Annotated in this window: 49 protein-coding genes and 1 other RNA gene (2 of these 50 cut by a window edge); 23 read left to right on the top strand and 27 right to left on the bottom strand. The window is 40.1% G+C overall.

Annotation, left to right across the window (positions count from 1 at the left end; genetic code table 11):
• Window positions 1-442, bottom strand: the 5' portion of a protein-coding gene (locus tag AAGD37_RS00765) for an Hsp20 family protein (protein WP_341760391.1). 29 nt of this gene lie to the left of the window's left edge; 442 of the gene's 471 nt are visible here — the first part of the coding sequence; it begins with the start codon at window positions 440-442; its stop codon lies beyond the left edge, outside the window.
• A 372-nt stretch (window positions 443-814) separates the two neighbouring features.
• Between AAGD37_RS00765 and AAGD37_RS00760 the strand changes: the two genes are divergently transcribed.
• Window positions 815-1,900, top strand: a complete 1,086-nt coding sequence (locus AAGD37_RS00760; protein WP_341760390.1) for a 2'-deoxycytidine 5'-triphosphate deaminase — start codon at window positions 815-817, stop codon at window positions 1,898-1,900.
• Window positions 1,901-1,946: 46 nt separating this feature from the next.
• Here the strand turns inward: AAGD37_RS00760 and dapE are convergent, their stop codons facing one another.
• Window positions 1,947-3,167 carry a succinyl-diaminopimelate desuccinylase gene (gene dapE, locus AAGD37_RS00755; RefSeq protein WP_341760389.1) on the bottom strand — a complete coding sequence of 407 codons (1,221 nt, stop codon included), beginning with the start codon at window positions 3,165-3,167 and terminating at the stop codon, window positions 1,947-1,949.
• A gap of 45 nt (window positions 3,168-3,212) precedes the next feature.
• Window positions 3,213-4,055 carry a 2,3,4,5-tetrahydropyridine-2,6-dicarboxylate N-succinyltransferase gene (dapD, locus tag AAGD37_RS00750; protein WP_341760388.1) on the bottom strand — a complete coding sequence of 281 codons (843 nt, stop codon included), beginning with the start codon at window positions 4,053-4,055 and terminating at the stop codon, window positions 3,213-3,215.
• A 237-nt stretch (window positions 4,056-4,292) separates the two neighbouring features.
• Between dapD and yihA the strand changes: the two genes are divergently transcribed.
• The 3 genes from yihA to AAGD37_RS00735 all read left to right on the top strand — a co-directional run bounded on the left by yihA (window position 4,293) and on the right by AAGD37_RS00735 (window position 6,848).
• The gene (yihA, locus tag AAGD37_RS00745; RefSeq protein ID WP_341760387.1) at window positions 4,293-4,961 is read left to right on the top strand and encodes a ribosome biogenesis GTP-binding protein YihA/YsxC; all 669 of its coding nucleotides are present in this window, start codon (window positions 4,293-4,295) and stop codon (window positions 4,959-4,961) included.
• A 38-nt stretch (window positions 4,962-4,999) separates the two neighbouring features.
• Window positions 5,000-5,710 carry an endonuclease III gene (gene nth, locus AAGD37_RS00740; RefSeq protein ID WP_341760386.1) on the top strand — a complete coding sequence of 237 codons (711 nt, stop codon included), beginning with the start codon at window positions 5,000-5,002 and terminating at the stop codon, window positions 5,708-5,710.
• A gap of 124 nt (window positions 5,711-5,834) precedes the next feature.
• Window positions 5,835-6,848 (top strand): adenosine kinase, encoded by a 1,014-nt coding sequence (locus tag AAGD37_RS00735; RefSeq protein ID WP_424945456.1) that lies wholly within the window; start codon window positions 5,835-5,837, stop codon window positions 6,846-6,848.
• 19 nt (window positions 6,849-6,867) lie between these two features.
• Here the strand turns inward: AAGD37_RS00735 and mutS are convergent, their stop codons facing one another.
• On the bottom strand, window positions 6,868-9,552 hold the full coding sequence (gene mutS, locus AAGD37_RS00730) for a DNA mismatch repair protein MutS (protein WP_341760384.1): 2,685 nt from the start codon (window positions 9,550-9,552) through the stop codon (window positions 6,868-6,870).
• A 427-nt stretch (window positions 9,553-9,979) separates the two neighbouring features.
• Between mutS and AAGD37_RS00725 the strand changes: the two genes are divergently transcribed.
• On the top strand, window positions 9,980-10,489 hold the full coding sequence (locus tag AAGD37_RS00725; protein ID WP_341760383.1) for an SH3 domain-containing protein: 510 nt from the start codon (window positions 9,980-9,982) through the stop codon (window positions 10,487-10,489).
• Between the two features lie 53 nt (window positions 10,490-10,542).
• Here the strand turns inward: AAGD37_RS00725 and truB are convergent, their stop codons facing one another.
• The 14 genes from truB to coaA form a co-directional block, all read right to left on the bottom strand.
• Window positions 10,543-11,478 carry a tRNA pseudouridine(55) synthase TruB gene (truB, locus tag AAGD37_RS00720; protein WP_341760382.1) on the bottom strand — a complete coding sequence of 312 codons (936 nt, stop codon included), beginning with the start codon at window positions 11,476-11,478 and terminating at the stop codon, window positions 10,543-10,545.
• The gene (gene rbfA / locus AAGD37_RS00715) at window positions 11,479-11,868 is read right to left on the bottom strand and encodes a 30S ribosome-binding factor RbfA (protein WP_341760381.1); all 390 of its coding nucleotides are present in this window, start codon (window positions 11,866-11,868) and stop codon (window positions 11,479-11,481) included.
• A gap of 41 nt (window positions 11,869-11,909) precedes the next feature.
• Window positions 11,910-14,471 carry a translation initiation factor IF-2 gene (infB, locus tag AAGD37_RS00710; protein WP_341760380.1) on the bottom strand — a complete coding sequence of 854 codons (2,562 nt, stop codon included), beginning with the start codon at window positions 14,469-14,471 and terminating at the stop codon, window positions 11,910-11,912.
• A 339-nt stretch (window positions 14,472-14,810) separates the two neighbouring features.
• Window positions 14,811-16,409: a transcription termination factor NusA gene (gene nusA / locus AAGD37_RS00705; protein WP_341760379.1), complete on the bottom strand. Its 1,599-nt coding sequence runs from the start codon at window positions 16,407-16,409 to the stop codon at window positions 14,811-14,813.
• An 89-nt stretch (window positions 16,410-16,498) separates the two neighbouring features.
• Window positions 16,499-17,005, bottom strand: a complete 507-nt coding sequence (gene rimP / locus AAGD37_RS00700; protein WP_341760624.1) for a ribosome maturation factor RimP — start codon at window positions 17,003-17,005, stop codon at window positions 16,499-16,501.
• 338 nt (window positions 17,006-17,343) lie between these two features.
• Entirely contained in the window at window positions 17,344-17,835 is a 492-nt protein-coding gene (locus AAGD37_RS00695) for an N-acetyltransferase (RefSeq protein WP_341760378.1), read from the bottom strand.
• 62 nt (window positions 17,836-17,897) lie between these two features.
• The gene (tsaB, locus tag AAGD37_RS00690) at window positions 17,898-18,593 is read right to left on the bottom strand and encodes a tRNA (adenosine(37)-N6)-threonylcarbamoyltransferase complex dimerization subunit type 1 TsaB (protein ID WP_341760377.1); all 696 of its coding nucleotides are present in this window, start codon (window positions 18,591-18,593) and stop codon (window positions 17,898-17,900) included.
• A 58-nt stretch (window positions 18,594-18,651) separates the two neighbouring features.
• Window positions 18,652-19,218, bottom strand: coding sequence for a NifU family protein (locus AAGD37_RS00685; RefSeq protein ID WP_341760376.1), 567 nt, complete (start codon window positions 19,216-19,218; stop codon window positions 18,652-18,654).
• Window positions 19,219-19,470: 252 nt separating this feature from the next.
• Complete coding sequence (gene trpS / locus AAGD37_RS00680) at window positions 19,471-20,547, bottom strand: tryptophan--tRNA ligase (protein WP_341760375.1); 1,077 nt, start codon at window positions 20,545-20,547, stop codon at window positions 19,471-19,473.
• A 54-nt stretch (window positions 20,548-20,601) separates the two neighbouring features.
• The gene (murJ, locus tag AAGD37_RS00675; protein ID WP_341760374.1) at window positions 20,602-22,164 is read right to left on the bottom strand and encodes a murein biosynthesis integral membrane protein MurJ; all 1,563 of its coding nucleotides are present in this window, start codon (window positions 22,162-22,164) and stop codon (window positions 20,602-20,604) included.
• 47 nt (window positions 22,165-22,211) lie between these two features.
• On the bottom strand, window positions 22,212-22,745 hold the full coding sequence (locus AAGD37_RS00670) for a hypothetical protein (RefSeq protein ID WP_341760373.1): 534 nt from the start codon (window positions 22,743-22,745) through the stop codon (window positions 22,212-22,214).
• Between the two features lie 301 nt (window positions 22,746-23,046).
• Window positions 23,047-23,400, bottom strand: coding sequence for a hypothetical protein (locus AAGD37_RS00665; RefSeq protein WP_341760372.1), 354 nt, complete (start codon window positions 23,398-23,400; stop codon window positions 23,047-23,049).
• Between the two features lie 288 nt (window positions 23,401-23,688).
• Window positions 23,689-24,771, bottom strand: coding sequence for a nucleotidyltransferase domain-containing protein (locus AAGD37_RS00660; RefSeq protein WP_341760371.1), 1,083 nt, complete (start codon window positions 24,769-24,771; stop codon window positions 23,689-23,691).
• Between the two features lie 217 nt (window positions 24,772-24,988).
• Window positions 24,989-25,951 carry a type I pantothenate kinase gene (gene coaA / locus AAGD37_RS00655; RefSeq protein ID WP_341760370.1) on the bottom strand — a complete coding sequence of 321 codons (963 nt, stop codon included), beginning with the start codon at window positions 25,949-25,951 and terminating at the stop codon, window positions 24,989-24,991.
• A gap of 875 nt (window positions 25,952-26,826) precedes the next feature.
• Here coaA and hslV point away from each other — a divergent pair.
• From hslV to AAGD37_RS00640, 3 genes are all read left to right on the top strand, one after another.
• The gene (gene hslV / locus AAGD37_RS00650) at window positions 26,827-27,336 is read left to right on the top strand and encodes an ATP-dependent protease subunit HslV (RefSeq protein ID WP_341760623.1); all 510 of its coding nucleotides are present in this window, start codon (window positions 26,827-26,829) and stop codon (window positions 27,334-27,336) included.
• Window positions 27,337-27,632: 296 nt separating this feature from the next.
• A complete protein-coding gene (gene hslU, locus AAGD37_RS00645) occupies window positions 27,633-28,940 on the top strand; it encodes an ATP-dependent protease ATPase subunit HslU (RefSeq protein ID WP_341760369.1) in 1,308 nt (435 codons plus the stop codon).
• 63 nt (window positions 28,941-29,003) lie between these two features.
• A complete protein-coding gene (locus AAGD37_RS00640) occupies window positions 29,004-29,975 on the top strand; it encodes a DUF1402 family protein (RefSeq protein ID WP_341760368.1) in 972 nt (323 codons plus the stop codon).
• A 40-nt stretch (window positions 29,976-30,015) separates the two neighbouring features.
• Here AAGD37_RS00640 and AAGD37_RS00635 read toward each other — a convergent pair whose 3' ends face one another.
• Complete coding sequence (locus tag AAGD37_RS00635; protein ID WP_341760367.1) at window positions 30,016-30,645, bottom strand: Smr/MutS family protein; 630 nt, start codon at window positions 30,643-30,645, stop codon at window positions 30,016-30,018.
• 310 nt (window positions 30,646-30,955) lie between these two features.
• On the opposite strand from AAGD37_RS00635, the gene sdhC reads away from it, so the two are divergent.
• From sdhC to thiD, 6 genes are read left to right on the top strand one after another with little or no spacing between them, the layout of a single operon-like run.
• Entirely contained in the window at window positions 30,956-31,381 is a 426-nt protein-coding gene (sdhC, locus tag AAGD37_RS00630; protein WP_341760366.1) for a succinate dehydrogenase, cytochrome b556 subunit, read from the top strand.
• A gap of 32 nt (window positions 31,382-31,413) precedes the next feature.
• Entirely contained in the window at window positions 31,414-31,755 is a 342-nt protein-coding gene (gene sdhD, locus AAGD37_RS00625; RefSeq protein ID WP_341760365.1) for a succinate dehydrogenase, hydrophobic membrane anchor protein, read from the top strand.
• 6 nt (window positions 31,756-31,761) lie between these two features.
• Window positions 31,762-33,600, top strand: coding sequence for a succinate dehydrogenase flavoprotein subunit (gene sdhA / locus AAGD37_RS00620; protein ID WP_424945448.1), 1,839 nt, complete (start codon window positions 31,762-31,764; stop codon window positions 33,598-33,600).
• A 45-nt stretch (window positions 33,601-33,645) separates the two neighbouring features.
• A complete protein-coding gene (locus tag AAGD37_RS00615; RefSeq protein ID WP_341760364.1) occupies window positions 33,646-34,416 on the top strand; it encodes a hydroxyethylthiazole kinase in 771 nt (256 codons plus the stop codon).
• Window positions 34,413-35,075, top strand: a complete 663-nt coding sequence (gene thiE, locus AAGD37_RS00610) for a thiamine phosphate synthase (protein ID WP_341760363.1) — start codon at window positions 34,413-34,415, stop codon at window positions 35,073-35,075. The genes AAGD37_RS00615 and thiE overlap by 4 nt, the downstream gene beginning before the upstream one ends.
• Window positions 35,072-35,884, top strand: coding sequence for a bifunctional hydroxymethylpyrimidine kinase/phosphomethylpyrimidine kinase (gene thiD / locus AAGD37_RS00605; RefSeq protein ID WP_341760362.1), 813 nt, complete (start codon window positions 35,072-35,074; stop codon window positions 35,882-35,884). Before thiE ends, thiD begins: the two co-directional genes overlap by 4 nt.
• Window positions 35,885-35,976: 92 nt before the next feature.
• Here the strand turns inward: thiD and AAGD37_RS00600 are convergent, their stop codons facing one another.
• The 5 genes from AAGD37_RS00600 to fabA all read right to left on the bottom strand — a co-directional run bounded on the left by AAGD37_RS00600 (window position 35,977) and on the right by fabA (window position 41,046).
• Window positions 35,977-37,233, bottom strand: a complete 1,257-nt coding sequence (locus AAGD37_RS00600) for an MFS transporter (protein WP_341760361.1) — start codon at window positions 37,231-37,233, stop codon at window positions 35,977-35,979.
• 130 nt (window positions 37,234-37,363) lie between these two features.
• Complete coding sequence (locus tag AAGD37_RS00595) at window positions 37,364-38,044, bottom strand: uracil-DNA glycosylase (protein ID WP_341760360.1); 681 nt, start codon at window positions 38,042-38,044, stop codon at window positions 37,364-37,366.
• 295 nt (window positions 38,045-38,339) lie between these two features.
• Window positions 38,340-39,158, bottom strand: a complete 819-nt coding sequence (gene fabI / locus AAGD37_RS00590; RefSeq protein ID WP_341760359.1) for an enoyl-ACP reductase FabI — start codon at window positions 39,156-39,158, stop codon at window positions 38,340-38,342.
• A 73-nt stretch (window positions 39,159-39,231) separates the two neighbouring features.
• Window positions 39,232-40,449, bottom strand: coding sequence for a beta-ketoacyl-ACP synthase I (gene fabB, locus AAGD37_RS00585; RefSeq protein ID WP_341760358.1), 1,218 nt, complete (start codon window positions 40,447-40,449; stop codon window positions 39,232-39,234).
• A 90-nt stretch (window positions 40,450-40,539) separates the two neighbouring features.
• Window positions 40,540-41,046 (bottom strand): 3-hydroxyacyl-[acyl-carrier-protein] dehydratase FabA, encoded by a 507-nt coding sequence (gene fabA / locus AAGD37_RS00580; protein WP_341760357.1) that lies wholly within the window; start codon window positions 41,044-41,046, stop codon window positions 40,540-40,542.
• Between the two features lie 756 nt (window positions 41,047-41,802).
• Between fabA and lepA the strand changes: the two genes are divergently transcribed.
• Together lepA and rlmB are read left to right on the top strand one after the other, a co-directional pair.
• Window positions 41,803-43,605: a translation elongation factor 4 gene (gene lepA, locus AAGD37_RS00575; protein WP_341760356.1), complete on the top strand. Its 1,803-nt coding sequence runs from the start codon at window positions 41,803-41,805 to the stop codon at window positions 43,603-43,605.
• A gap of 113 nt (window positions 43,606-43,718) precedes the next feature.
• Window positions 43,719-44,555, top strand: a complete 837-nt coding sequence (gene rlmB / locus AAGD37_RS00570) for a 23S rRNA (guanosine(2251)-2'-O)-methyltransferase RlmB (protein WP_341760355.1) — start codon at window positions 43,719-43,721, stop codon at window positions 44,553-44,555.
• A 70-nt stretch (window positions 44,556-44,625) separates the two neighbouring features.
• On the opposite strand, the gene AAGD37_RS00565 is transcribed toward rlmB, so the two are convergent.
• The 3 genes from AAGD37_RS00565 to AAGD37_RS00555 form a co-directional block, all read right to left on the bottom strand.
• Entirely contained in the window at window positions 44,626-45,975 is a 1,350-nt protein-coding gene (locus AAGD37_RS00565) for a UDP-glucose/GDP-mannose dehydrogenase family protein (RefSeq protein WP_341760354.1), read from the bottom strand.
• A gap of 74 nt (window positions 45,976-46,049) precedes the next feature.
• Complete coding sequence (gene pyc, locus AAGD37_RS00560; protein ID WP_341760621.1) at window positions 46,050-49,508, bottom strand: pyruvate carboxylase; 3,459 nt, start codon at window positions 49,506-49,508, stop codon at window positions 46,050-46,052.
• Window positions 49,509-49,737: 229 nt separating this feature from the next.
• Window positions 49,738-50,118 (bottom strand): DUF4174 domain-containing protein, encoded by a 381-nt coding sequence (locus AAGD37_RS00555; RefSeq protein ID WP_341760353.1) that lies wholly within the window; start codon window positions 50,116-50,118, stop codon window positions 49,738-49,740.
• A 317-nt stretch (window positions 50,119-50,435) separates the two neighbouring features.
• Here AAGD37_RS00555 and lgt point away from each other — a divergent pair, with 317 nt between their 5' ends.
• The 7 genes from lgt to AAGD37_RS00520 form a co-directional block, all read left to right on the top strand.
• Complete coding sequence (gene lgt, locus AAGD37_RS00550) at window positions 50,436-51,299, top strand: prolipoprotein diacylglyceryl transferase (RefSeq protein ID WP_341760352.1); 864 nt, start codon at window positions 50,436-50,438, stop codon at window positions 51,297-51,299.
• A 64-nt stretch (window positions 51,300-51,363) separates the two neighbouring features.
• Window positions 51,364-52,416 carry a class I SAM-dependent methyltransferase gene (locus AAGD37_RS00545; protein WP_341760351.1) on the top strand — a complete coding sequence of 351 codons (1,053 nt, stop codon included), beginning with the start codon at window positions 51,364-51,366 and terminating at the stop codon, window positions 52,414-52,416.
• Window positions 52,417-52,521: 105 nt separating this feature from the next.
• Window positions 52,522-52,923: RNase P RNA component class A (rnpB, locus tag AAGD37_RS00540), an RNA gene on the top strand.
• 245 nt (window positions 52,924-53,168) lie between these two features.
• Window positions 53,169-54,173 carry a 16S rRNA (cytosine(1402)-N(4))-methyltransferase RsmH gene (gene rsmH, locus AAGD37_RS00535; protein ID WP_341760350.1) on the top strand — a complete coding sequence of 335 codons (1,005 nt, stop codon included), beginning with the start codon at window positions 53,169-53,171 and terminating at the stop codon, window positions 54,171-54,173.
• The gene (gene ftsL, locus AAGD37_RS00530; protein ID WP_341760349.1) at window positions 54,170-54,532 is read left to right on the top strand and encodes a cell division protein FtsL; all 363 of its coding nucleotides are present in this window, start codon (window positions 54,170-54,172) and stop codon (window positions 54,530-54,532) included. The genes rsmH and ftsL overlap by 4 nt, the downstream gene beginning before the upstream one ends.
• 14 nt (window positions 54,533-54,546) lie before the next feature.
• A complete protein-coding gene (locus AAGD37_RS00525; protein ID WP_341760348.1) occupies window positions 54,547-56,238 on the top strand; it encodes a penicillin-binding protein 2 in 1,692 nt (563 codons plus the stop codon).
• Window positions 56,239-56,245: 7 nt separating this feature from the next.
• Window positions 56,246-57,671, top strand: the 5' portion of a protein-coding gene (locus AAGD37_RS00520; RefSeq protein WP_424945447.1) for a UDP-N-acetylmuramoyl-L-alanyl-D-glutamate--2,6-diaminopimelate ligase. It continues 38 nt past the right edge of the window; 1,426 of the gene's 1,464 nt are visible here — the first part of the coding sequence; its start codon is at window positions 56,246-56,248; its stop codon lies beyond the right edge, outside the window.

Below are 57,671 nucleotides of genomic sequence, written 5' to 3'. Positions count from 1 at the left end.
TCGAACTTGGCTCACTGATTTTAATCTTCCGAGCCTTCATTGCATCAGGGATCTCACGAATCAGATCAATATGCAGCAAACCATTTTCCAAATGCGCATCGCGTACTTCGACATGATCAGCGATTTGAAATCTTCGCTCAAAGTTACGCGTGGTGATTCCAGAGAACAATATTTCAGTTGTTTCATTGTCTTTTGATGCTTGTTCCCCTTTTATGAAAAGAGAATTTTCCTTGACTTCAATTGAGAGATCTTTTTCAGAAAACCCTGCAACAGCCATTGAAATACGATAAGCATTATCACCTATCCGGTTAATATTATAGGGAGGGTAGGATGCTGTACTTTTTTCCGGAGAATCCGGATGACCGAGCGTATCAAGTAAGTTGAAAAGACGGTCAAATCCAATGGTAGATCCATATAAGGGACTGAAGTCTACATGACGCATAATAATATCCTCTTCTTGATCAAATTCTTTTTTCTTATACTTCTAAGCACGAATAGATCCAAGAAAAATTTATTCAATGTTCATTAATAAACGATTCAGAATTGACTCGAAGAGTTCGATCTGACAAGGCAGTCAATCGCTGGTTCACAACGGAAGGCATGAAACAGTTCTCCGTCAAGATGAAAAAATAATCAATAAACTGCTAGAAAGTACGAATTCACTCTTGACAATTATAAAAATCATCAGAATCAGAAAAGGATAAATTCTGAATCCGCTCGCGATTTCCACCATTTTAAATGTAAACCTGGGAAGGACTCGTTGGTTATCCAGCGGTTACTATCGACTCTCACTAGGATTTTTCAAAAATAAAAAATGATGATAGCAGATAAAGGAATATTAAGCGATACCCAAATATCGCAATTGTTTAGGTATAAAAATATTGTAACTGAACAGGATCTGGAGACGAATCAGATTCAACCAGCCAGTCTGGACCTGCGTCTAGGCAAAACTGCCTGGCGTGTAAGAGCATCTTTCTTGCCAGGTAAACAATACCAAGTTTTCCAAAAACTTAACCGGTTTTTACTCCACCAGTTTGATTTAACAGAAGGTGCTGTTCTTGAAAAAGATTGCGTTTATATCGTACAGTTAATCGAAAATTTATGCTTACCTCAAGATGTATCGGCTTCTGCTAATCCTAAAAGTTCCACAGGCCGATTAGATATCTTTACACGGCTCATTACAGACTATGCTCAACAATTTGATATAGTCCCGGAAGGCTACAAGGGTCCTCTGTATCTTGAAATCAGTCCACTCACTTTTCCTATAATTGTCAGGACCGAATCGAGATTATCGCAAATTCGTTTTCGGAGAGGGATCGCAACATTGAGCTATGAAGAAATGCTAAGTCTTCAAAACCATGAAATATTAGTAGCTAAAGAAGAGGTTAATATAGATAATAGTGGTGTTGCTATCTCTATAGACATGAACGCCAATCAGGAAGGTTTGATTGGCTACCGCGGCAAGCGACATACAGTTGCCATTGATGTAGATAAAAAAGGATTCTATAATCCTCTCGATTTTTGGGAACCTCTTTTCAATAAAGGCGTCGATAACCTTATTCTTGATCCAGATGAGTTTTATATTCTTGTATCCTGTGAATTTGTTCATATTCCACCGAATTATGCCGCAGAAATGGTTCCATTTGATCCCTTTATTGGCGAGTTTCGAGTTCATTATGCTGGTTTTTTTGATCCAGGTTTTGGCAATGTAAGTTCTGGTGGTGCTCGAGCCGTCCTGGAAGTCAGAAGTCACAAGGTACCCTTTATTTTAGAACACGGCCAAATTGTTGGTCATCTGATCTATGAACAGATGTTAGAAAGACCTAATACAGTCTACGGTGCAGAGATGAATTCTCATTATCAAGGACAAAGCTTGAAACTGTCTAAGCATTTTCGTTAGAATTTTTTGTTTAATACTTAATTTCGTAAAAGTTTATCCTCGTTTCTTATAACGAGGATCTTAACTCAAAATATCGTCTGATAAATTCAGCATAGATATCAGTCAGTAAATCAAGGTCAGTCAGTGAAACCTGCTCATTAATCTGATGCATTGTCAGACTCACCAAACCAAATTCAACAACAGGACATAAGTCTTTGATAAAACGCGCGTCAGATGTTCCCCCACCGGTAGAAAGAGCTGGTCGATAGCCACAGACTTGTTCTACTGCATCTGTAAGTGTATTGATTAGCTCCCAATCTAGGGTTAGAAATGCTGGACTTGATTGTTCAGTATAGGAAACATTAAAATCTATAAATTCCTTTGCTTGATTCTTTATCAAGCTTCTATATTTCTTTTTCTGAGAAGACGTAATGAGTCTAGAATCAATTTCCTTTTTGATTGTGTCTACTGTCCACAAATCATTGAAACGGACATTAAATAAAGCAGTAGCTTTTTGTGTAATCATGTTAAAAGAATGATTGTCTGTATCAAGAGATGTCACTTCGAGATTAGTTGCCTGAAAATTCTTGGTTCCCTTATCGAAGGGAGGAGTCATCAGCGATATTATCAATGTAGTGATTCCTCGCACAGGATTATCCGCTAGATCAGGATAAGCTGTATGTCCTTGTATTCCGTTGACAGTAAGCGTTCCTGAAAGACTACCACGCCTACCGATTTTAATCGTATCTCCTATAACGCTCCTATTGGTCGGTTCTCCAACAATGCAGGCATCAATTTTCTCATTTTTCCTAACTAACCAGTCGAGCAGAGCAGCTGTTCCGTTAATTGCTGGTCCCTCTTCATCAGCTGTTATCAAAAACGATATTGATCCCATAGATCCCATATTTTTTTTATTGATCGTAAAACGCTCTACCGCAGCCACAAAGCAGGAAATTCCACCTTTCATATCAACGGCTCCACGGCCAATAATCTTATCTTCAACAACAACTGCTTCAAATGGGTCAGTGACCCATGTCTTAAGATCTCCAGCGGGTACAACATCAATATGCCCAGAAAAACAAAGATTGGGGTCCCTATTCCCTAACCGTGCATAAAGGTTTTCAACTTTTTCTGTTCCAGGTGCGCCGAAAATCTTTCTTATAACCACAAATCCCAATCTTTCGAGACAATGTTGAAGAAGAGATAAAGCTCCACCTTCAAACGGTGTAACGGAAGAACAGCGAATCAGATCACGCAGAAGGACAGCAGCATTAGAAAGATCAGACACGATGAGATGAAAAGGAAAAAGACAAGCTGACTAAAAGTTCATAACTCATCGTGACTCATCGCGTAATAACTCGTTAATTCCAATTTTCGAACGGGTTTTTTCATCAACAGTTTTAACGATAACGGCACAATATAGACTCAGGCCAGGCATGAATTGATCAGGCCTGTTCCCACTCACGACTACCGAATAGGGTGGTATTTCACCATAAGTTATACTGCCTGTTATACGGTTAACAATCTTAGTTGACTGACTTATAAACACACCCATCCCCAAAACAGATCCTTTCCTTACAATACAACCTTCCACTACCTCTGATCGTGCTCCAATAAAGCAGTTATCTTCGATAATGACCGGGCTACTTTGCAGCGGTTCGAGTACTCCACCAATGCCAACGCCGCCTGAAAGATGCACATTTTTCCCAATTTGAGCACAAGATCCCACAGTTGCCCAGGTGTCTACCATGCTGCCTTCATCAACATAGGCCCCTAGATTAACAAAGGATGGCATTAGAACAACTCCCTTTGCTATATGAGCAGAGTAACGAACAAGGCAATTAGGGACTGCCCGAAAACCAGCTTCACGAAATTGACGATTATCCCATCCAGAAAATTTTGAAGGAATCTTATCCCACCATTTCGAATCACCTGGACCTGAATCAAGAATTTCCATGTTATTGAACTCAAAAGAAAGCAAAAGAGCCATTTTTAACCATTGATTGACTCTCCATGTCCCATCGAATCTTGGTTCAGACACTCGTAACTGACCTGAATCAAGAAGTCTCAAAGCTATTTTAACAGCTTCATGAACTTCACATTGAGTATTAGAATCAATTGCTTTCCTGTTTTCAAAAGCGGTTTCAATTGTATTCTGTAACTTTTTGTACTTCATATTTTTTGATCCAGAAATATGTGCCTCTCAAAGCCTCTTCATCTTTATCTTTTGATGCTACACTATCTTATCTATTTCTAATGACTTTTTATCAGAAAAAGGTATAGTCACTTTGGTAATCATTGGTAATCATTTATGTTGAAATTTTTAAGGAGAATCTACGTAGAGTCAATGTATCTCAAGAAAACTATACGTTTATTTTCAACGGTTCCCTATAGCTCTTACGATTAATCAAGAATGAACCTAAGAAATACCGAAGAGAGGTTATGTGCAGAAGTCAAAGGTAAGGCACGCAAACTTTTTGCCCGTAAATGGAGTTTTGTACAGGGTATTTCATCGATTAATTTTTTGCCACCGGAAGGAACCGCAGAAGTCGCCTTTGCTGGGCGTTCCAATGTAGGAAAATCTTCATTAATTAATGCGCTAATGTCTAGTAAAAGCTTGGCTCGGACCTCAAAGATTCCAGGCCAAACTCAGGAATTGAATTATTTTTCTCAAGAAGGTAATTCCCTTCTATTGGTCGATATGCCAGGATATGGTTTTACTAGAGTGCCTAAAGATGTTTCAGATCGATGGACAGCGCTAATTTTTAACTATTTACGTGATCGTTCAAGCCTAAAACGGATTTTTGTCCTTATTGATTCACGACACGGTCTTAAAAAGACCGACGAGAAGATACTAAACTTGATGGATAAGGCTGCTATATCCTACCAACTAGTGTTAACAAAATCTGATAAAATAAGGCCACAGCTACTACCAGAGATCATCGACCAGACGATGAACCAAATCAAAAAACGACCAGCTGCATTTCCTGAACTCATCAGAACGTCAAGCCAAAAGAAAATTGGGATTAATGAATTGAGAGCAGCCATTTGCTATTCTGCTCAACTGTTAGAGGAATTCTAAATTCCTTTCTTTCTTGAAAAAAACCTATAAGAGCTCTAATGGTAAAAATACGATCTTTATTAAAATCTACACCTCATGATCGATATACTCATGATGAGATAGTTGAAATTTTCAGACGTTTTCGGATTCAACGCCCGAACCCTAAGAGCGAGCTTCATCACATCAATTCCTTTACTCTTTTGGTAGCCGTTGTCTTATCAGCTCAGTCAACTGATATCGGTGTTAACAACGTCACTCAAGAATTATTTAAAATTGCTGATAATCCCCAAAGAATGCTCGCTTTAGGTGAAAGCAGAATACGAGACATTATCAAAACCGTTGGTCTTTATCGCAGAAAAGCTAAAAATATAACTTTTTTATCTTATCAACTCGTTAAGAATCACAATAGCGTAGTCCCACAAGATGTTGAGAGTCTAACCTCTTTGGTCGGTGTTGGCCATAAAACTGCAAATGTAGTTATGTCAATAGCTTTTGGTTATGCAACTCTCGCAGTTGATACGCATATTTTCAGAATCAGCAACCGTCTAGATCTTGCCCCCGGTAAAAACCCTGCTACAGTTGAAGTGCTTCTAAAAAAGCAGATTCCAGAAGAATTTCTTTACCATGCCCATCAGTGGCTCATTTTACATGGACGCTATATATGTAAAGCTCGTAAGCCGAAATGTAAGGATTGCATCATAGCAGATTTGTGTAAGTCAAAAGAGAAAACCTGCAACATACCAGCATCCATAATTCCCTTAGAACATTAATTTTTTCATAAATTGAGACCTTGATCCTGCCAATTCAATAAATTTAAAGACTAACACTTGGATAAAAGAGTTTAAAATAGTCGTAGTGATGCTACTAAACTCTTTAGAATGGATAATCAAAATGATGACACATATAGGTTTTGACGTTTTAACTGTCGGCAACGCCATTGTAGATACTGTTGCATGTGTTGAAGATGATTTTCTTATTGCTGAAAACATAAAAAAATCAGCCATGAACATTATTGATGCTAACCGAGCTGAACATCTTTATTCGGTCATTAAACCTCTCCTTCAAACCTCTGGCGGAAGTGCTAGTAATACTGCCGCTGGTCTTGCCAGTCTTGGAAGTCGATCTGCTTATTTTGGAAAGATATCGAATGACCCTCTCGGCGATATTTTTACTCATGATATGCAAGTAATGGGGATTTCCTTTGGTGTAACACCGTTACGCGGAAACCCACTGACAGCACAATCTATCATTTTAATTACACCTGATGGGGAACGGACCATGAACACCTATCTAGGAGCTTGTATGGAATTTTCCCCAGAAGATATAGAGGTAGATGTCGTTTCTGCGAGCCAAATCACTTATTTTGAAGGTTATTTATGGGATTCTCCTCATGCAAAAGAGGCGATACGTCTTGCTATTGCCATTGCTCATGATCACAATCATCAGGTTGCGATAACACTCTCAGATTCTTTTTGCGTGGATCGCCATCGCGATGATTTTCTCCAACTCATGACTACTGGCACCGTTGATATTGTGTTTGCCAATGAAGCAGAGATTAAATCTCTTTATCAGAAGGATGACATTGCGACAATTATCTCTGCTGTACGCCAAGATGTGGCGTTGAGCGCACTGACATTAGGAGAGAGAGGTTCAATTGTTGTTACAAGAGAAAATATAGTGGAAGTTCCTGCTTATCCTATTGAGACTTTTGTTGATGCTACAGGTGCAGGCGATCTTTATGCATCGGGGTTCTTGTATGGTCTAACTAATAATCTCGAAATGTATGATTGTGCTCGAATTGGAGGATTAGCAGCCGCTGAAGTTATCCAACACATAGGCCCTCGTCCGAAAGTTTCGTTAAAAGAACGGCTTCAACAATCGGAGCTTTATAAAATATTTTCTATTTGAGAACAAGATCTCATTGATTTCATTCCTTATTTTCTTCTATTTCTTTGATCTTGTAGAGAAAATCTAATGCTTCTCGAGGTGTTAGGTTATCAAGAGTCAATGTTTCAATTTCTTCGATCATTTTTTTTCGTTGCCTTGTAGATCTTTCGGTTGATGAAAGCTTACTTCCTGTCCCCCCTGTTGACAATAAAGGCAGATCATCAATCAAACGTGAAAATCGATTTTCCTGATTCGGATCTTCAAGACGATCTAAAATCATCTGTGCACGCTCAGTAACTCCATAAGGTAAACCCGCGATTTTAGCTACTTGAATACCATAAGAACGATTAGAAATCCCTTCTTTTACCTCGTACAAAAATATTACATCGTTACCCCATTCCTTGACACTCATCGTCATATTCTTCATTCGATCAAGCTTAGCAGATAAAGCTGTGAGTTCATGATAATGGGTTGCGCACAAAGTACGGCAGCGATTGATTTCGTGCAATTGTTCCACCGTTGCCCAAGCAATAGAGAGACCATCAAATGTTGATGTTCCTCGACCGATTTCATCTAAAATGACAAAAGATTGGTCTCCAGCCTGATTGAGAATAGCTGCAGTTTCAACCATTTCAACCATAAAGGTTGATTGTCCTCGTGCTAAATTATCGGCAGCACCAACCCGAGAAAAAAGGCGATCAACAATACCTATATGAGCAGAGCTAGCAGGCACAAACGAGCCGGACTGAGCTAGCAAGACAATCAGTGCGTTTTGGCGTAAAAATGTTGATTTTCCGCCCATATTAGGACCGCTGAGCAACCAAAGATATCCTGAATCTTTGCCACCTAAATCGCAATTATTGGCTATAAAATGATGATTATCATGACGATGTAAAGCCTGTTCTACAACAGGATGTCGACCTGCAATGATAGAAAAAGCTCTGCTATTATCAATCAGAGGTCGCACATAATCTTGTTTTTCTGCGAGTTCAGCAAGAGCCATCGCGACATCAAGATGGGCTAGAATAGTGGCAATTGCACGAATTGACTCCCTTTTTTCAATAACAATAGATTTTAGGTTTTCAAAATGAGCCAGCTCTAATTGAAGCGCTTTGATCGCTGAATGAGAGATTTTATCTTCCAGTTCAGAAAGTTCTGTTGTTGTAAAACGCATTGTGTTAGCTGTAGTCTGGCGATGTATAAACAACCCTTTTTTCTGTTTCAATGTACTGGCATGGAGTGCAGTCACTTCAATGAAATAACCCAAAACGTTATTATGCTTGATTTTTAATTTTTTTACCTGAGTCTCGCATGCATAGCGTGACTGAAGATTAGTAATAATCCGGCGAGTTTTATCACTCATCTTCCTTAATGCATCGAGATTAGGGTCAAATAAGGATCGAATAAATCCGCCATCTCTAGCCAGAACTGGCAGTTCCGTCTCCAAAGCTTTTTTCAAAACTTCAATAAGACTTGCCGTTGATTGTTGTAGATCTTCCAGGTCAGATTTTATGTTATTCGGAGGAATAGATTGTTCTTTTCTAAGCAATTCTGCAGCCTTAGTTCCAATTAACAAGCCTAAACGGATAAATGAAAGATCGCGTGGGCCGCCACGATTCAGCGATAATCGAGAGAGAGCTCGTGTCATATCCGGCATCCCCTGTATCAATTTCCGTAAATTAAGGCGTAATGTATCAGCTTGTAGCATATAATCTATTTCATCATGCCTTTGAGCGATGATGTCTACCTTAGTTGATGGACTAGATAGTCGATCAGAAAGGAGTCTAGTACCAGCACTGGTTACCGTTCTATCAATTGTTTTCAATAATGAGCCTTCGCGTTCTCCGCTTCTAGTACGTGTTAGTTCTAAATTGGCACGGGTAGCTGCATCAATATAGACAATGCTAACTTCTTCTTCAGGCTCAGGACGCGACAGGATAGGACGCTGACCAATCTGGGTCCTTTCAATATAACTTAGTATAGCGTTTGAAGCTGATAATTCTGCGGGAGAAAGAGGGGAAAATGCGTCTAGACTCTTTACGGCGTAGAATTTTTTAAGATTATTCTCAGCCTGTGAGCAATCAAACATCACGCTTGGTAACGGTTGAAGAGTTCCTTCATAAGGATTGAGAAGAGTCCCATTAGATAATTCATCGAATAGGGATTGCGCAAGGATTAGCTCGCGAGGCTGAATACGGGCAAGATCATCACCCAATCGAGCAAGATCTGTTTTTATAATCTTGAATAAGCCTGTTGAAATATCAACAAATGCAAGTGCGTACTGATCAACTTGTGCTAGAGCAGCCAAAATATTTGATATACCGGGCTCTAATAGTCGATCTTCAGTGATTGTACCCGGTGTAACAAGGCGAACAACCTCACGCTGTACTACTGATTTTGAACCACGCTCCTTAGCTTTTGCAGGATCTTCAGTTTGCTCGCATATAGCTACTCGGTAACCCAATGCAATAAGCTTTTGCAGATAATCGTCTAAAGCATGGTAGGGTATGCCGCACATGGGAATATCTTCTCCTAAGTGCTTACCACGTTTTGTTAAGGTGATCCCAAGCGCCTTGGATGCAATCTCGGCATCAAGAAAAAACAATTCATAAAAATCACCCATTCGGTAGAATAAAAGAGAATCTGGATTATCTGTCTTTATTTTGATATACTGTACCATCATCGGCGTAATGGATGGGGATCTTGAATGTTGGTGTTGGCTCATTTCCTCATTTCATGCATCGAACATAATCAAGTTGACAGTCATTAACACTCACCGTTAATCCTTTTTATCGCCAAGCAAAGGTGCCCGAAGAAAATTTGAAAAACAAGCCCAATCTTATTTGAAAAACGGAGGATCATGCATTCATATACTAGCCTAGCAGTCAATTTAAAGTGACTATAACCTCTCCTCTAATGAATAAAAAGGGTTCTAGAATATGATTTCTTCGTATAATTCCTTTCTTTGAGAAGAATAGAAACGAAGCTTCCCAATGGATCGGTGAGATGAATACATACACCTAGAAATTAGGAACCGTTTAGTTTTGAAAAATTCAGTTTCCCATTTTTTTTGTTCTTTTCTAAAAATCTTGAACTTTACGATCAAACCTTTAGTCTTATCATCAGAAGTGTTGCTAGTCTCATTTTTAATAATGATCATACCCTATAATGCTCAAGGGGGGATTGTGAACGGCCCTGTCACAGGTTTGCCAATACCAAGATTTGTGAGTTTAAAATCAAAAACTGTGAATATGCGCGTTGGACCTGGACTTCAGTATGCAATTGCTTGGTTGTACAGAAAACGTGGATTACCTGTTGAGGTTATACAAGAATTTGAGCGCTGGCGTCGGATTCGTGATTCAGAGGGAACTACAGGATGGGTTCTTCACTCCTTACTTTCCAGCAAAAGAACAGCTATTGTTGCACCATGGGCAGCACATAGAAATAGTCAAGAAAATGATAAGAAAAACATTTCTGTTTTTTCTGGGAAAAAAATGGCAGCTACCGATTCATTAACTATTGTTCACTTACAGGCCGGCCTTGTGGTTTCCATTGAATATTGCTATCAAAATTGGTGTAAAATTAATGCTCATTCAACACGTGCCTGGATGAAGCAGGATAGCTTGTGGGGGATCTATCCTGGAGAAAAAATTAATCGCTAGGATTATCAATTAAACATACTTTAAGCCCATTTTTTTCACGTTTAATCTCTCAATCAGGAAGCTAAAGCTGAAGATTGAGATAACACTCTTTTAGGATAGAAGACTCCCTGATGACAATGTCCTACTGCAAGCAGTCTACCTTTATACGCTAAACAAACTCTTTCTTTCTCATCAGAGTCAGAGATTGAATCATCACACAAAAAGATCGAATTACCAACAACAATGCGACGAGCTTGATCTCGAGATATTGAAATATGAGTACTATCAGCCAATGCCACAGAAGGCGAGAGTAAGTGGCTATCCATTTCTTCCAGTATGTTTTGAAATCGCTCTAGTTTGTCTATTTTCACCATTTGCTTTTCTGAAAATGGATATACATCAAGACGACGAAGAGCACTGATATGACCATAACAACCGAGATTAAGAGCAAGATCACGCGCTAAGGAACGAACATAAGTTCCCTTGCTACATTTGATTTCAAAGCTACTATGATCGTCATCGATCATCCGTACTAAATTAAGACTTAAAATAATGACTTTCCTGGCTGGAATTTTCATATACAATCCAGAGCGGGCTTGTGTATAGGCACGACATCCACCGATTTTTATGGCAGAGAAATTGGGTGGAACCTGAGAAATAACGCCCGTAAAGTTACCTAAAATAGCCTTTATCTCTTCTAAATTTGGCCGTCTTTTACTTGATTTAATAACCTCACCTTCTGCATCATCAGTATTGGTTTGATTTCCCCAACACACGGTGAAGATATAAGATTTTTGTCCATCTATAACATATGGGATAGTTTTTGTGGCCTCTCCTAAAGCAACCGGGAGCATTCCTGTTGCCAACGGATCAAGGGTTCCAGCATGACCAGCTTTTTGGGCTTGAAAAAGGGACCGAATCCTAGAAACAGCGTTCATTGATCCCATCTTGTAGGGTTTATCGAGTATCAACCAACCTGATACCAATCGTCCTTTTTTTCGCAATGACATCTATTCTAACCTGCTGATGTCTTTGGCAACTCGTTCAGATTTAAGCAAATGATCAATTTTAGAAAAATTATTAAAACTCTCATCCACTATGAAGCAAAGTCTTGGAATATACTTCATATTATTAAGTTTAGAAGCAACACGGCCGCGAATAAATTTCATATTACGAGTTAAGGCCTTGACAATCTCTTTTGTCTTGCTTGTTCCTAAAGATGAAACATAGCAAACTGCTATTCTGAGATCCCTTGACATACGTACCTCTGAAACACAAAAAATTTCACCCAAAAGATCAGAGTCTAAGATTTGGCCTGAACCAATAATCTCGGCGAGAGCATGACGGATTAACTCTCCAGAACGCAACTGCCGCTGAGATAGCATTTTGTTTTTCAACATCAAGATCCTTTATATGAGCATATGATCTCTTGTATTGTTTGCTAAAGAGATCTATCAATCAATTCAACGATGAAACACTCTATAATATCTCCTTTTCGTATATCCTGATAGTTGAGGAATGCCATACCACACTCCATACCAGACTGTACCTGAGAAACTTCATCCTTGAACCGTTTAAGCGTAGACAATTCTCCTTCGTGTACGATCCTGTTATCGCGCAACAGACGTACACCAGAACTACGTTCGACCCGTCCTTCAGTTATCAAACAGCCAGCTACTTTCCCAATTCTGGAAACATTGAATATCTCCAAAATTTCAGCATAACCGATAAAGGTTTCACGTCGCTCAGGTGCCAATAATCCAGATAATGTAGATTTCACATCATCTATAAGATCATAGATAATCGAATAATAGCGAATTTCTATCCCTTCGCGTTCAGCCATATCTCTAGCCTGTTTGTTAGCACGAACGTTAAATGCAAGAATTGGCATTTTAGATGCTACAGCTAATGTAACATCGGATTCTGTAATTCCACCTACACCAGAATGCATAACACGAGCCTGAACTTCATCAGTACCTAATTTTTCAAGTGAGGCTATTATAGCTTCAATAGAACCGTGTGTACTAGCTTTGACAACAAACTGGGCAACATCTAAACTTTTTATCTTTAAGTTGGTCATCATTTGCTCTAGTGATCCGCGTTGTCCAGCTTGTGCTGCCACGGCCAGTTCACGTGCTTTCCGCCGGCGATAATCTGAAACCTCACGGGCTCGAGCTTCATTTTCGACAACAATGATCTTCTCTCCTGCTGATGGAACGCCAGACAAACCGAGAACTTCCACAGGTGTAGAGGGCCCTGCCTTCTCTATCGATTCACTTTGATCATTAATTATAGCTCTCACTTTCCCCCATTCATTCCCTGCGATAATAATATCACTACGTTTAAGAGTTCCATGTTGAATGATCACCGCTATAACAGCACCCCGACCTTTTTCGAGTTTTGCCTCAATAATAATGCCTTCAGCATCACGATGAGGATTCGCTTTCAGTTCAAGTAGTTCTGATTGTAGTAAAATGGTATCTAGTAAAGAGGTTATACCACATCCAGTTTTTGCAGATATCTCAACATCCAATATTTCTCCCCCCATCTTCTCAACGAAGACCTCATGCTGAAGAAGTTCAGTGCGGACTTTGTCTGCATTTGCACCAGGAATATCCATTTTATTGATTGCAACAATCAAAGGAACGTTTGCAACTTTTGCATGATGAATGCTCTCAATAGTCTGAGGCATAATGCTATCATCTGCAGCAACTACTAAAATAGCTATATCAGTTACCTGTGTCCCACGGGCCCGCATCGCAGTAAAGGCTTCATGACCTGGTGTATCAATAAATGATAGGTTTTGTTCGCCATGTTTGATCTGATAAGCACCAATATTCTGTGTAATACTACCAGTTTCTCCTGACGCAACATTAGAAGAACGAATTCGATCCAATAAAGATGTTTTCCCATGATCTACATGGCCCATGATTGTAATCACGGGGGGCCTTGTTTCTAACTGATTATCAAAGTCTAAGTTTGCAACTAGGCTCTCTTCAATGTCAGATTCTGATACACGAACAACAGTATGACCCATTTCTTCTGCGATCAGCTGTGCCATATCCGCGTCGATAATGTCACCAGGCTTCAACATGTGTCCTTGTTGCATCAATAATTTAACAACCTCAACAGCACGTTCTGTCATACGACAGGCGAGCTCTTGAATCGTAATGGTATCAGGAATTGTTACTTCACGCATCACTTTTTCCCGAGGTCCGGAATTAATTTCTCGTCTCTGTTTTTCACGTTGTCTGCGTATGGATGCAAGAGAGCGTGAGCGGGTCGAATCGTCGTCCAAAGCGTTGCTCAGCGTGAGCTTGGTACGGCGATGACTACGACCTCGCGGACGCGTGGTTTTTTGTGTTTCTTGTTTTGGTTTGATAGAATCACGGAGACCCTGAGAACCAACTGTAGACTTCTTTTTCGGAACCTCAGTATCCACTGCAGCAGCAGCAATAGCTGAGGCATCGGCTGCAGCAATACGTGCTTTTTCTTCTTCTTCGGCTTTTCTATATTCCGCTTCTTTTTTTGACTTCAGTATCTTGACTTCTACCAAACGCTTCTTTTCTTCACGTTGTTTGTTTTGAGTTGCACTAGCCATAGACCGTTTTCTATCTTCTTTTTCACGTTCACGGCGTTCTACTTCTCTAATTTCCCTAACTTTAGATTCCTCCAAAGCACGGGTCCTTGCCTCTAGTTCACCTGCTGATAAATGCCCTACAATATTTCCAGGCGTATCTCCCAATTGTGTCTCTTGGTTATGGATATCAGACTTAGTCGATAAAAAGGGAGGCGCGTTTTTTTTCGGCGCAAAAACGGTCTTCTCATCACCTGGCTTGATAATGCGACGTTTCTTTGTTTCCACTACAACAGAGTTTGTTCGACCATGAGAGAAACTCTGTCTCACAGTACCGGATACTCCCCGACCACGGAGAGACAGAGTGCCTCGCTGTAGCGTACGCGTACACTTTTTCTTATCGTTACCTGATTTTGTATCGCTCATGACTGTCTTTACCCTCCTGACCATTTGGCGGGAAAATACCTTTCATTTTCTAAATATTATACCTTCTTATGAATTATCCTGTTTTGCATGAAATAGAGTAATCATATTTTGTTTAATAGCCTTTTCAAAAACTTTTGATAACATCAACTAATTAACACTATTCACGTACAAGTCCCAATTCCACAGACTGGAAGGTTTTGAAAAGAGCATGGAATCGGTCCAAAGAGAATTCTAAGAATATTAAATCGTGATCCTCTTTATTTCTTGATTCCATCAAGACTCTAAAGATGAGTACTAATGATTACAAAATTAACAGCTGTTTCTCTGCTTTCTTCATCTTCATGTAATTGTTTCTTTTCCTTCTATCTCTAGTGGATTAGAATTTGGGGGGGGTAACCATCCAACAGAGATGCGAGCTGACATAATCATTTCGTTAACTAATGCGCGTGTCAGATTAAATCCATCTAAAATTCCAGGATGATACTTTATTTCTCCATCCTTACGTTCATTCCAACCAATTAAATCATCGGCAACGCAACCAGCAAAATCTTCCAAAGATTTAATTGCCTCTCCGCTCTTACCAAGAGCTACCATCATGCTTGTTGTTATACCCGATATCGAACGCAACTCCTCGGATACGCCTAATTCCTTACGCTCTTCATTTAATTCTTCCTCTTTTCTTTCAATACATTCCCGCGCACGCGCCTGAAGTTCAGATGCCGTCTCATCATCAAACCCTTCAATGACTGCGATCTCATCTAATTCAACATAAGCGACTTCTTCAAGATCAGAAAAGCCTTCCGATGCCAATAGCTGAGCAACCATTTCATCCACATTTAACGATTTAACAAAAGTTCGCGTGTTCGCATTAAATTCCGCCTGACGGCGACTTGATTCTTCCTCTTCTGTCAAAATATCAATATCCCAACCTGTTAATTGAGATGCTAAACGCACATTTTGACCTCTTCGTCCAATTGCTAGGGATAACTGATCATCAGGAACAACAACTTCTATCCGTTCTTTTTCTTCATCTAGTACCACCTTCGACACCTCGGCAGGCTGTAAGGCATTGACAATGAAAGCGGCTGCATCTTCACGCCAAGGGATAATATCGATTTTCTCGCCCTGAAGTTCACTAACAACGGCCTGAACACGTGAACCACGCATGCCGACACAAGCACCTACAGGATCTATACTCGAATCATTTGAAATTACAGCAATCTTTGCCCGTGAACCTGGATCACGTGCCACTGAACGAATTTCAATAACTCCGTCATAAATCTCTGGCACTTCCATCTGAAAGAGCTTGACCATAAATTGAGGATGGGTACGGGAAAGAAATATTTGTGGACCACGCTGCTCCCTGCGTACATCATAAACATAAGCGCGGATTCGATCACCGTAACGATAACTTTCACGAGGAATCAGTTCATCTCTTCTAATGAGGCCTTCCCCCTTACCCAAATCTACAATGACATTACCATACTCAACTCGCTTAACAGTCCCATTAATAATATCAGAGATTCGATCTTTGTATTCTTCAAACTGCCGATCACGCTCGGCCTCTCTAACTTTTTGAACAATCACCTGCTTAGCTAACTGAGCAGCAATACGGCCAAAATTCATAGGTGGTAGCAATTCATCTATATAACTACCTATTTTAGCAGTTTCATTTTTTTTCTTAGCTGAGATCAGATCAATTTGAGTATTAAGATCTTCTACAATTTCAACGACCTCTAGCAAGCGCTGCAATTTAATCTCACCATTCTTTTCGTTAACATCAACTCTAATGTTCGTCCCAATTCCATAACGTGCTTTTGCTGCCTTTTCGATAGCATCTGCCATGGCACAGATAACAATCTTACGATCAATGGACTTTTCTCGAGCAACAGCATCTGCAATTTGCATCAGTTCAATTTTATTGGCACTGACAACCATAGTGTTTCTCCATTATCCTTTATTCATTCAACGTTACCCATTGGGATTTTTTCTGACCTCAATCAAAAAAAATGCAGAATAGAGTCCGCTTAACTTTCACGATCAGCTTCATTTGCTTTACGTAACGCTTTCTCACGTTGGAACGATTCGGTGATCAAGGAATCGGTAAAAACAAGACGCGCGCGAGCAATTGATTCGATAGGCAGTGTGACCTTTCCATGCTCTTTGTCCAAACCATTGATTATATTAATCACTACATGATTTTCTTTTAATCCAACGATGGTTCCAAAAAATATTTTTCTTCCAAAAAGAAAATATTCTGTCTCAATTTCCGCATCATATCCAACCCATCTCTCAAAATCACTTTTTCGAACAAGAGGCCTATCAATGCCTGGAGAAGAAATTTCCAGATTGTAAGCATATGGTAATGGATCTTCGATATCCAGAAACGACGATAAGACGTTTGATAACTTTTCACAATCTTCTATCGACATTGTGCCATCAAGTTTCTCAGCCATGATCTGAAGCGTTTTTCCATTGTGATCAAAGAGATTTACTTTTACCAATCTAAACTCTTCACAATTTAATATAGGCATAATCAAAGAAGAAATAAGCTTCTCAAGCCCTTTCTCAATAATAATCCTGTCATCAGGATATTTGAAATCTATGCCACTCAATTTGAGAAACCATTCATCATTACATTATTACATTACGATTTAAGCATAAAAACTAATCAGAACCGACAAGAGCAGGTTCCATTTGAAACCACTATAGAAAACGCTCTGGATTTAGCAAGATTTTAGGGTTTCTCTTCAAGAGAAAAGGAGATGCGATATAAGGAGTTCCCATAAATGAAAATAACCATAATTCTTCCTGACATTGAATGGGAAAAAGCTGATTCTCAGAGATCGCTTATCCTTAGTCCTAAAGAAGTCTACTTCTCACATACCACTTTCAACGGACCAAGGTCAAGGCACATGACAAGCGCAGTGACTTTAAGCAATTCACGAGAACTATCTTCGTATTGATGATAATAAGGACGGGATCCAACTGCCTGAAAACCAGTCTTTCTGTACATTTTTATGGCCGGCTGATTGCTATCATCCACTTCAAGAAATACCTGAGAAATCCGGTTAGCTTGTAATTGCCGAATGGATTGGCGTATCAAAAGACTACCAATACCTAAACGGTGTATAAAGGGGTCAACGGCTACCGATAAGATAGCAGACGCAGACTCTAGAGCTTTGGAACGAAAAATAATGAAACCGACGACAGGTTTATCACCACCTCCTATCTCACGAGCGACCAGTATACTGATTTCTTTCTGTTGCAACAAACTATCAATTTCAGAAACGGACCAACCTTTATCAAATCCCAAAGCATGAATTTCTGCTATTCTCTCATTATCTCCAATCACACTTGGCATCACGAAAAACTCTTTAGAAGATCTCCAAAATGAAATCACTGATAGCTACTCGACCTTTTAAATTATAAATTTTGACGGCTAGCATCTGGCGCCCTTAAGTAAAGAGGGCGCAAGGGAAGATCCATAGAAAGATGAAGAGAGGCAAATTCAACTGCGGATGAGATAGGAGGTGAGACGAGTTCGTTAACAACAGTGAGCGATTGAGAAGAGTGCAAGTCTCTCTTTTTAAACCCCTCTCGAAAGGCAATTCGACTACCTGATCCAGCAAGGCCAATGGGACTGTTATCCGTTGGTGTTAAAACACTAACAACAGAATCCAAAACATCCTTGATAAGGACAATACGAGGATCGCATAGAGGATTCCGTCGTTTATCAAATACCTGTAGCCATATTTCAGAACGTTTTGCATCAAGTAAAACAGCAAGAGGATACTTTCCTTTATCATAACAAGAAAAAGCCTGAAATACTGATACGCCTGAACTTGTTATCCCTAACCCTAAAGCCAGCCCTCGAGCTGTTGCCAAACCAACTCGCAGACCGGTAAAAGATCCTGGACCAGTAATGCAGACAACATGGTTGACTGAGTTCCAGGAATACCCTGTCTTAATAAGGACTTCTTCCAAAAGAGGAATGATAGATTCAGTGTGCCAATGCCGATGGCCTATTTTTTCGCTTTTCTCGATAAGAATAGTCGATTCTTGACGGTCAAATAGAGCCACAGAACAAAAAAAACCAGAAGTATCAATCGCTAGCAACATATAATAAGAGTATCCATAGAGCTCAACTTTCTATAATAATGAGCTTTGGTAAAAATTGTTATTGAACGGCCTCAACCCTTTCTACTTCAGGAATGAAGTGCTTCAAAAGATTTTGAATACCATGCTGTAGTGTTGCTGTTGATGATGGGCAACCGGCACAGGCTCCCCGCATACGCAGAAAAACATGACCGTCCTTATATCCATAAAATGTAATATCCCCACCATCCTGAGCTACAGCAGGACGAACACGAGTTTCAAGTAATTCCTTAATGGTTGCAACAATCTCTTCACTTCCTTCTTCAACGAATGTTTCAACGTCTGAAAATTCCTCTTTCTGAGGATAGATCACAGGGATGCCCGTCATGAAATGTTCCATAATAGCACCAAGGATAGCAGGTTTAAGATTTTGCCAATCAATAGAATCTGATTTGGTCACAGTGATAAAATCAAATCCGAAAAAGACACCGGTTACATTATCGATTCTGAACAGTGTTTCTGCCAGTGCAGAACGATGAGCAGCATCTTCAGCGCATGTAAATTCAAAAGGTCCATTCCGAGAAACGGTCTTACCAGGCAAAAATTTCAATGTCGCCGGGTTGGGTGTGGCTTCTGTTTGAATAAACATAAATGTGAACTTTCTTTAAAAGATATTTGATTTGAGATTAAGATTTTAATACTATAAAATCAAGATAGTTAAAAATTTTTAAGATGTGTTTGCTTATACAAATTCTATTTTCCCCTGCTGTAAGAATCATGAAGACAAGAAGATCAATGCGTACGGCTGATTCTGTACAATCACTGGTGCATTCAGGGGTCGAATCAACCGCCGCAAGAACCTTAAGACGGTCTAACCATCTCTTAATACAGTAAAAAAGTTCTAATCACGTGCACCGACAAAACCAACAATTTCTTTGACATCTGCTAATGTTTCCTTTGCCAATCCCCTTGCTCTTTCAGCACCGTTAATTAAAATCTTGTCAATTTCGGTAGATTCCTGCTGTAATCTTCGTATTTCCTTAGCAATTGGTCCTATTTTTTCAACAATTAGTTCAACCAATACAGGTTTAAATCTGGAAAAATGACTACCAGCAAATTGTTTTAACACTTCAATTCTAGTGGTATCTGCTAGCGCAGCATAAAGCTCCACTAAATTTTTAGCTTCCGGGCGACCTTTCAAACCGATCAACTCTCCAGGCAACCCATCCATGTCTGTCTTTGCTTTACGGATTTTTTTCTCGATTGTATCTTCATCATCAGTCATGAGGATCCGGGAAAAATCAGAAGGATCAGATTTTGACATTTTTTGGGTCCCATCACGTAAGCTCATAACCTTGCTCCCTCTTCTTCCGATCATTGGTTTTATCAATGGAAAATAACCATTAACGATCTCATCACCAACCTGAAATGGTTGGCCTAATCCAAGATGGTTAATATGTTCACAGTAATCATTGTTGAACTTTTGTGCGATATCACGAGTTAGTTCTAAATGCTGTTTCTGGTCCTCTCCCACAGGTACATGTGTTGCACGGTAAGTTAAAATATCAGATACCATAAGGGTTGGATAGATTAACAAACCGACCGATATCCCTTCCTGTTTCTTTCTACTTTTCTCCTTAAACTGTGTCATTCGTGATAACCAACTCATCCGGGCGACACAATTGAAAATCCAGGCTAGTTCTAAATGCTCCTGAACCCGTGACTGATTGAATAATATATGTTTTTGGGGATCAATACCACAAGCTAAAAACGCTGCGGTTACTTTGCGAGTGTTATGAGCTAGCTTCTGAGGTTCCTGAACTTGGTCAGTGATAGCATGAAGGTCAACAACACAATAAATACAATTATAGCTTTTCTGCAACTCAACAAACCGTTTCATAGCACCTAAATAATTCCCAATATGAAGAGTGCCAGTCGGTTGAATACCGGAAAAAACACGATCAGAGATTTCAGTCATTTTATTTCCTTGACTTCAAGATCAGGCCATAGACGTCCTCGAAAACATCTCTCTTCATCGTTTTTTGAAAAGGACATTAAATTGATAGCGATCAAGACCACCTAATAGAAAAGCCACCCCCAAAAAGCTAGTCATAGCTGTAATGATGGTGACAGAGATTGCCAAAAGTTGAAAAGAAATCTTGGAACCAAGAAACCAATCTTCCATCCCATTCCGACAGGCAATAACCGGATGGATCATGACAAAAGTTGAAAAAAAAAGTACGACCAACCGTCTCAATGTTATCCTATTAGGTTTAAAATGTCCCCGATACCAAAGCGTTCCGGATAAGAATACACAATTGATCCACGCCGACATAGATGTTGCTAGTGCAACTGCTACATGCCCCAAATGAGGAAAGAGAGCCAAACTGAAAACAACATTTGAGAACACCATCACAACAGAATAAACAAATGGCGTTTTCATATCCTCACGGGCAAAAGAAGCAGACTGGAATACCTTTAACATGACATAGGCAGGAAGGCCAGATGCAAAAGCTGCCAATGCTAGAGCGGTTTTTTCCCTGTCTATGCTATTAAAGGCTCCTCGTTCATAAAGTAGGCTTACAATCTCATCTGGTAAGAGAATGAGACCAACGGTCGCCGGCAAAGTGAGCGCCCATACAAATTGCAAGGATCGATTTTGCAAATTTTCTACTTCATTTTGGTCACCGGCCTGAAGCGCACGCGATAATTCGGGCAATAAAACAACACCAACAGCAACTCCTATCACTCCTAAGGGAAACTGATTGATCCTATCCGCAAAATTCAGTAAAGCAGTTCCACCATCTTGGCCAGTAGCAATGATCGTTCCGATCATCAAGTTAATTTGTAAAACACCGCCGGTCAGCAATCCTGGCCCCATAGATCCCAGGAATCGCTTTACCGACGGTGTTAAACGTGGCAGTGAAAATCTCAGCCCCATACCTTCACGATACAAGGCTAAAGCCAATATGAAAAGTTGAGTAAAACCGGATACAAAAACACCCCACGCCATAGCCAATCCCGTCGTTTTCATCTCAAGATCAAAGACCAGAGCATATGTTAGAATAACTATAAGTATAATATTGAGCAGAATCGGGACAGCAGCTGTAAGAAAATAATACCTCAATGCATTCAAAATACCGGAAAACATTGCAACAAGCGACATGCAAAAAAGGTAAGGAAACATTATGCGTGTCATCGTTATAGATAAGTCTAGTTTATGCGGCCACTTGTTAAAACCCGGTGCTACTAAATGAGTCACCAAAAATGGCATGAAAATGATAGCAACAATAGTTATTATGAACAACCAAGTAGTAAGAACAGAAAAAATTTCATTCGCAAAGAGCTGTGCAGCCTTCGGTCCCCTTTTCTCTACTTCTTTTGAAAAAAGTGGTATAAAGACAATATTAAAAGCACCTTCTGCAAATAAACGGCGAAATAAATTAGGAAAGCGAAAGCAAGTGTAAAAAACATCCGCAACCGGCCCAGTACCCAATATCAAAGCAACGATAGATTCACGCACGAAACCAAGCATACGGCTGGTCATCGTCGCACTACCAACAGAGGCAAATTTTTTAAGAAGACCATTGCTCATACGGAGAGTCTTTATATTTTTAACTTCCTTTATCCATGAGTCGTAAGTCACTTTATCGATGATCCTTCGTCTTGAATTCCCTCTAACATCGCCATTAGTTTCAATCGGATTGAAACTAATTTCTGAGGACTCTTTATTTTTTTTCTATAACAATCAGTAATATAAAATGTATCGATCATTTTTTCACCCAACGAGAAATGAGCGATAGTGTTAATGATATGGAGCAAAAGACCTGGCCTGTCTAAAGACTCTATTTCGATCACGGTGAAATAATCAGACAATGGATTATTGATTTGAATCATGGAAGGAATCGAGAAAACCTGTATCCATTGCTTTGCAGTTGTCTGTTTTTCTATAAGTTTGGAAATTTGAATCATCTTGCCACCTTTATGAGCTTGTCTTTTCTCATCTAGTGATCTTTCAAAGATCCGCTTGATAACAGCTCTCCCATCTTTTTTGGTAAATATCTGATCATTCATAATAGTCGCTCTCACAACAATATAGTATCCAGTAATAGTTGATAATAGTCGGGAATGGTCTGGTGAAATCTTTAATTTTGTGCTTCGCCATATGTATCGCATACGTTCGTCCAGACCTATGAGTCTCACGAATGAATTACGTAGAATAGTCAGTAAGTAATTTTCATGATGAAGTGCTAAGAACAGATGCAATGGCCTCTTCATACCAATCTGAGAATTCTTTCCTTAATTCTTCAAGAACTTTAATCCCCCTTTTATTACGGTATTACGGGGAGGGGTGCCAGTCAGATCAGGCTCTGTTTCGTCTCAGTAATTGACCTTTTCATCCATTCCAGATTCCATGTATCAGGGCAGGGCCTGCAACAGATAGTTAGCAGGGCTTTCATTCTATCTATCTTTTTCATCATTTCTGCAAATTAGATGAAAGATGATTGCCGACTAACCAACAAGCGACCAATTCTGTTTGTGATTGTTGAAATCCAAGACTCGGGAAAAGATGATGTTCAGCTCTAGCAATCGAGTGGTCAACTGCTTTTCCCTTAGCAATGAGAGCTACATAAAATACAGTACGATCCTGTGGAGGGGTCATTATTTGATTAGCAAGGGGGTGTTTTTCATAGTCCTCTCCGTGCTCAAGTTGTGATAACATACCAATAGACCTTAACAAAGGCTCATCATAATAATGGTACATCTGCATCATCGCTACGATGTTACAAAACTCTGGAAGAAATCGGCTCCAAACACCACACTCATTCATCTTATGCAGAGTGGATTCCGGTTTCCTACGAGAAGTTAAGATAGAGACAAAGGAGTCCGTAAGATCTGGATCTTAACGGAGTGTCTGGTCAATTCAATGAATTTCAGTGATCGAGGGGCCAATTGAAAAACATTAAGGTAAAACAATAACTGATTTTATTCTGCTAGCTTTTTTGATCAGGTTTAGGGAAGCACGCTTAAATACATTCGAATCAAGTGGAATAAGAAGACTATTGATATAAAAAATTGATCAGTCCCTCGAATCGTATGCTAAAATAGGATGACGAGATCAAGATTCTTGAGCGGGTTCATCTTCAAGACTCGCACACAAAATTCTAGTTAGATCTCCAACATCGTTGGCAATCAAAAAATAATGGTTCATAAATCGTTCAACAGGAATCAAACCAGGACGGTTTTTATAGCCCAGACGCTCAGCTAATATCGGCTGCAAGTTAAACGAAAGTCGCTCTTGGGCTTTTCCAGTCAAGAAGTGCAAATGGCATCGAACAGCCCAAAGAAAGTCATGCGCTTTAGTAAAACGCCTAAATTCAGGGACCGAAAAAACCTCTTCTTTCTGCAAATCTGCCCAAGTATGAACTCGATAATAGTATTTTGAGATCCAAAAAAGTGTATGAAGATCGCGCAAACCTCCTTTTCCATTTTTTACATTCGGTTCAACAAGATAACTTGAACTTCCTGCTTTAGCGTGTCTAACATCCCGCTCATTTAGCTTGGAAGCAATGAATTCTTTAGCTGTCCCAGAGACAACTTCATCATCAAAACGATCAATAAGCTGTTTGAAGAGTTTCATCTCTCCACACAGGTATCGTCCTTCGAGGATAGCGGTACGAATCATCATATCATCTAAAGCCAGTTTGATAGACTCACTTAATGTTCGTATTGCATAACCCACTTTATAGCCAAGATCCCACAACATATAGAGCATGTATTCAATGATTTTTTGAACAAAAAGCGTTTCTTTATAGGGTAATAGAAATAGCAAATCGAGGTCAGAACTGGGCGCTAACGTACCACGACCATAACCACCAACAGTGAGAATCGCCATTCGTTCATCATTGGATAACTGAGGATTGGGAAAGACATGAGAGGCAGCGAAATCATAAAGACACCGGATAATTTCATCCTGAAGGTGAGCAATTCTTATTGCACAGGCCGCACCTTTCCCATCAGCCAATAACATTGCTTCGGCTTTTTGACGTCCTGATGTTGAGGCCTTTTTCAAAATCATCAGTACTTGAGAGCGGATAAAAGAAGTATTATGATCAAGGTTATTATTGGCTACTACTGATCTTAAACTTTGCCTTAAATCGGCACCATCAACTAGTCCGAATAGAAGATCAACATTAGACATTAACTAACACTGCCTGTATTTGATGCTTTAAGTATATCCTGTTTTTGTATAGTTGATCAAAAATAGATTGACTAGCAGGTTCTTTTTGAGAGTTCAGTGGAACTGATTTTATGTTTTTACCTCTAATCAGGATCAGAGGCTTCTGTTACGCTCTCTATTCTTAAGTTTTCAAAACAATCTTCATCGCTAAGACAGCGTTGGGAGTTAAGAACTCAGTTTAAAGACGTCTTAATCCAACACAATCAACGGCATGATCAATCCCTTTATGTAAGACTAAATCAGCTCTTAAGCGAGTCGGTAATATATTTTCATTCAAATTAACGAGATTAATACGTTGCCAAAGATCAAGAGCAATGGTACAAGCATCGCTTTGAGAAAATTCACTATAACGGTGAAAAAAAGATTCCGAATTCCGGAATGCAGTTTTGTACAATCGCATAAATCTCTCAACATACCACCTCTCGATATTCTCGGCATCAGCATCTATGTAGATCGAAAAATCGAAATAATCGGATACAAAAGGAACAGAATTGCCAGCTTTGGGCAAATCGTTAACCTGCAAAACATTAATACCTTCGAAAATAAGGATATCAGGACGATCAATAGTTACCACTTCATCAGGAATGATATCATAAATCAGATGGGAATAAACTGGTGCATTAACTCGACGCTGGCCAGCTTTAATCTGGGAAAGAAATTCAAGAATACGACGACGATCAAAACTTTCTGGAAAACCTTTACGATTCATCAAATTATTGTTACGCAAAACAGCGTTTGAATATAAAAAACTATCTGTCGTAATCAAATCAACTTTCGGACTTGCTGGCCAGCGAGTTAGCAATTCTCGTAAAATACGAGCTGTTGTTGATTTACCGACAGCGACAGAACCAGCAATGCCTATAATAAAAGGTGTTTTTTGGTCTTTCAAGTTCAGGAAACGATTGCGTTGTTTAAATAAACCCAAAGCAGCTTCTACATGTGAGGCTAGCAGACGTGATAAAGATAAATAAATATTACGCACTTCGTCAAGATTAATGGGGTCATTCAGTGACCGTAGCCGGTAAACTTCTTCTTGTGTTAAGGTAAGTGGTGTATCGGCCCGAAAGGACGCCCATTCCTGAGCATCAAAAAACAGATAGGGTGAGGGTGAGGCCCCATTCTGTTGGATCTTACACTTCATTCTTTCTAACACCACGGCCGAACTATTTTAGCAATTGACGAGAGTCTTTTTCAGCAAGGCCGGCCATCCTTGACATCGAGACAAGGAATAATACGAACTTTCAAACTCATACTCATGGTTGACTCCATAACAGATTCAGAGCTCTCTACGCTTTAATACGAGAGCACAGCTAGTATCTTTGAATCCAATATAGTCAGCCTTTCTATATCTTTTATAGATGCCAACGCCAACCCTCTAGATGCAATAATCGGCATTGAACTTTGTTGAGCTCAAGACAATGTTTGTTGCCAAATGTGTTCTAGCTAATATGAGGAATTTTGATCATGGCAACTACGTCAACTGTAATTCATCCTAGACCTTCACAATTATTTTTTCTATGCCCCGACGGGCCATTTTCTAAGAAAAGGAGTCTTGGATTCTATCACTTTCCTGTTGAGAACAGAAATCATCTCTGGCAAAGCATCGAGGCCTGACATAAATACCGAGTTGATTACCTAGTGCTTTGTTTAAAGCTTTTCCTAAAATAATTTAGCAATCTTCTACCATTTGTGTTGCTCTCTAAGATCGCTTTGAGACGACAGATTATATCGCTCCTGGCACCTTTTTAAACAGGATTTACTTTGAACCATTCAGTCCATTGTTTAAATTTCGTTTGATCAAAAACTTATAAACAATTTTTCTACTTTCCAGTATGATATTTTTAACTAATCTAGATGAGTTGAATTGCTACCTGTTTTGAATTCCGCTATCAAAGCCAAAGCAGAAATCAGTCAATAATTTATTACGATTAACTAATCTAAGTAGTTTGGAGTTCATCCTTGAAGCAAACACAGGAAAACAATGGTTCTTTTTCGATTCATTCGACGACTATCATTATGGTGCGAAAAGGGGGTAAAGTGGTAATTGCTGGTGATGGCCAAGCATCGATCGGACAGACTATTATCAAGTCAAATTCTCGAAAAGTACGAAGCCTCGGTAAGGGTGATGTGATTTGTGGATTTGCAGGATCGACGGCTGATGCTTTTACACTTTTGGAACGATTGGAAACTAAGCTAGAACAATATTCTGGTCAACTAATGCGTGCCTGTGTAGAGCTTGCTAAAGATTGGAGGACAGACCGTTATTTAAGAAGATTAGAAGCGATGATGCTAGTCAGTGACAAAAAAGTAAGCCTTTGCTTAACTGGAGCGGGCGATGTGTTTGAACCTGAAGGTGGAATCATGGCGATTGGTTCCGGTGGCAATTATGCGCTAGCTGCCTCGCGTGCACTCTACGATACAGATGAGGATGCCGAAAATATTGCAAAAAAAGCGATGTCTATAGCCGCTGATATATGTGTTTATACTAATAATAATCTAATCATCGAAACGCTGATTGAAACATAATCTTATTGTATGATGAGAATTTACAGATCGACTTGCATACTGAAGAAAAAAATGGAAAGGTTATCTTTTGTCTCTTTTTGTCTCTTTTTTTTTCTGTCATTCTTTTTGTTATTTTGGTAACTATCCTTCTTTAACTCGGCTAGGTGCTGCATGATATTATTGATATCAAAAAAAAGGAAAGCATGCTTTCTGACTCTAATGATTGATTGTGCATTGGTATGGGTATGATATGGGTTCTGTACATAACTACACTAGGGTAGCCTACTTCTGATGAAAAATTACTTAATGGTAAGAATATGACGAATTTTTCCCCTCGCGAAATCGTATCCGAACTTGACCGTTTCATTATTGGACAAAACGGTGCTAAGCGTGCCGTAGCTGTTGCCATGCGTAATCGCTGGCGTAGACAGCAGTTGGAAAGTCCAATGAAGGAAGAGGTTATGCCAAAAAATATTTTGATGATCGGGCCTACCGGTGTTGGAAAAACAGAAATTTCACGCCGTTTGGCTAAGCTCGCACAAGCTCCTTTCATTAAAATTGAAGCAACAAAATTTACAGAAGTTGGTTATGTCGGTCGTGATGTTGAACAAATTATTCGTGATCTCATTGAGATTGCAATTGGGTTGGTTCGAGAAAAGAAACGAGAACAAGTTAAAGCAAAAGCCCGCTATGCAGCAGAAAATCGTGTACTCGATGCGGTGCTCGGAGCTGATGCAACCCCTTCTACCCGTTCGATCGCCATCAAGCAATTTCGTGACGGCGAACTTGATCACAAAGAAATTGAGATCGAAATTACCGATACAGGGTCTCCTGTAGGAGGCATTGACATACCTGGAATGCCAGGCGGATCAGTCGGTATGATTGATCTTGGTGAAATGATGTCTAAAGCCATGGGAGGGAAAACAAAAAAACACAAAGCTTCAGTTAAAAAATCTTATGAAATCTTAATCAATGAAGAATCTGATAAGCTGCTCGATGATGAACAGTTAATTTCAGAGGCGATAGAAAGTACTGAAAATAACGGTATCGTATTTATTGATGAAATTGATAAAATTGCGATTTCTGAAAATGTGCGTGGGGGTTCAGTCTCACGCGAAGGTGTTCAACGTGACCTTCTGCCTCTCGTCGAAGGTACGACAGTAGCAACTAAACATGGAGCAGTGAAAACTGATCACATTTTGTTTGTTGCCTCAGGTGCTTTCCATGTCTCCAAACCTTCTGATTTATTACCAGAACTTCAGGGTCGCCTCCCTATTCGTGTGGAGTTGCGTGCCCTAACCAAAGAGGATTTTATACGGATTCTTACAGAAACTGAAGCGAGTCTGATTAAGCAATATGTGGCCTTGATGGGAACAGAAGATCTGACTCTGAGTTTTACTGAGGAAGCAATTGATGCTCTGGCTGATATTGCTGTCAGTTTGAATTCAGCAATTGAAAATATCGGTGCACGCCGGTTGCAAACGGTTATGGAAAAGGTTCTAGATAAGCTTTCATTTGATGCCCCAGATAAAGGAGGAGAATGTATTAAGATAACCGCTGATTATGTTCGTAGCAATCTCGGTGATCTAGCACAAAATACTGATTTATCACGTTACGTTTTGTAAATGTTTAGTTTATTCTTCTTGGCATTTTGATTGATCGAGATAGCATCGTTCGTTCTTTACATAATGCCTCATTTTTTTATTTTTTCTGCTTTTCTTTTTCTGATTCCCTTTTCTACAGAATTAGGTGCAGAGAATACTGAGATCGTTGTATTACCAGGAAATCGTAATGTCCAACAGCCCCCAATACCATCTGGTTCATATAAGAGAACTCGGTTAAGTGGAGTTACTTTTGAGAGCAAATATAAAAAAATAAGACATCTCCTCGCCAAAGAAAAACAGCTAATATCTAAGATCAAAAAAGTCTCATGTATATATGATCTTGATCCAATTCATATAATTGGTGCTTTAGTCGGTGAACATACTTACAATGTTGATGCAAGAGATCATCTTCAAAGCTATTATGTCAAAGCGTTAGCATATCTGAATCAGAATCTTTCTTTTAGACATAAAAATATTCTTATTAGTAAATTTATTACTCGGCCATCTTTTAAAAAATGCCTTAAATATCAAAGAAACTATGATTTGTGGACTTGTCGGGAAATCGTCTGGAATCAAAATTACCGAGGTAAAACTATAGATGGTGAAATCTGGCCAGATGAATCGTTTAGCCGAGTTTTTTTTCGGCCTTTTTTTGCTGGTCAAACATTCGGGTTAGGTCAACTGAATCCTCTTACTGCACTAAAAGTGAACGATTTAGTGCGTTCTCGTTCACCTCAAGAACCTCAGTTATCTGTAGATCAGGCCCCAAGAATCTACAATACAATCATCAATCCAGATTCTACACTCCTTTATATGGCAGCTATACTACGCCATTCCATCGATGTTTATCGTGACATAGCAGCCTTCGATATTTCTCACAATCCAGGACTTACAGCAACACTCTACAATTTAGGAAATGTTACAGTACGAGCTCAAGAATTACGCAAACACAATCGTGGAAAGAGGTCTTCTGGTTCGAGAACACGGTTGCCACAAGAAAATTATTATGGCTGGTTCATTAATGAAAAAGAAGATGAACTACGATCTTTACTATGAACGCTTTCCCTGTTTCAGGAGAATAAAAAATGAATTTCTGTTAATTGGTTTGAATTCGATCAGACAGGATGCTTTCTACCTTAGGTAATAGCTTATGCCGACGAATCCGAACATAGAATGCTCCTTGACCACCATGACAAGAATGGGCATTTTTGTAGCCATTCACAATTGGTAAAAATGACTTAAGGTTGAGCCAGATTGGCACCATTTGACGCAAAATGCCTGAACCGAGACGCCCTTTACCTGTACCTGTAATCACAAGAACGAAATGATGATTACATTTTTGGGCGTTTATCAAAAAACTATGAAGTGCATTTTTCGCATCTTCTTGTGTCATACCATGTAAATCTAGACGTGCATTTATTGATATGTGACCTTTAGAAATTTTGCGAAGGATCGATCTCTCAATAAAGTCATGATCTTTAGAGCAATAATAATTTGGCTTCTGTTTTTCTTTATTCTTTTGATTTTGGATTTGATTCGCTTGCCATGATTGTTCTGTTCTTCTGATCGCAAGGGACGATTTGACCATTATTTCTTTTTCTTTCAGCAAGGCTGTCATATCATCCATTAAATAACAATTTGATTCTCTAGTTTTCAAAGACGTTGTAGTATCCGTGATCTGTTTCCACAGATGATATTCCTGATCTGTTAATTCACGTTTAACCATATCTTGCTGAACTGACTATAAAATATGCAGATGCTTTAATACAATAACACATCTTAACATGAAGTCTAATTGTGAATATCTGAAAATTGGAGATCAAAGAACAAGACTTGACTCAGATCCTTCGCAGTTATTTCCAATAAGAGTCATAATTAAAGTGAATGATCCACACTGATTGAAAACTATTTATTTTAAATTCCTGTGGTTAATTTTGTTTTTACTGAGTATAATTTTTTCTTTAATTCAAGAAGCTTTCTGATTGGGCTTTGACCTCTTGCCAGTGAGCGAATTGAGAAGGGAAATAGGAACTCCAATGACAGCTTTATCTGGCAGAAATCAGTCAGTAAGAGAGCAACCGCTTTCTCCTCATCTATCAGTTTATAAACCTATTCCCACTATGGTGATGTCGATTCTCCACCGTATAACAGGGGTGGCTCTATATTTTAGTGCACCGTTTATAGTTTCTTGGATTGTGGCTGTGGCCAGTGGGCCCTCTTTATTTAAGACTGCTAATGGGTTTTTCTGCTCCTTGATTGGTCAGTTTATCTTATTTATATACAGTTGGACTTTGATTCATCACATGATTGGTGGTATCAAACATCTAATACAAGATACGGGTGTTGCACTAGGAAGGAGTGTTAGTACAAAAGTGGCAAGGTTACATATTCCTACATCCATAGCATTGACTACTTTAGTCTGGGTTCTATCTGATGCTAGAATCACTGGTTTTGGTCTATGAATACACAATCCGATTTTTCATGAGGTTCTAGGATGTGGTTAACTAAAGGAGGAACAGGGCATTTTTGCCGTCAGCGTCTGACAGCTATAGCTAATGTTCCCTTGATTCTATTTTTTCTATTGACTCTTATTAGGTTAAATGGTGCGAGTTACGAACAAACAGTCTCTTACCTTTCTCAGCCTTTAGTTACTTTCTTGATGCTGCTGTTTCTTGGCTCTAGCATCTACCACATGAAGCTTGGGATGCAGATTATTATTGAGGATTACGTTCATGGTTATATAAGGAAACTTTTGACCGTTTTAAATATCTCATTCTGTATTATTTTAGCCTTTTCTGGCAGCTTGGCAATGGTAAGACTCACTTTTGAAGGTTAATGATCTGTGTCTAGACCAATCAAATCGCGGAAAGATAAAAAACCACCGTCTAATACTTCCTATTCTATTGTTGATCATACGATAGATATATGCGTTATTGGTGCAGGTGGTTCTGGTTTGCGCGCAACACTCAGTGCAGCTCAAGCGGGATTGAAAACAGCCTGCATCACTAAAGTCTTCCCTACCCGCTCTCATACAGTCGCTGCTCAGGGAGGGATTGCTGCATCTTTAGGGAATATGGGGGCAGATAACTGGCAATGGCACATGTATGATACAGTCAAGGGTTCTGACTGGCTTGGTGATCAAGACGCTATCGAATATCTCTGCCGTGAAGCTCCCAATGCTGTTTATGAACTTGACCACTTCGGAGTTCCCTTTTCTCGTACCAAAGAGGGAAAAATATATCAACGTCCATTTGGTGGTATGACCACAGAATTTGGTGAAGGACCACCAGCCCAACGGACCTGTTCGGCTGCCGATCGGACAGGCCATGCTATGCTACAGACACTGTATGGCCAAAGCTTGAAATATAATACGGAATTTTATATAGAATATTTTGCGATCGATCTAATTATGGAAAATGGTTGTTGTCGAGGAGTTATTGCAATCGATTTAGCAACTGGAAAACTGCATTCTTTTCGTTCTCATAAAGTGATTTTAGCAACTGGCGGTTATGGGCGTGCTTATTTCTCCTGTACATCAGCTCACACTTGCACTGGTGATGGCAACGCTATGGTTTTGCGTGCTGGGTTACCACTTCAGGATATGGAATTTGTTCAGTTTCACCCTACTGGCATCTATGGTTCGGGTTGTCTTGTTACAGAAGGTTCACGTGGAGAAGGCGGTTATTTGGTCAATTCACAAGGCGAACGGTTTATGGAACGCTATGCTCCTTCTGCGAAAGATCTCGCTTCTCGTGATGTAGTTTCTCGCTCTATGACAATGGAAATTCGTGAAGGTCGAGGATTAGGATCACAAAGAGATCATCTTCACCTTCGCCTGGATCACCTTGATCATAAGCTGATAACTGAACGCTTACCTGGTATTTCAGAATCAGCCCGTATTTTTGCTGGTGTTGATATTACTAGAGATCCTATTCCTGTGATTCCAACCGTTCATTATAATATGGGTGGTATACCGACCAATTATCATGGGGAAGTGTTAACCAAAGTTGATGGTAATCCAGATTGTGTAGTTCCTGGTTTGATGGCTGTAGGGGAGGCTGCCTGTGTTTCTGTTCATGGTGCAAACCGTCTTGGTTCCAATTCTCTCATTGATTTGTTGGTTTTTGGTCGCGCTGCAGGTATCCGATGTGCGGAAACAATTAAACCTGGTATCAATCATGGACCGCTCCCAGCTAATGCTAGTGATTTGGCAATAGCTCGTCTTGACTATTTTCGCTACGCAAGTGGCCATACGCCTACAGCAAAGTTACGGAACGAGATGCAGATCACCATGCAATCGAACTGTGGTGTTTTCCGAACCTCCGAAATTCTTGATAAAGGACACAAAAAAATTCATGAGGTCTGGAAAAAGTGTGGAGACATTGCTGCTGTCAACGATACCGGTATGATTTGGAATACGGATTTAATCGAAACACTTGAATTTGATAATTTGATCTCACAGGCTGTTGTCACGATGGATTCTGCACAAAATAGAAAGGAATCTCGTGGAGCTCATGCCCATGAAAATTATCCTGAACGGGACGATAAAAACTGGATGCATCACACTCTAGCTTTTGTCAATATAGACAAAAAATCTGTCACACTTGATACTCGTCCTGTACATACAGAAACACTGAGTGGCGAAGTGAGTTATATAAAACCCAAATTACGTGTGTATTAGATAATTCTTGAGATGATGAGCTTATAATATAGAGGAGATGTATTTTTGCCTTTGCATCATCAGTCTAATATAGAACGAATCGTATTTTCTATTGATAAAGTTCGTAGAGAACGTCCCCATATTCACTGCATTACCAATTACGTTGCTCAGTCTTTTACAGCCAATGTTTTACTCGCTATTGGTGCTTTGCCATCAATGACAACTGCAATTTCTGAAATTGAAGATTTTGTAAGAATATCTAGGGGTGTACTGATTAATTTAGGAACAATCAATGCCCAACAGAAGCAGTCTATTAAAAATGCTGCCTATATCGCTCAAAAACTAAGTAAACCTTGGGCTCTCGATCCAGTATTTGTTGAGGTTTCTCATGAGCGATTTCAATTGGCTCGTTACTTAATCGCTCATTCTCCAACCATTATCCGTCTCAATGCTAAGGAATTTGAAGCCGTGACAGGTGAACCGTGCACTGATCTTTCGGTACAAGAGCAAGCGTCTCTTAACAATACAATATTTGCTGTTACAGGTCTTGAAGATCGCATTGCGAATAATCATTCTATGCTACGTTTAGGTAACGGAACTGCAACGATGGAACGAGTCACAGCAGTAGGCTGTGCTTTGACTGCAGTCTTGATTGCCGTAGCATCTGTTGAGACTGATTATAAGCTAGCAGCAGTTGCCGGAATCACTTGGCTTAATATAGCCGGTGAAATCGCTGCCGAAACATCTGAAGGTCCTGGTAGTTTTTCAGTGGCTCTCATTGATAAACTTGCAACAGTCAATGAATCACAAATTAGAGACCGAATAAAAATTTTATGAAACCGTGTAATATTTTACTTTACGCAATTTTAGATCCAACACGGTCCTGCAGACGAGTACTATCAGAAATAGCCGTCGAAGCGGCTATTGGAGGGGCTACAATGATCCAATACCGTGATAAATATGCTGATACAGCTATTTTTATGAACAATGCCTATCGGATCAAAAGAGCCTTGGAACCTTATAACATACCCTTTCTTATCAATGATCGTGTCGATCTGGTACTAGATTCAGGCGCGGATGGTGTTCATGTAGGTCCAGATGATATGTCTCCTGCTGATATTCGTCTACTCATTGGGAATAATGCTATTGTTGGTTTGACCATCAAAACACATCATCATGCTAGTCAAGCTCCATTGGAAATAATCAACTACGCCTGCATTGGAAGTGTATACGATACACCCTCTAAGGATAATATCACGCCAATAGGTCTGGAAGGATGGCGAGAGATAGCGGATATTTTACGAAATAGAAATCCCCAATTACCGATTGGTGCGATTGCAGGCATTGACAGAAGAAATGCTGGCGCGTTGATTGCCAATGGTGCAGATGGGATCTCTGTTATTTCATCAATTTTTATGGAAGATCAAGTCAGGCAAGCAACGGTTAGCTTGAAGTTAATAATAGATAAGCAAAAGAAGGAAGGTGAAGGTAAATGATCCCTAAAGCATTGACCATTGCTGCTTCTGATTCGGGGGGGGGGGCAGGAATTCAAGCGGATCTCAAATCATTTTCAGCGATGGGAGTTTATGGTGCTTCTGTCCTCACCGCTCTAACCGCACAAAATACTCGAAGGATAACAGCTATTCACGATATCCCCGCTGATTTTGTGAAGTCACAGATGAATGCTGTTTTTGAGGATATAACGATCAATTCTGTGAAAATTGGCATGCTGTATCGGCCTTCAATAATTATGACAGTGGCCGAAAGTTTGAAGTCCTATCACAGTGGTGATATTGTCCTGGATCCGGTGATGATAGCAAAAAGTGGCGATATCCTTCTACCTGAAGAAGCGATAGGCTCTTTAGTTAATGACCTCTTTCCACAGGCGACTCTCGTAACGCCAAATCTCTATGAGGCAGCACACTTATTAGATGAAGAGATCGCTATCGATGATGATTCGATTGAACGTCAAGCAACTGCTATTATTGATATGGGGCCCCAGTCTGTTCTCATAAAAGGTGGACATGCCCAAACCGAAGAAGCAAAGGATTTTCTTCTGACGGCTAATGGAAAGTCTGTCTGGTACTCTTCGCCCTTTATTTTCAATCAAAATACCCATGGGACCGGTTGTTCGCTATCGTCAGCAATTGCAGCTCGTCTTGCTCATGGTGATGGTTTAGAAGATGCTATTTTTTCTTCAAAAGCTTGGCTTTCACAAGCTATTCAGCATTCTAAAAAACTTGATGTGGGGTTAGGTTCGGGTCCAGTTCATCATTTTCACCACCTTTGGCCTCAAGAAGGATAAATTTCATGACAACATATAAAGAGATAGAAGTGAATGATTTATAGTTATTGATATCATATTTTATATTTTTGACTTTTTCCTGGGTTAGGCTTTTATCTTTTAACTGTAATTGCAGTTGGCATAGATGGAAAACTGTTCTTCTTTTCAGGTAAAGACTCTTCGCTAACGGGTTCAGAGAGATGAATGAGCTCATCCTTATTGGGTTTTACCCGACGATATGTACGGTAAATCGTATAAGATGCGAAGGCTAAATGAGCAATTGTGGTAGTCGTAAAAATACCAGATGGCCCTGTCATGTTTATCATCTGTGCTGTAAAAAGGGGTCCAACCATGGCCCCAAATCCATAAAGGATCAGAAGGCCGTTTGATATCTCAAAAAAGTCTTTTTGATTGGCAAAATCGTTAGCGTGTGCCACAACAAGTGAGTAAACTGAATAGATCACAGCGCCATATCCAATGACAGAAAGAAAAAATATCATATCGAATTGTTCTTTTTGAGATAACATTGTCATCAACAATCCAAATGCAATGCCAGTAAGACCAGAAAATACCATCACGTAACGTCTATCTATGACGTCTGATAGTTTTCCGATAGGATATTGAAAGAGAATACTGCCTATCATTGCAGCTGAAAGCAACGTTGCAATACGGGCGTTTGAAAACCCGTTAAGGTACCCAAAAATGGGTGCAAAATTTCCCCATGCTGAAGAAATAATACCACTCAATATGGCTCCAACAACAGCAGAGGGAGAGTTACAAAAGAGTTTACGTAAGTCAAGACTGACATGAACAAGAGGAGCTGGTGATTGTGCTTTTGAGACAGCTGTTGGCAAAACCGCAACAGCAAACAGTATCGCACCGATCATGAAAAGTATCTCGCTTTTAGGATCAGCAATCACTAGTAAATACTGTCCTCCCATCATTGCAGTCTGGGTAGCTATCATATAGAGCGAAAAGATACTACCCCGATTTTTGTTATTGACTCTCTCGTTTAGCCAGCTTTCGGCAACCATATAACAGCCAGAAAAACAGAATCCTGAAATCGCACGCAACATAATCCAAAACAGAAAATCTATAACCATAGCGTTCAGTAGAATATTTATTGACAATAAAGCTGTCAGAATGCTGAATGTTTTAAAATGGCCAGTACGATGTACTAGATGAGGTACAATAACACAACCGAGGGTGAAACCCACTGCCCATCCACTGCAGATCGAACTTAGTTCAAATGTAGAAAATCCCTCTATCTGACCACGGATCGGGATAATAACTGAGTGCAATCCACCGCCGAGCATAAGAAAAACCATGCTACCCAGCATAGCGAATATCGGAACGATCTGATTCACCACAGCATTTCCAGTCACAAAATTAATGGGAGAGATTCAGATATCCCGGTACGTTAGATATTACTAAATCATATACGCTCAATATCTAAGAATTAGAATGTTGCCTAGAGGAAAATGCGACATGTCCTGTCTATTACGTCTGACTTCCATCTTCGATATCCAGATTTTTTTTTATTTTTAAAAGATCTTGCCAAGCTAATCTCTTTTGAGACGGTTGCCGCAAGAGATAGGCTGGGTGCAATAAGGGTATAGCAGGGATGAGACGTCCTGCAATCTCAATTGAGCGCCACTTCCCTCTTAAGCTCATGATACCGTTAGAAGTTTTTAACAGAGTTTTTGCCGATGACCCTCCTAACAATACTAGAAATTTGGGGTGGGCTAGTTCAATATGGCGTTCAATGAAAGGGCGACAGATTTCTATTTCGATAGGCGTTGGAGCTCGATTGCCGGGTGGACGCCACGGCACTATATTAGAAAGATAGACATCTGTTCTTTGAAGGTTTATGGATGCTAACATTTTGTTTAACAGTTGTCCGGACCGTCCAACAAATGGAAGGCCTTGTTCATCTTCCTCTCGACCAGGGGCTTCTCCAATAAGCATAACACGTGAGCCAGGTGTTCCATCAGAAAAAACAGTCGAGAGAGCCGTAGACTTCAGATTACAGCCAGTAAAATCAGAAATTCTTTGCTGAAGATCCTTAAGTGTTACTGAATCATGAGCCGATTCTCTTGCGTTGAGCAAAGCATCTTGATCCGTCGGTGATAAAGCATATTTAGTTTTTCCTAATTGAGGGGACTTGTCTCTGACGTGCATTGTCTTTTGTAATTCTCTTGATGGCTCGTTAACTCTTCTATCAACGGGATGATCTAACAAAGCTATATCGATACCTAAATCTCGATACCAGATCAGAATTTCGTAATCATTTTTGGGATCACTATTTATTATCAGAACTCTATCCCCTGTTTATCAGTTCTTATCTCATATGAAAGCTATCAAAATTACTTGATTAGCAAAATTTAACAAGGTATTCAATTTCACGATTGCAATCAGATTTGGAACCGAAAACGTTAGTAGGTGATTCAACCTTTTAGACTAAAAGCAGATGAATTCACTCACCGTCTATTTTCTTCAATTCTTCAATCGTTGGCATGTAGATAGTAGAATATCCAGAATCAACATAATGGACTTCCCCAGTAACACCTGAAGACAAATCCGATAACAAATACAGGGCAGAGCCACCGATGTCTTCGAGAGTCACTGTACGACGAAGGGGAGCATTACGCTGCTGGTAATTATACATCAATCGAGCATCAGAGATGCCAGTCCCCGCAAGAGTTCTGACTGGACCAGCAGAAATTGCATTAACCCGAATATCGTCTGGTCCAAGATCGGTTGCCAAATAGCGTACACTTGCTTCAAGAGCAGCTTTGGCAACCCCCATTACATTATAGTTAGGCATAACCCGATTGGCTCCTCCATAGGTGAGAGTAACCATCGAACCTCTTTCTCTCATTAGCTCGGCAGCACGTTTAGCTGTCTCTGTAAAAGAAAAACAGGAGATCACCATTGTTTTAATAAAATTTTCTCGAGTTGTATGGCAGTATTTTCCTCTCAGCTCATTTTTATTTGAAAAGCCAATAGCATGAACAAAAAAGTCAAGCTTCCCCCATTCACTTCGAAGTGTCTCAAAAACATAGGAAACTGATTTTATATCTTCTACATCACACGGTAAGAGCAAAGATGAACCAAGTAATTTAGCTAATGGCTTAATCCGCTTCCCAAACGCATCACCTTGATATGTAAAAGCCATTTCGGCCCCATGGACCGATAACATACGAGCAATACCCCATGCAATCGAATGGTTATTGGCAACACCCATGACAAGACCACGTTTGCCAACCATAATATTTGAAGTCAAGTGTGTCATAGATCATTATCTCATCTACAAGTGTAAGTTTTGTTTTGTACTACTTGATTAAAAATCAAGTAAATCTTTTCATCTACTGATAGGCTTGAAAAACAAGAGATGCGTTAGTACCACCAAACCCAAATGAATTTGATAAGACTGTGTTGACTCCTACATTATCAACGCGTTCTCGAACGATCGGCATGTCAGAGAACTCAGGATCTAAATTAGTGATATGCGCACTTTTACAGATGAACCTATTTTGTATCATCAAAAGAGAATAAATAGCTTCTTGAACACCTGTCGCTCCTAGTGAGTGCCCCGTCAATGACTTTGTGGCAGAGATCGGTGGACAATCATTGCCAAACACCGCACGCAGAGCCTCTATTTCTCTCTCATCACCCAGTCCAGTCGATGTCGCATGAGGATTGATATAGTCAATCTTTTCACGAACATCTTTCAGCGCCATCTTCATGCAACGGATCGCTCCTTCTCCAGAAGGAGCGACCATATCGTACCCATCTGAAGTTAACCCATATCCAATCACTTCACCATAGATCTTAGCACCACGTGCCTTTGCATGCTGAAGCTCTTCAAGAACTAAAACACCAGCACCGCCTGCAATAACAAACCCATCACGAGAAACATCAAACGCACGGGAAGCAGTATTAGGTGTTTCATTATATTTTGAGGACATCGCTCCCATCGCATCAAATAAGTTTGACATTGTCCAGTCAAGATCTTCAGATCCCCCAGCAAATATAATATCCTGTTTGCCTAATTGAATCGTCTCAAATGCATTACCTATACAATGATTAGATGTCGCACAGGCTGAAGAAATTGAATAATTAACCCCCTTAATCTCAAACTGAGTAGCTAGAACAGCTGATGCAGTCGAGCTCATAGCTTTAGGAACAGCAGTCGGTCCGATCCGTTTGGGAGATCCCATTTCAATGGTCTTTTGAGCAGCCTCTATAATCGTTTTTGTTGAAGGACCTCCAGAACCCATAATGATCCCAGTCATAGGATTGATAATTTCAGATTCTTCCAGACCCGAACCCTGAATAGCTTGCTGCATAGCAATATAATTCCATGCGGTCCCTTTGCTCATAAATCGGGCTGTACGACGGTCTAAAATTTGGAATGGATCCATCTCTGGTTCACCATGGACATGACATCGGAATCCATGTTGAAAAAAATCATTGGAAAAGCTCGTTCCAGATTTACCCTCACGCAAAGACTTAAGCACTTCCTGAGAATTATTACCGATTGAAGAAACAATACCCATTCCGGTCACTACAACCCGTTTCATTCTTCGATCCTTTGCATGCTAATATTCTCTAATATCTCGTTAAATTATAGGTCACTAAATCCCATATTATCAGTTAATGTCGACTAGAAACTATTTTTGAAACAAGGCAACTCGTAAATCCTTTGCAATATAAATAATCTCTCCGTCTGCTTTCATCCACCCATCGGCGATGCCGAGAACAAGACGACTTCTTATCACTCGACTTAAATCAATACCATATTCCACCAATTTTATCTTCGGGGTTACCATGCCGGTAAATTTTACCTCACCTGTTGAAAGAGCTCGTCCTTTCCCGCATTCTCCAAGCCAACCTAGATAAAAACCGGTTAATTGCCACATAGCGTCTAAGCCTAGACAACCCGGCATTACTGGATCACCTTGAAAATGACACTGAAAAAACCACAGATCATCATGTACCTTAAAATCAGCCCGAATATAACCCTTGCCATTTTTACCGCCAGTTTCTGAAATATCTGTTATGCGGTCAAACATCAACATAGGAGGCAGAGGTAACTGAGCATTCCCAGCTCCAAACATCTCTCCTCGGCTACAATGTAGAACTTCTTCATGTGAATAACTGGACTTTTGCTTATGCATAAACGCCACCCTGAAACTCAAAATTTGATCTCAACAACCTAAATTTATAGACTGCAAAGTGACCGGCCGTGTGTACGGTCAATTTACAGATCACATGATAGCCGGTCAAATGAATTCATTTTGACCCTCATTAGGCACATACTTCGACGTGAAAGTCTCATCATATTTTTCAGTTTTACATCTCTTCTATTCAATGATCTGTATAGATAGTGTGATTATAAGATTTCTATTTCAGAGCAAGACTACTCTTTAACGGTTTTGAATCAATTTATTTATAATGAGGACTCGAGATTTTAGGTGATCTTGGCTAGTATAAACTTGTCTTTATTATGAACAAATCAACCAAAGCCAAATATGTTTTTTCTTATAAGGCTAAGATAGCTAATTATCTTGTGGATAGATAGGAAGTTTCTTAAGATTCGTGACTCCATGCATGTCAGAAAGTTCTATCCGTTTTTGTATCTTATGTAAAATGTAGAAAAAAGAAGGGTTCAAAACAAAAGAACTATATCCCCCAAATCCAATCGACATCATGAATGTAACGATGCACTAAGTCCTGATTCAGAATTCTCCTGAAAAGAAATAGCTATTATCAAAAATGCTCAATACAACTTAAAGAGAGACGGTTACAAGAATAATCAGGATTGTATTAACAAATACCACAGTCTATGTCTTTGCGCGGCAGAGATCAATAGAAATTCCTTTATGAAAGTGACCCAATAGTTCAAAAAAAACTGACTAAAGAGAAGATCCTATATGTCTACGCTACTTTCTTGCATACGAAATTTTTCTATTATCGCCCATATTGATCATGGTAAATCAACACTTGCAGATCGACTCATCCAGTATTGTGGCGGTTTAGATGGATATGAAATGTGTGAGCAAGTCCTTGATAGTATGGACATCGAAAAAGAAAGAGGCATTACCATTAAAGCTCAAACAGCGCGTTTGCACTATAAGACAACCGCCGGTAAAAACTATATTTTAAATTTGATTGATACCCCCGGCCACGTTGATTTTTCTTACGAAGTTTCACGGTCACTATCAGCCTGCGAAGGCTCTTTGTTAGTAGTTGACGCTAGTCAGGGTGTAGAGGCACAAACTTTAGCAAATGTTTATCAGGCGATTGAAAATCATCATGAGATTATCATTGTTCTTAATAAAATTGATCTACCTGCTGCCGAACCAGAACGTGTCAAGCGACAGATTGAAGAAATTATTGGTCTTGATGCCAGCAAAGCAGTAGAAATTTCTGCTAAAACCGGTTTTGGTATAGAAAAAGTGATGGAATCAATTATTGAGCGATTACCATCACCGTCTCTCGTTCAGGATCATCAACCTTTAAAAGCCTTGTTGGTTGATAGCTGGTACGATTCTTATCTAGGTGTTGTCGTCCTAGTTCGTGTTATTGAGGGTGAGCTCCGTAAAGGCCAGAGTATTTGGATGATGAGTACAAAAGTTAAATACACAGTCGACCGGATCGGTGTTATGTTACCTAAGCTGAAAGAGGTTGAAGTTTTAGGACCAGGCGAGATCGGGTTTATGACCGCTTCAATCAAAGAAGTGGCCAATACCCGTATTGGTGATACGATCACTGAGGATAGACGTCCAACCACAGAGGCCTTGCCTGGGTTTAAACCAGCCCAACCGGTTGTATTTTGTGGTTTGTTTCCTGTTGATGGAGACGACTTCGAGGATTTTCGTTCTGCTGTTGGTAAATTGCAGCTTAATGATGCGAGCTTTTCCTTTGAAGTGGAGAGTTCCACGGCCCTTGGATTTGGCTTCCGCTGTGGGTTTCTAGGTCTTTTGCATTTAGAGATTATTCAGGAGCGTTTGGAACGTGAATTCAATCTTGATCTCATTGCAACCGCACCCAGTGTTGTTTACCGTCTTAAAATGCGTGATGGTAGAGATTTGAGCTTGTACAATCCATCTGATATGCCCGATTTGATGAAAATTGAAGAGATTCATGAGCCATGGATTCAGGCAACTGTTTTGACACCAGATAAATATCTGGGGCCAATTTTAGAATTATGTCAAGATTGTCGGGGAATTCAGACTCATTTTACTTATGTAGGGTTACGAGCTATGCTATCTTATGAGTTACCTCTTAGTGAGATAGTATTTAATTTTTATAATCGATTAAAAAGTCTCTCGCGGGGGTATGCCTCTTTTAATTACAATATCAATGAATATCGCAATGCTGACCTTGTTAAACTCTCTATCATGGTTAATAGTAAACCAGTTGACGCTTTGTCCATTCTGGTTCATCGCTCCGCTGCACTAGTCCGTGGTCGGTTTATGTGTGAAAAACTTAAAGAACTCATTCCGAAGCATCTATTTAAGATTTCGATTCAGGCTGCAATTGGTAGTCATATTCTTGCACGTGAGACGATTTCAGCTGTTCGAAAAGATGTCACAGCGAAGTGTTATGGAGGCGACAAAAGCAGAAAACGTAAGCTACTTGAAAAACAGAAAGCTGGTAAAAAAAGAATGCGTCAATTCGGTAACGTTCAAATTCCTCAATCTGCTTTTATGGAATCGCTCAAGATAAATTAGTAATTTCAGATTAGAGCTAAAGCTCCAATTTTCTTGTCAATCCCGAATCCATGAGAAGAGAGTCTCTTCAATTTGTTATGGTCTGTAAAATCTAACCATGCTATCGTTTGATAATGAACCATTCACGCTTCAAATTAACTCATCATTCAGCTAAAATGTGTGGAAGGAGAGGCCAATCAAGACAAAGAAAATCATCTTTTAGATTATCAGGTAAGTCACTAGATAATCTTTATATTTATGGTCTTCATGCTGTACGGGCAGCTCTTCAAAATCCAAAACGGAAAAAGTCGAGTCTCTTGATAACTGTCAATGCACGTAATCGCCTTCAAGTAGATTTGGAATCATTTTCTATAAAAACTAAACTTGTTAAACCTGCACAGATTGATGCATTGGTTGGTGACGATAAGGTCCATCAAGGGGTGGTCCTCACCTGCAACCCTCTTGAACCGTTAGGGTCTGCAAATCTTTTCCAAATTGCTGATTCCGATTTGATTCTAGCTTTGGATCAGATTACTGATCCTCATAATTTTGGTGCGATTCTTCGATCAGCCGTTGCTTTTAATGTGGATTATGTACTAACAACATGTCACTATTCAACCGTTGAGACTGCTGTGATGGCAAAATCGGCCTCTGGTGCTCTCGATCTTATGCAGATTATCAAGGTCAATAATCTCGTTAAGGCTCTGATCGAACTGAATGAAATGGGCTTTAAAAGCGTGGGGTTGGATAGCGATGGAGACAATTTAATGGAAACAATTGCAAAGTCGAACCAGGCCCAACCCATGGTTTTAATCATAGGATCAGAAGGCCGAGGATTACGTAAAAAAATACGGGATATCTGTACAGAAATAGCTAAAATTGAAATGCCAGGTTCTATAAAATCACTGAATGTCTCCAATTCAGCAGCTCTTGCCCTTTATATTACTAAGAATCGCTCTCGATTTTTCTAAAAATAGAACGGATAGAGATCCATATTCCAGAAGATCTAGCAAACAGAAAATATTCCTAGAGATTACTGGATCAGGGTCTCCCGAGCGATGCATAATGATATCCATATTTTCTCATTAAATCAGGATTAAATAGATTTCTGAAATCAACGACTATAGGTGAATTAAGAATTGAGCGTTTCTTTAACCAATCTATTTTCGCGATCTCTTCCCATTCGGTGAGCACTAGAACTACATCGGCACCCCATAAAACAGTATCGAGATCCGTTTTTGCTTCGAAGGTTGGAATGGTATCCTGAAATTGATCAGTAAATTTTTCAGTTGCGCTTAACACTGGATCAAAGCCCATTACTTTAGCTCCCTGTTTGATCAAAAAAGGTATGATGACTGTACTAGCTGCAGAGCGAATATCATCTGTATTTGCTTTAAAAGATAGACCGAGTACTGCAATTTTCTTACCTAAAAGAGAAGATTTGCAGTCAATATTCCAGCACTCCGCACAGAAGTCAGAAACACGTCTTCCAAGACGCCGTATGTGAGAAGAATTTGAATTAATAACAGACTCGATAATCCTAACCGGACAGTTAGCTTCCTGAGCTTGAACCGTTAAGGACAGTGTATCTTTAGGAAAACAAGAACCACCATAGCCCGGTCCTGGTTTTAAGAAAGATGAACCTATGCGATTATCTAATCCAATCCCTCGTGCCAGTTCCGTGATATTAGCTCCCACTGCATCACATAAATTTGCCATTTCATTGATGAATGCAACTTTAGTAGCAAGAAATGCATTAGCTGAGTATTTAATTAATTCAGAAGTTTCTAAGGTCGTGTAAATGATCTCAACATGGTCTTTTTCAAAAGGTTCATAAATTTTCATCATGGTTCGTTTTGCATCTTTATCATCAGATCGAGTGCCTAAAACAATACGATCAGGATTCATGAAATCGTATACAGCCTTCCCCTCACGCAAAAACTCAGGATTTGACACAACATTAAATACAGTACCATTCCCATATTTTCTAAGTATGCGGTCAATCCGTCGGCAAGTCGATACAGGAACGGTTGACTTGATAACAATAGTCTTCTTGTTATTAGAAGCTTTAGCGACCTGATGAGTCACAGACTCAAGCTGTGAGAGATCAGACTGTCCATGAGATAACTGAGGGGTGTCAACAGCAATAAAAATAACATCAGATAAACAAATGCCTTCGGCCAAATCTGTTGTAAAATGGAGTCTTCCAGAGCTTTTGTTTCTTGAAACGATCTCATCAAGACTTGGCTCATAAATAGGAATGCTTCCATCAATAATCGACGTTATCTTATCCTGATTTTGATCAATGCAAATAACCGTATGGCCCATTTCAGAAAATCCGGCTCCGGTTACAAGACCAACATGTCCTGTTCCAATGACAGATATAATCACTATTATTATAACCTTTCTTAACAACCTTTAAAGGTGTTGATCAGCATATCAATGAGAACGTATCCTAGTTGGATCTATTCGAAGCGGATCAATAAATCTTTAGCATCAACTTGATCTCCACGTCGGACAAGGACTTCGGCTACTTTTCCATCTTTTTCGGCATGCAATACAGTTTCCATTTTCATTGCTTCAATTGACAATAGAACATCACCTGCTGATATGTACTGCCCAGCTTCTACCATGATCATCGAAATCACACCCGGGATAGGGGAACTGATGTGGCTAGGATTATCAAGATCAGCTTTAGGACGGACCGGTTCGGCATTTTTTCTACGCACTCGATCAGGAACACGAGCACGTCTCGGCTGACCATTGAGTTCAAAAAATACAGTAACCATCCCCTGTTTATCAATCTCACCATAGGCAAGACAATGGACAACAAGTAGCTTGCCCTTTTCTATTTCAATAGTTATCTCATCGCCTGGTTGCATCCCATAAAAATAGATAAGCGTAGGCAATGTAGATGTGGGACCATATTCCCGCCGAGCATAAGCATAATCGGTAAATACTTTTGGATACATCAAATAAGAAACAAATTCTGTATCGCTTATCTGTCTCTGTACCACCTCTTCTGCCTCTTTGCGTAATGAACTGAGATTTGCTAGTGGCATCGAAGCACCAGGTCTCTCCATAAGAGGTTGTTCCCCTTTTAAGACCTTTTTTTGGAGAAGTTTAGGCCATCCATTTGGAGGAATACCTAGATTCCCTCGCATCAAGGATAACACAGAATCAGGAAAGTCAATGTCTTTCTTAGGCTCCTCAACATCAGGACGTGTCAACTCTTGACTAACCATCATCAAAGCCATGTCGCCAACAACTTTCGAAGAGGGAGTGACTTTTACAATATCACCGAACATATCATTGACCTCAGCATAGGTCTTGGCAATTTCATTCCAGCGGGTGCCGAGATTTAATGAACGGGCCTGTTCTTTTAAGTTAGTATACTGACCTCCTGGCATTTCATGAACATAAACGTCTGAAGCTGGTGATCTTACATTGCTTTCAAAGGCTAAATATTGAGCACGGACAGATTCCCAGTAGAGTGAAATTTTTCGAATAGCATCACCATCAAGACCAGAATCACGATCCGAATTTTTGAGAGCTTCGACAATAGACCCCAAACACGGCTGAGATGCATTGCCAGATAATGAATCCATTGCGGCATCAATCGCATCAACACCAGCTTCGACAGCAGCAAGAACGGTTGCTGCAGAAATACCTGACGTGTCATGGGTATGAAAATGAATCGGGAGATCAGTTTCCTTGCGTAGAGCAGGGAACAATTGTCGTGCAGCTGCGGGTTTCATCAAACCAGCCATATCTTTTATGCAAATAATATGGGCGCCGGCCTGATCAAGAGAGCGCACCATCTTTAGATAGTAATCCAAATTGTATTGAGGCCGTTTTTTATCGAGCACGTCACCAGTATAACAAATTGCTGCTTCACAGAGTTTACCGCTCTCTAAAATAGAGTCTATAGATACCCGCATGTTTTCAACCCAGTTCAGACAGTCGAAGACCCGAAACAGATCAATACCATTTTTTGCTGCTTCAGAAATAAAATGACTTACAATATTATCTGGATATCCAGTATAACCAACACCATTAGAACCTCTAACAAGTGCCTGTAGTAAAATATTGGGGACTTGTTCACGAATAAGCATCAAACGCTCCCAAGGGTCTTCGTTCATAAAGCGCATCGCAACATCAAAAGTTGCCCCCCCCCAACATTCCAATGATAGTAATTGCGGAAGACTTTTAGCATAAGAAGCTGCGACAGGAATAATGTCATAGGTCCGCATACGTGTAGCTAATAGTGACTGGTGGGCATCTCGCATGGTGGTATCACTAATCAGAACCTGATCACAATTCCGCATCCATTTAGAAAATTCTTTAGGTCCATGAGCATCCAGACGGTTTCGAGTTCCATCTTGGATATTTCTTTCAAACCAGGGAGCATCGGGTGATGTAACTCCTAATTCTGGTTTTTGACGATTACGGGTTTCAGGATGCCCATTAATTGAGACATCAGCGATATAGTTCAGTAATCTAGTTGCACGATCCCGTCGCTTCACTTTTTCAAATAATTCTGACGTTGTATCAATGAATTTTGTTGTATAAGTTCCATCGTTGAATTTTGGATGTGTGATAATATTTTCAAGGAAAGTTAGATTAGTAGATACCCCTCGAATACGAAATTCTCGCAGAGCGCGATCCATACGTTTTATGGCTTCTTGAGGTGTTGGGGCCCATGCTGTGACTTTTTCTAGCAAAGGATCATAAAAGCGAGTAATAACCGCTCCTGAGTACGCTGTGCCACCATCAAGACGGACACCGAAACCAGTAGCACCACGATAGGCTGTAATTCGTCCATAGTCAGGAATAAAGTTTCGTTCAGGATCTTCTGTTGTGATACGACATTGCAGAGCATGACCGTTCAATCGAACGTTACACTGCTTCGGTATTCCCGATTCTTGACTTCCGATTGCATAGCCAGCGACAAGATGAATTTGTGCTTTTATAATATCTATTCCTGTCACTTCTTCTGTTACCGTATGTTCGACCTGGACACGAGGATTGACTTCGATGAAGTAAAAGCTTCTCGTGTTGATATCCATCAGGAATTCAACCGTACCTGCTCCTATATAATTCGTTGCTTTGGCAATCTTCAGTGCATACTCACAAAGTTCTCTGCGCTGTGTTTCATCAAGGTAGGGAGCGGGTGCACGTTCGACTACCTTTTGATTACGACGTTGTACCGAACAGTCTCGTTCAAACAGGTGAACCGCATTACCTTCTGTGTCACCCAATATCTGAACTTCTACATGGCGTGCATCTTCAACTAGTTTCTCTAGATAAATTTCGTCTTTGTTAAAAGCAGCCTGTGCTTCTCGGCGGGCTTCAAGGGACTCTCGTTCCAAATCATTCTCAGACCGAATAATCCGCATACCACGGCCTCCACCACCCCATGAGGCTTTGAGCATAACAGGATAGCCCATCTCGGTTGCCAGATGCTTGATCTCATGGATGTTATTAGGAAGAGAAGAAGTCGCTGGAAGAACAGGCACTCCAGCGGAGAGAGCAAGATTTCGGGCTGTCAGTTTATTACCAAGTACCCGCATTGTCTCTGACTTTGGTCCAATGAAAGTGATGCCGGCTTCTTCACAGGCGTCAACAAATTCTGGGCTTTCCGATAAGAGACCATAACCCGGATGAATGGCATCTGCTCCTGAAAGTTTGGTCACTCTCAGTATCTCTTGAATGGAGAGATAACTTTCAATCGGTCCCATGGGGATTTGGAGATGAGGGCCGGTCCCTATCTGATAGGCTTCATCAGCCTTGAATCGGTGAAGGGCTAATTTGTCCTCTTTGGTCCAGACAGCGACAGTTTTAAGACCTAGCTCGTTGGCAGCGCGGAAGACACGGATAGCAATTTCAGAACGGTTTGCAACAAGAATTTTTTTTATAGCCATGAATCTCGGTAGCATTAAGTGGCAATCATTGATTCTCTATATAGAGGGTCAATGGCTTCATGCAAATTCCAATAGCTTAGATATCTTAAGATCTGGATTGTTTTGACGATGAATTCTGCCATTATTAACTGAATTATTCATGAGAATGCCATTTCAGGAACCTGCTCGGAGCTTATCTTTTCGAACCAATGTCAAGTAATAGATAGATCTATTATGGGGTTTTGAACGGTCAGGGCAGAATCGAAGGATCGATGAGATCAATAATAGCTTCGGGATAAATTATCCTATTCCATCGTCCAACTTCTAATCCGTCCTTACCAACGAGTACTACAGTGAGAAGGGAGTCCTTTGGCTGAAATTTTTTTTTCAATTCCCGTGCAGCATTTGGTGGCATGTGGGCATATCCAATGTTAGCAATTGTGTTCTGTTTTCCTTGAGTCACCAATACAATTATATCGTGATTAGAAAGATCAGTGCGCACATCCTGAAGCAAATCAATCTGTCTTTCAAGTATTGCGCTGCTTCTAGATTTAGAAAATAAAAGGAGAAGACGTTTCTTACCCAAAAAAGGAGAGAGTGCGGCTGCTTGACCTGAAACAGTCATGAACATGAAAAGAATGGAAGCCCAAAAATATGTTTTCACTAATATCATGACAAATATAATGGATATATTGCTTTATAGTCGGTCTGTAACGGAAAGACAAATCATTTTCTACCACATATGATAAGTTGAGCATAATCAATAAACCTCATGCTGATAGGGATTTTTATACAAGAAGAATCTTCTATCCCGAACTTGAAAGCGCAAGCTCACTCTCAATAATAATTCCTTTATAGACCAAGAGTTTTCTCAGAAGCGTGAAGTTGCATTGATAGAGTTCACTGAATGATTATTTCTCTATTTATTTAGTTTTAAAGAAAAACACTATGAGTACACTATCCTACAGTCAATCGCTTCTGCAGTTTCTTTCGATTGATCCTATTTTAATTGAAATTGGACCGATCATTATCCATTGGTATGGTATTTCTTACATGTTCGGTATTCTTTTGGGATGGTTCTTTGCCAGACAAGTTGTTTCTCGCTCCAGTCTATGGTCTCCCGTAGGTGCCCCTTTCACACAGATTGACCTTGATGATTTTATGATTTGGGCCATTATTGGCATTATTGTCGGTGGTAGACTAGGTTATGTGCTTTTTTACAATTTTGGTTATTATCTTATGAACCCTTTGGATATTTTTGCAATATGGTGTGGTGGTATGAGCTTTCATGGCGGAGCTCTAGCTTCTCTTCTCTCGATGATCTTATTTTCTCGGCAAAGGTCTTTCTCACCATTTTCACTTTTTGATATCATGGCCGTCTCATCCTGCTTTGGATTGTTTTTCGGCAGGCTCGCAAATTTCATAAATTCGGAACTTTGGGGACGCCCATCGGATGTTTCTTGGTCTTTCATTTTTTCTACAGGTGGGCCAGTTGCACGTCATCCCAGTCAACTTTATGAAGCTGGTCTTGAAGGGGTCGTCCTATTTATCATCCTGAGTATATTAATCTTCAAATTTAAAAAGCTCGTAATGCCAGGATTTATCAGTGGAGCATGGGGAGTTGGTTATTCAACAGCCCGGATCTTCATTGAATTTTTTCGTGAACCCGACGCGCATATTGGTTATCTTGCTGGAGGATGGATAACAATGGGGATGATTTTATCATTCCCTATGATTCCCTTAGGAATTTGGGGGATGATGAGTGCCAAAAGCCGTGTTGTTTGGCACGACAGACAAAATATAGTATTGTAATTGTATTATGAATGCACTGGAGAACGAAATTCGAGAACGCATTATCAATGAAGGCTCTTTGCCGGTGTCTGATTATATGGCAATGTGCCTTACCCATCCCAAACACGGTTATTACATGACACACCAGCCTATTGGCAAGAAATCATTGAGAAACCGAGATGGCGGTGATTTTATCACTGCTCCAGAAATTAATCAGATGTTTGGAGAACTAGTTGGGATCTGGTGTATGAATATGTGGATTGAACTGGGTAAACCCTCCATTTTTAACCTCGTAGAAATGGGGCCAGGTCGTGGTACGTTAATAAAAGACCTTTTACGCGTAGGAAGAACTCTACCTCTTTTTTTATCAGGGATCCAGATTTTTCTTTTGGAAATAAGCCCTTCTTTGATACAACAACAACGATTAACATTGTCAAACCAAACAGTACCTATTCAGTGGATTAAGGATTTAATGTTTCTTCCGCTTCCTTCTGCACCAACAATTTTTATTGCTAATGAATTTCTTGATACTCTCGCTGTAAAACAGTGGATAAAAGTAGGAAGATACTGGATCGAGCGTGCGGTGGGAGTGATTAATCATAAATTAAGCTTTGTCACAGGTCCATCCATTTTAGATCAGGCATTGCTTCCTTCAAATCATGCCAGACAACCAAAAGGAACAATATTTGAAACATCTCCAGCTCGTGAAGCCATTGTTGACGAGATACAAACATATATCAGCATTTGTTCCGGTGCTGCGCTTTTTATCGATTATGGCCATCTTTTACCAAGATTTGGAAATACCTTTCAAGCAGTCAGAGATCATGCTTATTGCGATGTCTTTTATAACCCAGGAAAGTCTGATTTGACCAGCCATGTTGACTTCTCAGCTCTGCTGTCAATGATAGAAAGCGTAGAAAATCTGAATCAGATGCACCAGATCGTTACACAGTCAGATTTTCTGTTGAGTCTTGGATTACTTGAAAGAGCCTCTAGGCTCGGTTGGAATCAAGATAGTGTTGTACAGAAATCCTTACAGGAAGCAGTCACAAGGCTTGCCTCGCCTGAAGATATGGGGCAATTATTTAAGGTATTAGTATTGGGTTCTGGGATAAAACTAAACAGTCCTAGATTTTAGCGATCACTTCTGCACTTAACAGGTCGATCGAATACAATAAAGCAAGAAGGTTATGAGAATATTTTCTCTTTGACTTTTGGGAGGGTTCAGTTAGTTAGAGCGTGGTCAGTTGGCTGGGTGGCTGCTCCGTCAGTTTTTTCTGTGCGGGGAGGAAAGTCCGGGCTCCATGGAGGCACGGTGCCGGTTAACCACCGGCGGGGGTGACCCTAGGGAAAGTGCAACAGAAAATATACCGCCGGTTCTCTATCCGATCCGGCAAGGGTGAAAAGGTAAGGTAAAAGCTTACCGCACTGTCGGTAACGAGAGTGGCTTTGTAAACCCCACCGGGAGCAAGACCTAATAGGGACGCCGTGTTTTGCTTCGGCAAAGCGAGCTTGTCTCCAGGCAGGAGAGTGTCCGGGTTGGTCGCGATGAGGTGCGTAGCAATACGGATCCTAGAGGAATGGTCACCATCTTTTTACTGATGTGAAAAGCGTACAGAACCCGGCTTATAAGCCAACTGACTTTGATGATTTTATGGATTGTACTAAACATAAGGCTTTTTACTTGCTAGAAATCAGAGTATTTTCTGCTATTCTTCTTGACTTTATCTCAAGCATTAACGTGTACGAAAAGTTCCAATCAGCTGGTATTGGGAGAAGGGAAGTCTTTTATGTTATCTCTTCGACTGTTCGTAGAACAGCATGCAGAACTAGTCTCTCTTCAACAGCATATTTTTTCTCAATGTTTCTGCTGGATCCTTGTTTAAGGAGATGAGAAATGTTCATATCCCTGTTATGCTCAGTGATGTTCTCAATGTTCTAGATATTAAAAGAGGACAGATCCTCATTGATGCAACTTTTGGTGCTGGAGGATATAGCCATGCTTTTCTGAAACGTCAGGCAAAAGTTCTTGGGATTGATCGTGATCCAGATGCAGTAGCTGCAGCAAAAGTTCTTGTGAATCAATTCCCTGGTCAGGTAACTGTTAAACAGGCTCGATTTTCACAGATCGATTTTATTGCAAGGCTTTTAGGCTATTCTCAGGTTGATGCTGTGATTGCTGATGTTGGTGTATCTTCAATGCAGATCGATCGACCAGAAAGAGGATTTTCTTTCCAAACAAACGGTCCGCTTGACATGCGGATGGAAAAGGCAGGGATCTCTGCTGCTGATGTAATTAACACTATGGACCATCCTAACTTAACACGAATTATCAGAATGCTAGGAGATGAAAAGAGGGCCTCGCAAGTATCTAAAAAAATTATTCAAGACCGTCAGATTCGACCGTTTGAAACTACGATTGATCTAACAAAATGTGTTGAAGGTATTTTGGGGCGCACTCAGTCTTGTAAAATACATCCAGCAACCCGAACATTTCAAGCTTTACGTATTTTTGTCAATGCTGAACTCGATCAGTTGTTCAATGCTTTGCTTGCTGCGGAAAGAATTTTGAAACCAGGAGGGCTATTAGTGGTAGTTACTTTTCACTCTCTAGAAGATCGATTGGTGAAGAAATTTATGCTGAATCGTTCTGAAACCCATCAGCCATCCCGTTATGTTCCACAGATTGCTTTTAAAGCACCGACCTTTAGATTAGAATATCGCTCCCCAATTTTTCCATCTAGCCAAGAAATACAAACAAATTCGAGAGCTCGATCTGCAAAATTGCGCTATGCCTTTCGTACTGAGTCTCCCGCTCGGATTGAAAAGAACCTTGATTTTAGACTTCCTCAACTGCAACTCCTTAGTTCAGTATTAGGAGAACAGTCCGAATGATCAGAGTGACTCATATTCTAATGATGGGTTCTGTTCTTATAGTTACGATATGGACTTATGGAATCAAACATGAGTCTAAGCAGTCTGCCAAGACTTTGGTACGATTGCGTGGAGAGCTTGCGAAACAAAATACAAAAATTAGTTTACTGGAAGCTGACTGGGCAATTATGACAAACCCTGATCGACTGGAAAAAATTGCTAAGAAATTTCAGTCTCAGCTTCAATTGCAGGCGATTCAATCAAACCAGATCATCCAACTTGATGAATTAGCTTCCTTTTTCAGTATAGTGAAAAATAAAGGAAGCGATCTGGATGGACACTCGACGACAGATGAGATCAATTCATTGGTATACAAATAAGGATATCGAAAGGCGTGTTTCATGATGTATCCTGCTCAAATTATGCTGAGAAGACGCAAAAACGAATTACACTGATCCGTTTGGTTATGATTTTTCTTTTTTTAAGTATTCAAGGCCGATTGGTATTCCTAGGATTCCAGCCTGAGAAACAGGTGGTCCATCAGTTAAATATTGATAGGAACTTGGCCGCCTCAAGACCGCGTCTTCTTGATCGTAACGGTGAAATACTAGCACTTGATATTCCGATGCAATCACTTTTCGCGGAACCAAGGAAAATTGAACATCCAAATGAAATTTACAAGGCGTTGATTACTGTCCTACCTGATCTGAACTATGATATAATAATAAAGCGTTTAAGCAGTGATGTCGCTTTTGCATGGATTCAGCGGGAAATTACACCACGGCAACAATCAGAAGTTTTAGCATTAGGGTTACCTGGGATCGGATTCAAAGAAGAAAGTAAGCGTTATTATCCATCAGCAGCAATTGCTTCCCACATCCTCGGGCATACTAATATCGATAATCAGGGTATTGCTGGAATTGAAAAACATCTGGATGATGTTTGGTTACGTGATTTTCAAAATTCTGGTCTTCTTCTGAAGAAAGAAATAGAATCTGTGTATTTATCCATTGATCTTCGTGTTCAGTACTTTGTTCGTAATGCACTCTCTCAAGCTATGGAGAAGTACAATGCTATCGGTGCGGCGGGTGTAGTTTTGAATGTACAGACTGGAGAAATTATGGCGCTCTCTTCATTACCTGACTACAATCCTAATGATGCTGTGGGTTCACTTCAAAAAGATCGTTTGAACCGAATATCGACTGGTACGTATGAAATGGGATCAACCTTCAAGACATTCACAACTGCCATGGCCCTTGATTCTGGCGAAGTCAATTTACAGAGTCGATTTGATGTCTCAAAACCACTGCGCATTGGGCGATTCACAATCCATGATTTTCATGGGAAACATCGAATTTTAAGCGTCCCTGAAATCTATATTTATTCATCAAACATTGGGACTGCAAAAATGGCTCATGTTGTTGGTATTGATCAACATAGGCAGTTTTTGTCAAAACTAGGTTTGCTTGATAGGATGAGTAGTTTTGAACTACCAGGGACTGCAAGTCCGAATGTACCCAGAATATGGAAAAAAGTTCATTCTACCACGATTTCTTATGGTCACGGTCTGTCCACAACGCCTCTACAAACAGCGGTCGCAGCGGCGGCATTAGTGAATGGTGGTAAATTGATTCCTCCTACTTTATTCCCTCGATCTCAGGATCAAGCTGATAAGATTGCGAAACAGGTGGTTCATCCTAAAACATCAGAAATCATGCGTTATTTAATGCGTCTTAATGTCTTAAAAGGTTCGGGTAAAAACGCTGAAGTTCCTGGATACTTAGTCGGAGGGAAAACAGGCACAGCGGAGAAGGTCGTTCGGGGGCGATATTCAAAAGACAAGCGTTTTAATGCATTTTTAGCTACATTTCCAGTAAATAGTCCCCGTTATATTGTTCTTGTTATTATTGATGAACCAAAGCCTGAACAAGGGAAAAGAGATGCCACTGCAGCGAGTAATGCAGCACCTGTGGTATCGAATATCATCAATAGATCAGCGATTTTTCTTGATATTATGCCTGATTTTAGAGTTAGTGAGACAGCAGGATTCTCGTTGGATCATCCTATAAAAGCATCAAGATGGTAACTGGTTCATGAGACTTGGAGATCTGACCATGGATTGTCTTAAGGTCGATCCGGAATATCGTTCGATACCGGTTTCTGGGATTTCATCAGATTCACGCACAATTCTTTCGGGTCATATTTTCGCAGCTCTGAAAGGTTCAACAGTTGATGGTTCGAATTTTATAAAAAATGCTGTTGCATCCGGCGCTGTGGCCGTGATTGCAGAAAAAAAGACTGATATCTTAGGTTATTTTGGACCAATTTTACGTTCAGAAAGTCCCCGTCGGGCGCTCTCTCTTCTATCATCGAGGTTTTATCCAGAGCAACCTCCAACTATAGCAGCAGTAACAGGAACCGCTGGTAAGACATCTGTCGCCTCTTTTTTACGCCAGATTTGGCATTTTTTGGGTTATGAATCTGCGATGATAGGAACGATTGGCGTGGAAAAAGCTGGTGGCTATATTCATAATATTGATAGCCCTCTTACGACTCCCGATCCTGTTTTTTTGCATCAGCTTCTGACTACTCTTTCAAGAGAAGGGGTGACTCATTGTTCGATAGAAGCTTCCAGTCATGGATTGAGTCAACGTCGGTTGGACGGTGTACGACTGACTGTTGGTGGATTTACTAATTTGGGGCGTGATCATATGGATTATCATCTTAATATGGACGATTATCTAGCCGCTAAACTTATTTTGTTTAATGATTTGCTTGATCAAGATCAACCCGCTGTCATTTTTTCTGATGATGCTTACAGCCATGCAGCTATTGATTGTGCTCTTGCTCGCAAGCTTGATGTGAGAACCGTTGGGCGTCATGGTTCTTTTTTATCGTTGAAACGAGTTAAACAAAACCGTTTTTCGCAGATTGCAGAAATTGAATTCGATGGATTGAGTTATATCGTAGAGCTACCAATAGCAGGTGAATTTCAGCTAACAAATGCTTTGATTGCTGCAGCCATGGCATTCAGTACAGGTATAGATGTTGATGCAAGTGCTGTATTTTCATCCTTAGAATTTTTGAAAAGTGCTCCGGGTCGCCTTCAGCTGATTGGTCAATCAAGTGATGGAGTTCCGGTTTATGTCGATTATGCTCATAAACCTGATGCACTTCAAAAAGTTCTAGAAGTTCTTCGTCCCTATACAACTGGCAAATTAACTCTTGTATTTGGTTGTGGTGGTAATCGAGATAAAGGGAAGCGTGCTGTAATGGGAGAAATTGCTGAAAGAATGGCAGATCGGGTAATTGTGACCGATGATAATCCACGCGATGAAGACCCTGCTAAGATTCGTCATTCCATTATACGAAGAGCTCCTAAGGCGATTGAAATAGCTGACAGGCGAAAAGCAATTCATGTAGCTGTATCCATGCTAAGGGCTGGCGATTGTCTCATTGTGGTAGGAAAGGGACATGAGAACGGGCAAATTGTGGGTGAAATCACAGTCCCATTCTCTG

The organism is Candidatus Endowatersipora endosymbiont of Watersipora subatra (genome assembly GCF_964026585.1).
In the GTDB taxonomy this organism is placed as follows: Bacteria; Pseudomonadota; Alphaproteobacteria; order Rhizobiales; family Rhizobiaceae; genus Pseudahrensia.
The sequence above is the reverse complement of the archived record's forward strand: the minus strand, read 5'-3'. Positions and strand labels throughout refer to the sequence as shown.

Bases quoted from the DNA above. Each gene is read 5' to 3' on its own strand.
- thiD (WP_341760362.1), top strand. From the start codon at position 35,072: ATGATCCCTAAAGCATTGACCATTGCTGCTTCTGATTCGGGGGGGGGG.
- truB (WP_341760382.1), bottom strand. From the start codon at position 11,478: ATGTCATTGCGAAAAAAAGGACGATTGGTATCAGGTTGGTTGATACTC.
- hslV (WP_341760623.1), top strand. From the start codon at position 26,827: ATGGTGCGAAAAGGGGGTAAAGTGGTAATTGCTGGTGATGGCCAAGCA.
- AAGD37_RS00555 (WP_341760353.1), bottom strand. From the start codon at position 50,118: ATGTTCATGACTGTTTCAGGTCAAGCAGCCGCACTCTCTCCTTTTTTG.
- AAGD37_RS00725 (WP_341760383.1), top strand. From the start codon at position 9,980: ATGATCATACCCTATAATGCTCAAGGGGGGATTGTGAACGGCCCTGTC.
- fabB (WP_341760358.1), bottom strand. From the start codon at position 40,449: ATGAAACGGGTTGTAGTGACCGGAATGGGTATTGTTTCTTCAATCGGT.
- AAGD37_RS00660 (WP_341760371.1), bottom strand. From the start codon at position 24,771: ATGTCTAATGTTGATCTTCTATTCGGACTAGTTGATGGTGCCGATTTA.
- lepA (WP_341760356.1), top strand. From the start codon at position 41,803: ATGTCTACGCTACTTTCTTGCATACGAAATTTTTCTATTATCGCCCAT.
- rsmH (WP_341760350.1), top strand. From the start codon at position 53,169: ATGAGAAATGTTCATATCCCTGTTATGCTCAGTGATGTTCTCAATGTT.
- nusA (WP_341760379.1), bottom strand. From the start codon at position 16,409: ATGGTTGTCAGTGCCAATAAAATTGAACTGATGCAAATTGCAGATGCT.
- AAGD37_RS00670 (WP_341760373.1), bottom strand. From the start codon at position 22,745: ATGCGATACATATGGCGAAGCACAAAATTAAAGATTTCACCAGACCAT.
- AAGD37_RS00635 (WP_341760367.1), bottom strand. From the start codon at position 30,645: ATGGTTAAACGTGAATTAACAGATCAGGAATATCATCTGTGGAAACAG.
- rbfA (WP_341760381.1), bottom strand. From the start codon at position 11,868: ATGTTGAAAAACAAAATGCTATCTCAGCGGCAGTTGCGTTCTGGAGAG.
- AAGD37_RS00640 (WP_341760368.1), top strand. From the start codon at position 29,004: ATGCCTCATTTTTTTATTTTTTCTGCTTTTCTTTTTCTGATTCCCTTT.
- dapD (WP_341760388.1), bottom strand. From the start codon at position 4,055: ATGAAGTACAAAAAGTTACAGAATACAATTGAAACCGCTTTTGAAAAC.
- nth (WP_341760386.1), top strand. From the start codon at position 5,000: ATGGTAAAAATACGATCTTTATTAAAATCTACACCTCATGATCGATAT.
- AAGD37_RS00695 (WP_341760378.1), bottom strand. From the start codon at position 17,835: ATGCCAAGTGTGATTGGAGATAATGAGAGAATAGCAGAAATTCATGCT.
- murJ (WP_341760374.1), bottom strand. From the start codon at position 22,164: ATGAGCAATGGTCTTCTTAAAAAATTTGCCTCTGTTGGTAGTGCGACG.
- infB (WP_341760380.1), bottom strand. From the start codon at position 14,471: ATGAGCGATACAAAATCAGGTAACGATAAGAAAAAGTGTACGCGTACG.
- sdhD (WP_341760365.1), top strand. From the start codon at position 31,414: ATGTGGTTAACTAAAGGAGGAACAGGGCATTTTTGCCGTCAGCGTCTG.
- mutS (WP_341760384.1), bottom strand. From the start codon at position 9,552: ATGAGCCAACACCAACATTCAAGATCCCCATCCATTACGCCGATGATG.
- rimP (WP_341760624.1), bottom strand. From the start codon at position 17,005: ATGCCTATATTAAATTGTGAAGAGTTTAGATTGGTAAAAGTAAATCTC.
- fabI (WP_341760359.1), bottom strand. From the start codon at position 39,158: ATGACACACTTGACTTCAAATATTATGGTTGGCAAACGTGGTCTTGTC.
- sdhC (WP_341760366.1), top strand. From the start codon at position 30,956: ATGACAGCTTTATCTGGCAGAAATCAGTCAGTAAGAGAGCAACCGCTT.
- tsaB (WP_341760377.1), bottom strand. From the start codon at position 18,593: ATGTTGCTAGCGATTGATACTTCTGGTTTTTTTTGTTCTGTGGCTCTA.
- pyc (WP_341760621.1), bottom strand. From the start codon at position 49,508: ATGGCTATAAAAAAAATTCTTGTTGCAAACCGTTCTGAAATTGCTATC.
- AAGD37_RS00665 (WP_341760372.1), bottom strand. From the start codon at position 23,400: ATGAATGAGTGTGGTGTTTGGAGCCGATTTCTTCCAGAGTTTTGTAAC.
- hslU (WP_341760369.1), top strand. From the start codon at position 27,633: ATGACGAATTTTTCCCCTCGCGAAATCGTATCCGAACTTGACCGTTTC.
- thiE (WP_341760363.1), top strand. From the start codon at position 34,413: ATGAAACCGTGTAATATTTTACTTTACGCAATTTTAGATCCAACACGG.
- ftsL (WP_341760349.1), top strand. From the start codon at position 54,170: ATGATCAGAGTGACTCATATTCTAATGATGGGTTCTGTTCTTATAGTT.
- coaA (WP_341760370.1), bottom strand. From the start codon at position 25,951: ATGAAGTGTAAGATCCAACAGAATGGGGCCTCACCCTCACCCTATCTG.
- AAGD37_RS00685 (WP_341760376.1), bottom strand. From the start codon at position 19,218: ATGTTTATTCAAACAGAAGCCACACCCAACCCGGCGACATTGAAATTT.
- lgt (WP_341760352.1), top strand. From the start codon at position 50,436: ATGAGTACACTATCCTACAGTCAATCGCTTCTGCAGTTTCTTTCGATT.
- AAGD37_RS00760 (WP_341760390.1), top strand. From the start codon at position 815: ATGATGATAGCAGATAAAGGAATATTAAGCGATACCCAAATATCGCAA.
- AAGD37_RS00595 (WP_341760360.1), bottom strand. From the start codon at position 38,044: ATGCACGTCAGAGACAAGTCCCCTCAATTAGGAAAAACTAAATATGCT.
- trpS (WP_341760375.1), bottom strand. From the start codon at position 20,547: ATGACTGAAATCTCTGATCGTGTTTTTTCCGGTATTCAACCGACTGGC.
- yihA (WP_341760387.1), top strand. From the start codon at position 4,293: ATGAACCTAAGAAATACCGAAGAGAGGTTATGTGCAGAAGTCAAAGGT.
- AAGD37_RS00735 (WP_424945456.1), top strand. From the start codon at position 5,835: ATGACACATATAGGTTTTGACGTTTTAACTGTCGGCAACGCCATTGTA.
- fabA (WP_341760357.1), bottom strand. From the start codon at position 41,046: ATGCATAAGCAAAAGTCCAGTTATTCACATGAAGAAGTTCTACATTGT.
- rlmB (WP_341760355.1), top strand. From the start codon at position 43,719: ATGAACCATTCACGCTTCAAATTAACTCATCATTCAGCTAAAATGTGT.